The organism is Paraburkholderia sp. FT54 (genome assembly GCF_031585635.1).
Lineage (GTDB): Bacteria > Pseudomonadota > Gammaproteobacteria > Burkholderiales > Burkholderiaceae > Paraburkholderia.
This window is the reverse complement of record NZ_CP134195.1, coordinates 1313269-1367198: the sequence shown is the minus strand read 5'-3', so window position 1 is coordinate 1367198 and position 53930 is coordinate 1313269. Positions and strand designations below refer to the sequence as shown.

Here is a 53930-nt window from a genome sequence, read left to right as displayed (position 1 = left end):
GTCGTAAAGCTTCACGGCGAACTGGCTGGTCGTCATGTTTTCGCGCGCGGCGATTTCGTGCAGCACGTCCCAGAACAGATTTTCCAACCGCACCGTGGTGATCACGCCGTGAATGCGCAACGAGCGCGTGCGCGATTCATACAGGATCGGATCCGCGTTGATGTATATCCCACACATAACGTTTACTCCCGGTTTCGAGGCGCGCGCGCCGTGGCGCTTTTCATGCAGCCACGGCACGCCGGCCGCCGTCGTCAACATACGCCGGCATCCGCCGCTCGACAATCGCATCGAACCCGAACGCCGCTCCTACCCCGTCGGACCGCTTACACCGTGCGTTTATTCATCTGCGCAGCGATGTGATCAGCCTGGCGGATCGCCAGCGTGACGATCGTCAAGGTCGGATTTTCCGCCGCGCCGGTGGTGAACTGACTGCCGTCCGAAATGAACAGGTTCGATACTTCATGCGTCTGGCCGAAGCGGTTGCACACGCCGTCTTCAGCGCGCGCGCTCATGCGGGCAGTGCCGAGATTGTGCGTGGACGGATACGGCGGCACGCGATACACCGTCTTCGCGCCCGCCGCTTCGTACACCGCCGTACCCTGCTTGTATGCGTGTTCGCGCATCGCTTCGTCGTTCGGATGATCGTCGAAATGCACGTTGGCAACCGGCTGGCCGTATTGATCCTTCACGTCCGTATTCAAGGTCACGCGATTGCTCTCGCGCGGCATATCCTCGCCGACGATCCACATGCCCGCCGTGTACGCGTATTGATCCATCGCCTGAGCGAACGTCGGACCCCATGCGCCCGGATCGAGAAAGGCCGCGTAAAACGGCAGGCCGAGCGAAACGGTCTCCATGTGATAGCCGCCCGCGAAGCCGCGTTGCGGCTTGAACGCCGCTTCGTCCTCGATGATCCCGGCCATCGTGGTGCCTTTGAACATATCCACCTTGTCGTTGAACACCGCATACACGGAGCCCGTGGTGTGACGCATGTAGTTGCGGCCCACCTGGCCCGAGCCGTTCGCGAGGCCTTGCGGGAATTTGCTCGAGTGCGAGTTCAACAGAAGCCGCGGCGTCTCGATGGAATTGCCCGCCACCGCGACGATGCGTGCCTTCTGTCGCTGTAATTTGCCGTTGCCGTCGTAGTAGAGCACCTCCTTCGCCTTGCCACGCGCATCGGTTTCGATGCGCACCACGTGAGCCTGCGTGCGCAACTCCATATGGCCGGTCGCTTGAGCGCGCGGCAATTCGGTGTAGAGCGTCGACCACTTCGCGCCCGTGCGACAACCCTGAAAACAGAAGCCGCGCTGGAAGCAATGCGCGCGGTCGTCGCGCACCACGCTATTGATCGCCATGTGGCCGGTATTGCATTCCTTGTAGCCGACTTTCATCGCGCCGGCCGACATCACCTTGAAGTTGTTGTTGCCCGGCAGGCCAGGCAAACCGTTGGTGCGCGTCACGCCCAATTTCTGCGAGGCCCGGTCGTAGTACGGATCGAGTTCTTCACGCGTGAGCGGCCAGTCGAGCAGATTGGCGTCCTTGATATCGCCGTAGGTCGTCTTCGCCTTGAACTCGTATGGCTGGATGCGCAGACTCGCGCCGGCCCAGTGCGTGGTCGTGCCGCCCACCGTCTTGCAGATCCACGCGGGCAGATTCGGAAAGTCCTTGGCGATGCGCCAGGTGCCCGACGTGGTGCGTTTATCGAGCCATGACAGCATCTGGAACGAGCCCCATTCATCGGTCGTGAAATCGGCCTGCGTATGCAGCTTGCCCGCTTCCAGCACGACGACGTTGATGCCCTTCTGCGCCAGTTCATTGGCAAGCGTGCCGCCGCCCGCACCCGAGCCGATGATCACGACGACCTTGTCGTCGTTGTGCGAAAAACGCACCTTGTTGTTGTCCTGATTCATTTTTTCCTCCGCTGTCGACCAGAGTTGGCGCTTCAGCGCTTACTCTGGTGCCATGCAAAGCTGTCGGCAGGAGTTGGCGCATTAGCGCTTACTCCTGCCCCATGCAAAGCCGTCGTCTCGCCTAGCTATCCGTCGGGATCGGGCCGCTGGCGGCAGCCGGCGGATTGGGCAGCCACGAAAGACTGTTGAACCCCTTGGTCAGGTAGCCGCCGTCGCCTTCCGAAGCGCCGTAGCCGAAGTGCGCATACGCCATGGTGTTGGCGTAAAGCGAAACCACCGCGGTGCTGCGTATCGTGTTGAAGAACGGCGTGCCCGCGAGCGCGGCGACGTCTGTCGCCTGATCCGCGGGCGTACGCTTGAGCCAGTCGGAACCCGCTTGCGCGTCGAGTTGTTTGACGCCGTCCGCAAGTTGCTGGCGTACCGCCGGATCGGCTTTCGCTTTCGCGTCGAGGTCCTTGACCACCAGCGCATAGACCGCGTTGTCGAGCGTGGGGTGCGGATAGAGCTGCCGCGTAAAGGCCAGAATCACTTCGCCCTGGTGCGTGTCCAGCCCTTGCAGTTCGAGCGCCCAGGCGCGGCTCGGCGCCAGCGTCGACAGTACAGACGAGAACGCCAGCGTGCCCATCAGCACACCTGTGCCTCTCAATAGCTCGCGCCGCGTGAGCGAAATCCGCAACGCGGCCGCTGCAGCCTTCGCCGCGCGCTGCGCGTCGCCGTCTTCATGGGAGTGTTCATGCGGATGCTCATGCTCATGACGCTGCACATGGCGTGCGTGATCCGACGCGACGATCGGGATGACCGTTGTCTTCATGTCTGTCTCCTTGTGTGGGGGTACTGCAACTACGCGCGGCGGCCGCCTGGATTACTTTTACTATTGATAGTGGCCGTAGCGTTCCAGCACTTCGATCTTGTAACCGTCAGGGTCCTGAATGAAAAAGTAACGCGCCAGCAGCTCGCCGTTGTCGTTGTGAAACTCGCGCAGGTCGTTGGGCGCCATACCGAGATCGAGCAGACGCTGTCGCTCGCTTTTCGCATCGTCGACAACGAACGCGATGTGGCCATAGCCGTCACCGTGCGAATACGGTTCCTCGCGGCCTTTGTTCCAGGTGAGTTCTATTTCGGTGTCGGCTTCCTGGTTGCGCAAATAGGCCAGCGTGAAATCCGGAAAGTCGAGCCGATGCGATACGTCGAAGTTGAAAGCCTTTTGATAGAACTGCAGCGAGCGCGGCAGATCCTGCACGCGAATCATCGTGTGGATGAGTTTGGCCATCGGTGTCCCCTCCTGTTTGAATCCAGTTTAGGAGGCCGCGCACGCGAGTGGTAATGCACGGCTAAATCGCGCCAGGGACTTGCCCTATGTTGCAGGAGCGTCGATTGCCGGGTTTTCGTCGGCGCATCAGCTGCGCAAACAGCAATGGACATGGCATTGCGTCAGGTTGCATTGCAGCACGCGCGACTATTCAGGCGGGCATGCGCCGAATGGCATCAGGCAAAACCCGACGTCGACGGGGGCCGGAAGCCTATGCGGTGAAGCGCATTCGTTTTTACGTCGAGGGCATGCACACGCGTCGCGAGTTTCCATAAGATCCGGTTGTGGACATCTTTTTTGAATGACGGATTATGGAATTCGATACGAAAGTCGCGATCATCGTGCTGGACGATCTCGCCGTGTGGCAAAAACTCAATGTGACCGCATTTCTCGCAACGGGAATCGCGGGCGCGGCACCGGAGGCGATGGGCGAGCCATACGAGGACGCGGCGGGCCGCCGGCACGCGCCGCTGCTCGGCCAGCCGATGATGGTTTATCAAGCGGACAATGCGGGTTTGCTGCGCGCGTTTCGCCAGGGCATCGAACGCGAATTGACGCGCGCCGTGTATGTGCGCGCGATGTTTTCGACCGGCCACGATCAGGCGAACCGCGAGGTATTCCGCGCCGAACCCGCCGATGCGCCCGACCTCGTCGGGCTCGCTGTGCGCGGCCCGAAGAAGGCGGTCGAGAAAGCCGTAAAAGGTCTCGCGCTGCACGCGTGACACGCCGCGCATCTGTCGGGCTCAGAGTTCAGGACTCGGGCCGCGCTCCAGATAGGTCGTCAGCGCGATATAGCTGCGCGTGCCGGTAAATCCTTCGATTGCGTGAATGCGCGCGAGCAGTTGTTCGAGCGACTGCGTGTCGCGCGTGCGGACTTTGAGCAGCATCGCGCTTTCGCCCGTCACCGTGTGAATCTCCTCGACGTCCGCTAGCTCCTGCAGCGCCAGCAATTGCCGCGTCACCGCCCAGCTCGTCGTATCGACATGCACGAACGCGAGCAACGGGCGGTTGAGCCTGGCGGCATCGAGAGCCGCGACAGTGGCCTTGATCACGCCTTCCTTCTTCAATCGCCGGGCGCGCTCGTGGACCGCGGGCGCCGACAGAAACAGCAGCTTGCCGAGTTCCGCGTAAGTGCGCGTGGCGTCTTCGGCGAGCAGCGCGAGCAGCTTGCGGTCGGTGTCGTCGAGCGAGGCCGCGCCCGATTGCGCGCCCGGCGCCCGGAGCGCCTTGCCACTGCGAGTCGAAGGTGGACGTGGGCCCGCGCTCATCGCTGTGGTTCAGGTTTGGCCGCGGGATTGCCCGCGTCTTGTCCCAGGCCCTCGCGCAAGGCCTTGCGGATCACCTTGCCGGTCGCCGTCAACGGCAGGCTGTCGACAAAGCGAATCTCGCGCGGATATTCATGCGCGGCGAGGCGCGTTTTGACGTGCTGCTGGATCTCGCGCACGAGCGCCTCATCGCCGGTAAAGCCTGGGTTCAGCACCACGAACGCCATCACGATCTCCGTGCGCTCGCGATCCGGCGCGCCGATCACGGCCGCCGTCGCAACAGCCGGGTGACGCAGCAATGAATCTTCGATCGAGGCCGGCCCGATCCGGTAGCCGGCGCTCGTGATCACGTCGTCGTCGCGGCCGACGAAACGGATGAAGCCGTCCGCGTCGCGCGTACCGAGGTCGCCTGTCACGAGAAACTTGCCGCGAAATTTTTCGCGCGTGGCCGCCTCGTTGCCCCAGTAGCCCAGGAACATGACCGGGTCGGGCGCGGCCACCGCGATATCGCCGATTGCTCCTTGCGGCAGTTCGTTGCCATCGCTGTCGACGATCGCCACATGGTGCCCCGGCACCGCGCGGCCAATCGCGCCGAAGCACGGGTCGAAGAGCGCCGCGCACGACGACACCACGACGTTGCACTCCGTCTGCCCATAGAACTCGTTGATCGTCACGCCCAGCGCCTTGCGGCCCCAGCCGATCAGTTCCTCGCCGAGCGACTCGCCGCCGCTCGCCACCGAACGCAACGCGAGGCTCCAGCGTTCGGGACGTTCGACGCCGCGCATCATCTTCAGCGCGGTCGGCGGCAAAAACGTGTGCGAGACCGCGTGACGCGCCATCAGATCGAAAGCCGCCTGGCCGTCGAATTTCGCAAAGCGGCGCGCCAACACCGCGACACCGTGATGCCACGACGGCAGCAGCACGTCGAACAGGCCGCCGATCCACGCCCAGTCGGCGGGCGTCCACATCAGCGTGGCGTGCGCGGGAAAGCCCTGTTGCGACATCTCGACGCCCGGCAGATGACCCAGCAACACGCGGTGCCCGTGCAGCGCGCCCTTCGGTTTGCCAGTCGTGCCCGATGTATAGATGATGACCGCGGGATCGTCGGCGCCGGTGTCGGCGGGCGTGAAGCTGGCGGACGCGCCGTTCAGCGCCTGCCAGAATGAACGCACCGGCGCTTGCTGGCCGCCGTTGTCCTGCTCGATATCCACGCTGAAGACACTGCGCAGCGCCGGTAACGACGCGCGGATTTCGTCGACCTTCTGCACGCCGCCGTGATCGGTGATCAACGCCACCGCGCCGCTATCGCCGAGTCGATGTTCGATCGCGTCGACGCCGAAGAGCGCGAAGAGCGGCACGGCCACCATGCCGGCTTTGTACGCAGCAAGATGCGCGATCGCCGTTTCGATGGATTGCGACAGGAAGATGCCGATGCGGTCGCCACGTTGCGCGCCCGCTGCGAGCAGCGCATTGGCGAAGCGATCGGACAGCGCCTTCAACTGGTCGAACGTATAGCGTGTGGCGTTGCCTTCGGGATCTTCGTAGATCAGCGCAAGACGGCCCGAACTGTCGGCCCATTTATCGCATACGTCGACACCGATGTTGTAGCGCGCCGGGATGCGCCAGGCGAAGTTCGCCGCGAGCGATTCGTAGGTCTGGCCGTCGAGGTTCATCGTGTCTGCTCCTGCAAGCCTGTGGGCGGTTGATAGCGAGGGAAGCCGTTATATTCGATCGTACGCTCCGCTTGCGGAAGCGGCCATGAATGGCGCGCGTTCGGCACGCCGCCGTCGACACGGATCACCGTGCCGTTGATGAAGGCCGACGCCTCCGACAACAGAAACACCGCCGCGCTGGCGAGTTCGGATTCGGTGCCGAAGCGCTGCAATGGGACCTTGTGTTTCAGCGTGCGCAGCAGCGCCTGATAGTCTTCGTTGTAGCTGTCCATGCCCGCGGATGCAATCCAGCCGGGCGCGACCGCGTTGACTCTGACACCCGCGTGGCCCCATTCACAGGCCGCCGTTTCCGTGAAGTTCCATACGCCCGCACGCGCCGCGCCCGAGTGACCCATGCCGGGCATGCCGCCCCAGATATCCGCCAGCATGTTCACGATCGCGCCGCCGTGATGCTGCATCCATTGGGTATAGCATTCGCGGGACATCAGAAACGTGCCGTGCAAATTGTTGCGCACGACCGCGTCCCAACCGTTCAAGGAAATCTTTTCGAGCTTTGCGGGAAATTGGCCGCCTGCGCAGTTGAAGAGACCGTCGACGCGGCCCAGCTCTGTGATGATCGAAGCGATCGTTTCGCGGACCTGTTGTTCGTTGCGGATGTCACAGGAATAAATCCTGTGGCCGCAGGTGTGTGGATGATCCTCGGCCAGTTCGGCCTGCACCGCTTTCAGTTTGTCTTCGCTTCGGCCCACCAGCGCCAGGGTCGCCCCCAAGGACGCGAGTTCGTGCGCCGTGCACCGGCCTAACCCGCTACCCGCGCCGGTGACGATAACCACCTTGCCGGCGAAGAGATCTTCGCGAAAAACTGAACGATAGCCGCTTGATGGCGGCGAACTGCTCGACGAAGCTGCGGGCATTCGGCTGTCTCCTTCACGTACTGCGCTCTCGATATTTTTGAGTTTAGCTCAAGTTCCGTCCGCATGCCGGGCGAAACTTCAATTTTATTGCCTTAACCGTGGCCTTGGTATTTCACTAATCTTTGAGCTAGACTCAACTCACGCCAACCACTCACCACTTTATGATATCGATGAACACGCCCTCCGTCTCCCGCCGCGTGCCCGTGCAGGCGCGCTCCGAACAACGACTCAAGGCGATTCTGGAGGCGGCCCGGCTCGTGTTTTCCGAAGTCGGCTATGCATCGGCCACCATGACGGAGATTGCCGGGCGCGTGGGCGTGTCCGAGGCGACGATCTTCACGTACTTCGCCAGCAAGCGCGATCTCTGCGTGCGCGTGCTCGGCAATTGGTACGACGAGATCATCGCCGAGGTTGAAAACGAGTTGCCGCTGATCGTGGGCACGCGCAACAAGTTCGCGTATCTGGTGCGGACGCACCTCTACCGGCTCACCGTCGACGGCACCGGTTTGTGCGCGCTCATTCTTTCCGAGGGGCGCGAGAAGGACGACAAGTTCGGCGATGTGATCGTCGAACTGCAGCGCCGCTATACGGCACCCATGATGAAGGTGCTGGCTGAAGGCGTGGCGAGCGGCGACATTCGCGGCGACATGCCGCTCGGTCTGTTGCGCTCCGCCGTGTATGGACCGATGGAACACGTGCTGTGGGACACGGTGCGCAAACAGAAAGCGGTCGATATCGAAGCGACCGCCGCTTCGCTGAGCGACCTGCTCTGGCAAGCACTCGTGCCGCCCGATGCGCGGCAGGCCGCGTTGCGGCAACTGCGCAGCGATGTCGTCGGGGCGGTGAGGCGGTTCGAGGCGGCGGGTTTGAAGTGAGGAGACGGTGCCGCTCGCGAGACGCTACCGCCGCCCTGAGCTTGTCCCGATCCAGTTCCTTCTCCCACGCCGCAATCACAATCGACGCGACGCCGCGGCCTTACCCTGCTCTCCTGTTCCGTTGCTGGCCCGGCTGGCGCGCGCGCCAGCGCAGCAAAAACCCGACAAGCGCCGCAAACGCGGCGGTCCCCGCATAGCCAGCGAGCCGAATCGCATCTTCACCCGGTAAGCGGGAGACCAACCGAACGACCACGGCGAGTGCCAGCACGGTTAGAAGTCCGATGATCCATTTCATCTCATGTCTCCGCGACCACGGTTGTGAAGTGAAGTGCCGCTGGTTTTGTGTTTCGCCAAGCATACCGCGCACGGCGCAAAACGAACCACCGCACCTTTCGCCGCCTAGAAGAATCTCGAGCAAACTTCTTTGCCGCAGCCGATCATGCAGGCAATCCTCTGCCCGCACCGTGCGCCTGCTGCAAAATGAAATCGATGAATGTCGAAGCCGCGCGCGTGTGATGCCGGTTCGGCATATACAACATGTACATATGCGTGCCGAAAATGCTCAAGCGCCATTCGTCGAGCGCGGTCATCACGTCGCCACGGCGCAGATCGTCCTGCACCAGGTAGTCCGGCACGAGACCCACACCCAGCCCGGCGAGCACCGCCTGCCGCAAAAACAGAAAGTTTTCGGAGATGATGGTCGGCTCCAGCAGCACTTCATGCCGTTCGTCGCGCAGGTAAGCGGCCACGCGTAGTTGCCTTCCGACCACCGCCGCGGTAATCAGCGGCGCGGTGCGCAGGTCGTCGAGTTGCCGCGGCATGCCGTGTCTTTCCGCAAAGTCCGGCGACGCACACGCCACATACCTCACCGGCCCCATGTCGCGTGCGACCAGGTTTTGCGGCGGCTCGGACATCACGCGCACGGCGATATCGACTTCGTCGCGCATCAGGTCTTCGACGCGGTTCTCGAACATCACGTCCAGCACGATGCCCGGATAGAGCCGCTTGAACGCGATCAACCAGTCCGACATGACGAGCTGCCCGTAACCGCTCGGCACACTCAGCCGCACGCGGCCCTGCAGGCTTTGCCCGAGCGTGGTGACGGATTCGCGCGCGGCGAGCAACGCGTTCTGGATCGTGCGGCCGTGTTCGTAGAGCTGCAGGCCGATCTCGGTCGGCTCGACCCGGCGCGTCGTGCGCCTCACCAGTTGCAGCCCGATCGAGCGCTCGAGCTGGTTCAGATGGTAGCTCACGTTCGCGCGGCTCATTTTCAGCCGGCGCGCGGCCTCGCTGAGATTGCCCGCGTCCAGAATGTCCACCAGCAAGGTCAGGGAATTGACGTCCATGGCGGCGCCTTTGTCAAAGATACTTTGACAGTCTGTCAACTGTCCATGTGATTGTCAATAAACCTTGACCGACCCACAATCGCAACATTCGCCAGACCCGGCATGCTCTGCCATGCATCCGATCACAATCAGGAGACGACATGACCCCCCATCCTTCGGCCGACGTTGTGACGCGCGAATTGCGCGGCAAGGTGCTGCTCGTCACCATCGACCACGCGCCGGTGAACGCGCTTTCCGCCGACGTGCGCCGCGGCCTGCTCCAGGCCATCGAAGCCGCGGACGCCGACCAGGCCGTGGAAGCGGTGCTGATCATCGGCGCGGGCCGCAATTTCATCGCCGGCGCGGACATTCGCGAGTTCGGCAAGCCGCCGGTGCCGCCATCGCTACCGGACGTGTGCAACCGCATCGAAGCCTGCGCGAAGCCGGTGGTCGCCGCGATTCACGGCGCGGCGCTCGGCGGCGGTCTGGAAGTGGCGCTCGCGGCGCATTACCGGCTTGCCGTCGACGGCGCGAAGCTCGGCCTGCCTGAAGTGCAACTCGGCCTGTTGCCGGGCGCGGGCGGGACGCAGCGCACGCCGCGTTTGATCGGCGCGCAGGCTGCGCTCGATCTGATCCTGAGCGGCCGCCACGTCGGCGCGAAGGAAGCGCTGGCGCTGGGTCTGATCGATCGGCTCGGCAACAGCGACGACATCCTCGCCGAAGGGCTTGCCTACGTGCACGAGTTGCTGTCCGCGCACGCGCCGGTGCGCCGCACGCGCGACGCCGCGGCGCTCGGCGACCGCGCCGCGAGTCTCGCCGCCGTCGCCACGGCGCGCGCGGAAACCGCGAAGAAATCGCGTGGTCTGTTCTCGCCGCTGAAAATCGTCGACGCCGTCGAGGCCGCCATCGAACAGCCTTTCGACGACGGTCTGCGAGTCGAACGCAAACTGTTCCTCGAATGCATCGACAGCCCGCAGCGCGCCGGCCTGATTCACGCTTTCTTTGCCGAGCGCGAAGTGCTCAAGGCACCCGAAACGCGCGATGCCAAACCGCGCGCGCTGACCACGATCGGCGTGGTGGGCGGCGGCACGATGGGCGCGGGCATCGCCGTCGCGGTGCTCGACGCGGGCTTGCCGGTGACGATGATCGAACGCGACGACGCCTCGCTCGCACGCGGCCGCGCGCACATCGAGAAAGTCTACGACGGCCTGATCGCCAAGGGCCGCATGAGCGCGGAGAAGAAAGCGGCGCTCCTCGCGCGCTGGAGCGGCAGCACCTCGTACGATGCGCTCGCCGACACCGATCTCGTGATCGAAGCCGTATTCGAAGACCTCGCCGTCAAACAGGCCGTGTTCGCCGAACTCGATCGCGTCTGCAAAACGGGCGCCGTGCTCGCGACCAACACGTCGTATCTCGACATCGACGCAATCGCGGCGAGCATTTCGCGCCCCGCCGACGTGATCGGCCTGCACTTCTTCTCGCCCGCCAACATCATGAAGCTGCTGGAAGTGGTGGTGCCGAAACAGGTCAGCGCCGACGTGGTCGCCACCGCGTTCGAGCTCGCGAAAAAGTTGCGCAAGACGCCGGTGCGCGCGGGCGTGTGCGACGGCTTCATCGGCAACCGCGTGCTGGCCGTATATCGCAGCGCCGCCGACGCCATGATGGAAGACGGTGCGTCGCCCTATCAGATCGACGCGGCCGTGCGCGCCTTCGGCTTTCCGATGGGACCGTTCCAGGTGGTGGATCTGGCGGGCGGCGACATCGGCTGGGCGGCACGCAAGCGGCGCGCGCCCACCCGCAATCCGGCCGCACGTTATGTGCAGATCGCCGACCGCCTGTGCGAGCGCGGCTGGTTCGGCCAGAAGACCGGGCACGGCTTTTATCTGTATCCCGAAGGATCGCGCAGCGGCGCGCCCGATCCGGAAGTCGAGGCGATCATCGACGCCGAACGCGCACGCGCCGGCATCACGCCGCGCAGCTTCACCGACGAAGAGATCATGCGCCGCTATATGGCTGCGATGATCAACGAAGGCGCGAACGTCGTGCACGAGCGAATCGCGCTGCGGCCGCTGGACGTCGACGTGACCTTCCTGTACGGCTACGGCTTTCCGCGCTATCGCGGCGGTCCGATGAAGTACGCGGACACGGTCGGCCTGCCGAAGATCCTTGCCGACATCCGCGAATTTGCCAAAGAAGACCCGCTCTTCTGGAAGCCGTCGCCGTTGCTGGTCGAACTGGTGGAACGCGGCGCCGATTTCGCGAGCCTGAACCAGGGCGTCTGAAACGGCGCATCATCATCGACAGGCATCGTGATGGCCGGCCCCACCCTGCGCGCGCCGGCCGCCCAACCCTTTCCGGAACACTCGCCATGGATCTGAACTTCACTCCCGAGGAAGAAGCCTTCCGCACCGACGTGCAGGCCTTTTTGCGCGATAAGCTCCCGCAGCGGCTCGCCGACAAGGTGCACGGCGGCCGCCGTCTCACGCGCGACGACATGGCCGAGTGGCATGCCATTCTCAACGCGCAGGGCTGGCTCGCCAACCACTGGCCGCAAGAGTACGGCGGCCCCGGTTGGAACGCAGTGCAGAAATTCATCTTCGAAAACGAATGCGCGCTGGCCGGCGCGCCGCGCGTGGTGCCGTTCGGCGTCAATATGCTCGGTCCGGTGCTGATCAAATACGGCAGCGAAGCGCAAAAACGCCATTGGCTGCCGCGTATTCTCGACGGCTCCGACTGGTGGTGCCAGGGCTATTCGGAACCGGGCGCCGGCTCCGATCTCGCGTCGGTCAAAACCACCGCGGTGCGCGGCATGGATGCGCAGGGCGAGCATTACATTGTCAACGGCCAGAAGACGTGGACCACGCTCGGCCACTACGCGAACATGATCTTCTGCCTCGTGCGCAGCGCCACCGACGTGCGCAAACAGGAAGGCATCAGCTTCCTGCTGATCGACATGAAGACGCCGGGTGTCGAAGTGCGGCCGATCATCACGCTCGACGGCGAGCACGAAGTCAACGAAGTGTTTTTCACCGACGTACGCGTGCCGGTCGAGAACCTGGTCGGCGAAGAGAACAAGGGCTGGACCTACGCCAAATATCTGCTCACGTACGAGCGCACCAATATCGCGGGCGTCGGCTTCTCGGTGGCCGCGTTCAACCGGCTGCGCAAGATCGCCGCGAAGCAGCGGCGCAACGGCCGGCCGCTCGCGCAAGACCCGGCGTTCGCGGCACGCATGGCGCGTGTCGAAATCGATCTGGAGAACATGAAGACCACCAACCTGCGCGTGATCGCTGCAGTGGCGGGCGGTGGCGTGCCCGGCGCCGAAAGCTCGATGCTGAAGATTCGCGGCACCGAGATCCGTCAGGAAATCTCGTCGCTCACACGCCGTGCGATGGGTCCGTACGCGCAACCGTTCGTCGAAGAAGCCTTGCACGACGGCTACGAAGGCACGCCGGTCGGACCCGACGAAGCCGCGAGTGCCGCTTCGCTCTACTTCAATAATCGCAAGCTGTCGATCTTTGGCGGATCGAATGAAATCCAGAAGAACATCATTTCCAAAATGATTCTGGGACTGTAAGGGGCGCACGTCATGAATTTCCAGCACACCGAAGACCGCCGCATGCTGGCGGACACGCTCAACCGGTTTGTCGTCGAGCAATATGGGTTCACGACGCGCGACAGGATCGCGCAGTCCGCGGAAGGTTTCAGCCGTGATCTGTGGCATCGCTTCGCCGAACTCGGCATTATCGGCGCACTCTTCGATGAGGCGGACGGCGGTTTTGGCGGCGGCGGTTTCGATATCGCCGTGGTGTTCGAGAGCCTCGGCCGCGGTCTCGTGGTCGAACCGTTTCTCGATACGCTGATCGTCGGCCGCGCCGTTGCGCGGAGCGGCAATGCGGCGCAAAAAACCGCGCTCGGCGAATTGATCGACGGCTCGCGGATCGTTGCGCTCGCGCACGGCGAGCCGGACGGCCATTACGAACTGTCCCGCGTGACGACGCGTGCGCAGCGCAGCGGCGATACGTGGCGACTGAACGGCTCGAAAGCCGTGGTTCAGCAAGGCGAGCACGCTTCGCTCTTTCTGGTCTCGGCGCGCACGAGCGGCGACGACGATAGCGAAGCAGGCGTGACGCTCTTTCTCGTGCCGCGCGATGCGGCCGGCGTCAGCGTGCGAGGCTATCCCAGGATCGACGGCGGTCGTGCGGCCGAAGTGACGTTCGACAACGTCACGCTGAACGATGACGCCCTGCTCGGCACAGCGGACGCGGGCTTCGCGACGCTCGAATATGCGATTGGCTGCGGCATACTGGCTCTGTGTTCGGAAGCCGTCGGCGCAATGGATGTCGCCAAGGACTACACGCTCGAGTATCTGCGCACCCGCAAACAGTTCGGCGTGCCAATCGGCAGCTTTCAGGCGTTGCAGCATCGCATGGCTGATTTGCTGCTGGAAATCGAGCAGGCTCGCTCGGCGGTGATCAATGCGGCTGCCGCGCTCGAGGCCGAACGCAAGGTACGGGAGCGCGCAGTGTCGGCGGCCAAGTACAGCATTGGGCGGATCGGCGCGCTAGTCGCGCAGGAGTGCATTCAGTTGCATGGCGGGATCGGCATGACGTGGGAGCTGCCGCTCGCGCACTACGCGAAGCGCCTCGTGATGATCGATCATCAGCTCGGCGACGAGGACCATCATCTCGAACGGTTCGTCGCGCTGGGACGGGAATAGGCGATACGAGGTAAAACCGCACAACAGGCTGTGGTGAGCGATCGTCATCGACGGCTACGCTGCGCGCCCGAAGATACCTTGACATGACTTTCCATGGAAACCACAATGATTTCCGTGGAAGTCAATCGATAGCCGAGGTAGAGGTCGTGCGCAAGCAGAAAACATCGGTGCAATCCTCGCCCGCCCTGGAAATCCATTTGGGTTACTGGCTGAGGCTCGTCTCCAATCATGTCTCAGGCAACTTCGCTCGCGCATTGCAGGAGCGCAGCGTATCGGTAGCCGAATGGGTCGCCCTCAATCAGATCCAGAGGTGGGCGGACATGACGCCGGCGAGACTCGCGGGCGCGATGGGCATGACGCGCGGCGCGATCTCGAAGGTTCTGGACAAGCTGCAAGAGAAGAAATGGATCTCGCGCACGACGAGCGAAGAGGACAATCGTGTGCAGTTCCTTTCACTGACATCGCAAGGAAGACGCGCGCTGCCCGATCTCGCGACAATCGCGGATGAAAACGACGGCCACTTCTTTAGCGTACTGGACGCTGACGAGCAGGCCACGCTTCGAAGCCTGTTGAGCAAGCTTGCGGATGTGCACCAGATCAGCAACGTGGCGGTGGACTGATCGCCGAACACCCACTCGCCCGATCATGCGCAGCAGGCGGTGGAAAAACCGCCAACCCAGTGGCACGGCTGACATTGGGCAGCCCCTTTTGCACCGGGCGCCTCACGCTCAGACCAGCGCGGTGGCGCTCAGGTCGGTGGCCGCTCGATAAAGCGTACTCACTCCGGCGAATCCATCCCCGATTGCAGATAGTTCTGGATTCCGACCTTGTCGATCAACTCCAGATTGGTCTCGAGCCAATCGATATGTTCTTCGGTGTCGTCGAGAATATGGGTCAATATCTCCCGCGAGACGAAGTCGCGAACCGATTCGCAATAGACGATGGCCTCCTTGCAGGTGGACTGCGAGATCTGTTCCAGCTTCAGATCGCACTCCATGATCTCTTTGGTTTCTTCGCCGATCAGCAGCTTGTGGAGGTCTTGCAGATTGGGCAGGCCGTTCAGCATGAAGATGCGCTCGATCAGCAGATCGGCGTGCTTCATCTCGCCAATGGATTCGTCATATTCATGCTTGCCGAGCTTGTCGAGGCCCCAATGCTCGTACATGCGAGCGTGCAGGAAATACTGATTGATCGCGGTCAGTTCGTTCTTCAGTTGCGAGTTCAGGTATTCCAGGACCTTTGGGTCGCCTTGCATATGACCTCCCTGTTTCGTGTGCGAAGACCCCGGTGCCGGCGAAGGATGATTGGTCCGGCAGGTTCTTCGGTGCGTTGCACCAACGCTGAACCGCCCTCACGTCTTACGTTTATTGCCGTTATCCCAGCATAGCGCATCGAACTGGTCAGGCGAAAAATGAGAATCGTTATCAACGAGTTACGGCAGAGGATGCGCCGGCAACGCCGTCCCAACGAAAAGGCGGCATGACACTAGATAGAGTGCTTGGCTCCCCTGGATAACGGGCTAGTATGGTTTGATAAGCGACCTCCGTCACTATGCGGGGGCGCAAGCATGCATTGCGAGTCGCCCGTCGCACAGACCCGGACTGGGATTTCCGCCCGGATGCGCGCTCACAACGCCAATTGAATAAGGTGCGCGCTTACATGAATGCGCCTGCTTCTTCACGCTGTGCAGGAACCTGCTTGCACGCTGCAACGCAAGAGTGATCGCCGTCGACACGCCGCGGAAACTGACTCTCACGTTTCGTGCCGTGGATGAAACCATGCCGGTCTCGCGTGAAGGAGCGAGCGAATGAACGCAGGTCCTAAGACGGCACGAGCGGGCTCCCCAGACACGGTCGTGATTGCTCGCACAAAAGATCTCGAGGACAGCAGCGTCAACGCGGTGAACATCGACGGAATCGATTTGCTCGTTCTCAGGCAGGCCAACGCCATTTCGATTTTTCAGGGCCACTGTCCGCACCAGGGCACTCCCCTCTCCGAGGGCACAGTCAAAGATGGCCTGTTGACATGCAGGGCGCACGGTTGGCAGTTCAATTGTTCGTCAGGCTGCAGTCAAGGACTGAGTCCTTCGAATCTGAAGAGATTCGAAGCCGTCGTCGACGATGGCGAAGTGACAGTGGACCGCAACGAGGTGCGTGCGTGGAATGCACAGCGCTGCGCCGCAGACGGGACCACACTGCCCCGCGCGTCTTCCGTGGGGCCGCTTTCTCAGCTTCCTGGCCCAAAACGTGTTCCGTTTCGAGGCAATACATTGCAGCTCCAGCCTGAGCGGCTGCACCTCGTGCTGGAACAATGGTGCCGGGAGTTCGGCCCCGTGTACACGTTCAGGCTGATCGGCCGTCCTTTCGTTGCGATCGCTGATCCGATTCTCATCACTCAAGTCTTGCGGGATCGACCCGGCGCTTTTCGGCGCTGGAACGCGATCGAAACGGTTGCGCGGGAGTTGGGCATCAATGGCGTGTTTTCCACGGAAGGCGAGACGTGGCGAAGGCAACGACAACTCGTCGTCAAAGCGCTGGATCCCTTGCATCTGCGTGCCTTCTTTCCGTCACTGTGCGAGATGACACGGCGATTGCTGCAACGCTGGGAGAGCGCGGCTCGCGATCAGCGATCCGTCGATATTCAGAAGGACCTGATGCGTTATACGGTGGACGTCACGACGAATCTTGCGTTTGGATATGACATGGACACCATCGAGGGCGAGGTCATCCAGCAACATCTCGAAGTCATACTTCCGACCATCAACCGGCGAATCAATGCACCCATCCCCTATTGGCACGACCTCAAGCTACCCGCCGACAAAGTGCTGGATCGCGCGTTGAGCGCCGTTCAGACGCTAACGAAAGAACTGATTGCCGCCAACCGTGCGCGGCTAGCGCAACGGTCAGAGGCGGACGCGATTCCCGCGAACCTGCTCGAGGCACTCCTCATGGCGCAACAGGAGGGAGAGGCGCCGCTGACAGACGACGAAGTGCTGGCCAACGTGTTCACGATACTGTTGGCCGGACAGGACACGACGGCAAACACCATCGCCTGGGTTGCGCATTTCATGTCCATTCTTCCGGACGTGCAGCGCAAGATGCAGGAGGAAGTCGATGCCGTTATCGGACACGCGACGATGCTCGAAGATTTCGACGTGGCCGACACTCTCCCCTATCTGAACGCGGTAATCAACGAAGCCATGCGGCTCAAATCCGCTACGCCCGTTCTCGCAGTCGAGCCGAATTACGACGTCCATGTCGGCGACATTGCGATCCCGAAGGGGGCGGTGCTGTCGTTATTGACCCGCGAGGCTGGACTGCAGCAAGGAGGCGACTCGGCGGCGGGCGTCTTCGACCCGGACCGCTGGCTCACTGGCGTGAGCGCCGCCAGTCATCATCGAGCGGGTTTCATGCCGTTCGGCTCAGGGCCACGCCTGTGTCCGGGACGCAGCCTCGCCTTGATGGAAGTGAGATCGGCCGTGGCCATGCTGTGCCGCAACTTCGATCTGTTGCGGGTCAAAGACGCGCCCGAGGTAGAAGAAGTGTTCGCGTTTTCGATGATGCCGCAAAACCTGCGCGTCGAACTTCGTCGGCGCGCCTAGTCAATTCATCAGTGCAAGTCGGACCCTTTCCGCGCGCGCCAATCCCTTGAACATATGCAAACGCGAGGACCGGGAACTTCGCCCTTGATGTGACCGAAGCAACGGGGGTTCGAGGCGCGGACGTCAGAGTGTACGTCACCGATACGGCGGCGAGGAGCAAGATCGAGGCACTTCGCACGCTGGGTGCCCAGGTGATCGAAGTCAGCTACGAACGATGGTGGGCAATACTATGCGGTGAAATACCCGCCGGCGAAACCCGTACGTTTCTGCATCCGTGTGCGTGTCGCGACGTGGTCGTCGGGGACGCGACGATCGGACGGGAGATATTGGAAGACCTCCCGGACGTCGAAGTGATACTCGTACCCTTCGGAGGCGGAGGACTGACCATGGGTATTGCGCTGGCATGCGCGTATTGGGACTCGCGCGCGAAGTTGTTTGCGTGCGAGAGCGAGGCGGCGGCTCCTTTCTATTCTTCTCTCGCGGCCGGCGCTATCGTCGAAGTGCCGGTCGACTCGACTCCCATGGTCGCGGGCATTGGTGTCTCGACTGTGCTCGACGCAAATTGGCCGTACCTCAATGCGTTGGTGGACGGCGTCATCGTATCGACGCTCGAGGACACGGCTGAGGCCATCCGGTGTCTGGCGAAAAACAATCACCTGGTTGTCGAGGGCGCGGTCGCGCTTGCCGCAGCCCGCCATCCTTACTTTGCCGGCAAAGGCATTGCCGCTGTACTGACTGGGGGCCGCATCGATTTGCATGTTCTGGCTTCAGTGCTGAATGACGATCGATCGGCGTATCTCATGCCGTCGCGGATTCGCGACTATGAATAGAACATTGGACCGAAGCTGAACGGCGCGCTCACGAAAGCGCGTCGAGTAACGCATACCACGCCACCCCCGCGCTGATATAAAACCGCTGCAACGCATGCAACGGAACCGGCTCGATCGCAGTCGGCGGAAGCGGCAAGTCGCGTGTTGTCCCAGCGATAAGCGCGGCCAGACGCTTTCCTAACGTCGTCGCCATGGCGATGCCGCGTCCGTTGTAGCCGAGCGCGATAGTCATGCCTTCCGCCGGCACATGCACGTGCGGCAAAAAATTTCGCGTAATGGCGATGCGGCCCGCCCATCGGTATTCGTATTCGATGCCCTGCAGCTGTGGAAACACTAACTGCGCGGCGCGCTCGAGATGCGCCCAATCCCCTGCGCCGCGAGGTTCCCGAAATGGCCCACGGCCGCCCATCAGCAGACGTCCCTCCGCGTCCTTGCGAAAGTACAGCAGCAGGCGCCGCGAGTCGGAAGCCACTTCGCCACCGGGCAGAATCGTTGCGCCGACTTCGCTCGGCAGCGGCTTCGTCGCGACAATGAAGCTGTTTGCCGCTATCACCGATTGCGCAAGACGCGGCCAAAGCCCGTCGGTATAGCCGTTGGTGGCGAGCAGCACCTGTTTCGCCTCGATGACCGGACCGCTCGCCGTGCGAATGCGCCACCCGTGCACGCCACGCTCGACACTCGCGGCCCGGGTTCCGCCGTGAATCGAGGCGCCCGCCGCTTGCGCCGCGCGCGCGAGGCCGCGCGCGTAGCTCAACGGTTGCACGCTGCCCGCGCGCCGATCGACCCAGCCGCCGACAAACGCGTCCGTGCCGAGTCGCTGCGATAACTGCGCGTGGTCGAGCAGTTCGACCGGCGCGCCGCGCGATTCCCACTGCCGCGCCCGGGCGTGCAGCGTATCTAGCAATTTTTGCGAATGGGTCGGCTGGATCCAGCCCGCGCGTCTGGCGTCGCAACGTATGCCGTAGCGCGCGACCAGATCGAAGACCGTATCCGCTGCGCCGCCCGCCATTTGCACGAGCGCGTCGCCGTCGCGCGGGCCGTAGCGTCGGATGAGTTCATCGGGATCGTATTTCAGGCCGGGAATGACCTGGCCGCCATTGCGGCCGGACGCTCCCCAACCGGGCTCGTTGGCGTCGATCACGCAGACGCGCACGCCCTGCTCCGCCAGATGCAGCGCTGTCGACAAACCGGTATAGCCGGCGCCGACAATCGCCACGTCAACGGTAATCGAATCGTCGAGCGGCGGCGCCTGAATCGCGGGTTCCGCCGTTGCTGCCCAGAGAGACGGAGGCAGCGGTTTTGCAACTTCAACTTCAACCAGGCTCATGATGGTATTCAGATCCGATGGGCTGCGGCCGGCGCGGGCATCTTGCCGAGAAACTCGCGCGTGCGAGCGTGGCGCGGATGGTCGAACAACTCGGCCGCGCTGCCTTCTTCATGGATCGCGCCGTCGTGAAGAAAACACACACGGTCGGCCACTTCGCGCGCGAACGCCATTTCATGCGTGACGACGATCATCGTCATGCCGTCGTCGGCAAGCTGGCGCATCACGCCGAGCACTTCGCCGACCAATTCCGGATCGAGCGCCGAGGTGGGTTCGTCGAAGAGGATCGCTTTCGGCTCCATGGCCAGGGCGCGCGCAATTGCCACGCGCTGTTGCTGACCACCCGACATTTCCGCGGGATAAGCATTCATCCGATGCGCGAGACCGACCTTGTCGAGCAGATGCCGCGCCCGCTCGCGTGCCCGCGCGCGCACTTCTTTCCTGACGAACACCGGTCCCTCGACCACGTTTTCCAGTGCCGTGCGATGGGGAAACAGATTGAAGCGCTGGAACACCATGCCCACCTGTGCACGCAGTTCGTGGATCTGTTTCGACTTCGCGTCGACCGTGCAACCCTCGACGGTGATCGCGCCCGCATCATGCCGCTCGAGTCCGTTGATGCAGCGCAGAAGCGTGGATTTGCCCGAACCCGACGGGCCGATCAGACACACGACCTGGCCGCGTTCGACATTCAGACTGACGCCCTTCAGCACGTGCTGATCGTGAAAGCGCTTGTGGATCGAGTCGACCTTGATCATCGTTTTCCCTTCAATCCGAGGCGGCGTTCGAGCCGCCGCAACCCATAGACGAGCGGCAGGCTGAGCCCGAGATAAAGCAGCGCGACCAGCGTGAAGACCGTCATGTTCTGAAACGTCGACGATGCAATGAGTTGCCCGGCACGCGTCATTTCCGCGACCGTGATCGTCGAGGCGAGCGACGAATCCTTGAGCATCATCACGAGCGTATTGCCGTACGGCGGCAGAGCAATCCTGAACGCCTGCGGCAACACCACGCGCCGCATGATCATTGCGCCGCGCATGCCGATGGACTGTGCCGCTTCGATCTGCCCGTGATCGATCGCCTGAATGCCCGCGCGGAAATTCTCTGCCTGATACACCGAGTACGCGATGCCGAGCCCGATGAAGCCGGCCTGGAATGCCGACAGCTGCACGCCGAGATCCGGCAGCACGAAGTAGATATAGAAGAGCTGAACGATGATCGGCAGTCCGCGAATCACGTTGATAAACGTGGCGGCCGCGTTCGAAACGATGCGGTTCTCGGACACGCGCATCAGCGCGAGCACCAGACCGAGCACGGTGCTCAGAATGAACGAGCAGAAAGTGATCTCGATCGTGACGACCGCGCCCTTCAGCAGGATCGGCAGGAATTCGACGGCGTTCTGGAAGAACATGGCGGGCGATCCTTATTCTGAAGACGGCGTCACTCCACCTGCCACTTCTTGACGATCTGCGTCAGCGTGCCGTCGGCCTTGATCTTCTTGATGCCGGCATTCAACTGCTCCAGCGTGACCGTGTCGCCCTTGCGCACGACGAAACACAATTGGCCTTTCACCGAAGGTTGATAGCCGCTGACCAGACGCAGTTGCGGATTCGGATTGTGCTGAAGCTGGTACGCAATGATCGGATGGTCGCCGAAACCCGCCTTGATGCGGCCAAGCGCGACGTCCCGCATGATGTCGGCAACGGAGTCATAGGTGCGCACTTCCTTGAAGATGCCCTTCTTGTTCAAGGCGTCGACGAAAGCGGTGCCGACCTGCGCGCCGACGATCTCGCCCTTGAGATCGTCCATTGATGTGTACTGGCCTTTGTCGTCGGCGCGTACGATCAGGCCTTCGCCATACGAATAGACCGTGTCGGAGAAATCGACCACCTGCTCGCGCGCCGGCGTCTTCAGCATGGCTGCCGAAATAATGTCGATCTTTTTGGTGGTCAGCGACGGAATCAGCGACGAGAACGTGGTCTGCTCGATCTTCACATCGAATCCTGCCGCCTTGCCTGTTGCGGTAATTGCATCGACGAGCAGTCCCTGAATCGAATTGCTCTTCACGTCGAGGAAGGTGAACGGCACTCCGGTAGCCGTCGAGCCGACCTCATAGGTAGTCGCGGCCACAGACCAGGCTGGCGCACCGGCGAGCAGCAATCCTGTTGCAAAGACACTGGCGAAGCGTTTGGCGAACTGGAACATGAGTCTCTCCACGGGTAGGCGAGGGCCGATGGGAATATCGGCAACCATCAGTCGGATCATGATATTCGAATCAAAAATATCGATTACCGTAAATTGCGTATCGATATTCGATATGCTAGTCTCGATCTCAGAGCTAAACAATTGGGTAATTCCATGACACGCAAGACGCCCGACGCGCGGCCGGAAGCGCTTCCGGAGCCGGATGAAACGCCGGATGCGCTGTTCAATCAGTCGCTGGAGAAGGGAATCGCGGTGCTGCGCGCATTCAGCGCACAGCGCCGGTCGATGACGTTGCCGGAAGTCGCCGAAGCGACGTCCATCACCAAAAGCTCTGCGCAGCGCATGATCTACACGCTGGAGAAACTCGGCTATGTGAGAAAGCATCCGCGTACGAAGCGGTATCAGTTGGCGCCGCGTGTGATGCAAATCGGTTTCAACTATCTTGCGGCGGACACGCTGATCGATGTCGCCAACCCGTTTCTGTCCGAACTCACCAATGTCACTGGGGAGACGACTAATCTGACTGAGCCGGATGGCGTCGACATGGTCTACGTCGCGCGCTTCGTTTGCATGAAGTTTGTACCGATTCATATGCCCATCGGCAGCCGTATTCCCATGTACTGCACGGCGTCGGGGCGGGCCTATCTCGCGGCGCTGCCGGAAGACGAGTCACGCGCGCTGCTGGTGGCCAGCAACCGCGTGACACACACGCAATACACCGTCACGGATCTCGAGGAGATCGAGACGCGTCTTGCGAATGGACGGCGCAATGGCTATGCGTCCAACCGCGAGGAGTTATTCATCGGCGATATGACGATTGCGGCAGCCGTGCTCGATGGAGAGCGTCGGCCTGTCGGTGCGGTTCACGTCGTCGCGCCCACGAGCCGCTGGACGCTGGCGGAAGCGGAAGCGCGGCTGGCGCCCGCGGTGATCGATTGCGCGCGTGGCATTAGTAGTTCCATCAGGACGCTGGTCTGACTGAGATGCGAGCGCCGTGCGGGAGCGTGGAACCGCGCAAGAGGCTGCTTACCGTCATGTGACGGTTTGCGCCTCGGCGCTCGGAAACAGAAGGTGACGCGAACGCCATCCCTCCTTCGGCCTCGCTCCGGCGCGCGACCTATTCGGGCAATGCTGGCGACGGCTCATGCGAAAACCCGAGGTAGCGACACGTTCGATATCGGCAGGACTAAGCCACTGTGACCAAGAGACTACGATCCGCCAAGCCTAAAAACAAAACGAACGCCGGTTTTTATTATTCAGTGGACTTTCTTTTTGACACACTGTGCGCCCGACGCCGTTTTGATTTCAAAATCATTATGGATTCTTAAGCGCTTTTTTGAGCAGGGTTCACGTCCGGACAACCTGCGGAGAGTCACACCGCCTTTTGCTTCGCATTCGTTCGTGCGCCTCTTCAGCCGTGATCGAAAATAGTGTGCGGGCTTCGGGGAGTGGATAGGCCCAAGGGATTGAAGGGTTATATGGGCTGCCTCGCCGCCGAAGTGCGGTCGCCTTGAGCCCATGTCCTGCGCGCAAAACGCCGACGAATATTTGACCGCACTAACCCGATAGCTACCCGCCGCCGGCGACAGATTGAGCCGCTCGATCCGGTAACCCGACGGTAACCGACGCCAGAAATAGAAAAAGGCCTTACAAGCATTGCTTGTAAGGCCTTGATTTCTTTGGTCGGGGCGAGAGGATTTGAACCTCCGACCACCTGCACCCCATGCGGGGTTTCACTCACACGTGAGCCGCATTATTATGGACGCTCCGGATTTCGTGTCTAATGCCTGCCTAAAAATTGCGCGATTCAAAGACGCTTAGTACGGACTTCATCATTTCAATATTAGACAGAAAAAAACCCATGAACGAACAGGATCAATTACGGGCACTCGTGCGAGAAGCGATGGTTAAATGGCACGCCGATTCGCTCGAAGCGTTTCAAGGTTGGAATCTTGAAACGGTCAGAACACTCGCCATCGTGAACAGCGGCGGACTTGCTGGCGTATCTGCGATTTATGCAAGTGAGAACGCTGCCAAGATCTATCTTGGGAATTACCCGGCGGCCGCGTTCTTCGCAGTCGGCTTGATTTGTGCGTTGCTCAATATGTATGCAAATTCGCGCGGCCACATTTCTGACCGCTCGGAGATCGCCGACAGAATAAAAAAATTGGACACGGGAGAGTTAGACGCCAAACAGGCACTGGATCCGCTAAAAAGCGGTCGGCCAGGATTTTTGATAGCTGAGTTCGGCGGCTGGAGCGCATTCATAATGTTTTGCGCCGGCGGCTGGCCGTTTGTGCATCCAGCGTTAGCAAAAATACTCTGAGTTCTCGCCTAGCCGAGCAGCGATCCCTGAGATTTGTCGTCAAGCTTCGAGACTGCGGTCTTTGGCGGCTTAGGCGCAGCAGTCGCCGCCATCTGATCAGCAGGAAATAGGTTCAGGAATGAGCGAGCCTCGTCGGTGCTGCGCGCACCGAGCCAGTCGTCGTATTCTTCCGGGCGCAGGATCACGACTGAGCGCTTCTCGTCGCCCGGCCGGTGAAACCGCTTCATGAGCGGATGCTCGTTGGCGTTCACGGTGAGCATAGTGAACGAGAGCGAAACGCCGTCCGGATCCTCCCATGCGCGCCAGAGCCCCGCGATCGCGAACGGCCGGCCGCCCTCCACTCCTATGCTCCAGCGCACCGGCTTTCCCGTCTCGTAGTTCGGCTCGTAGAACGAGATGCACGGGATCAGGCACAGCTGCAGCTTCTTCCAGGCGGCGCTGTAGCTGCGCTTCTCTCCCACCGACTCGGCGCGCGCATTCATCGTGTCGAATACCTTCACGCCCGGCGGGATGCGCTTGCGCGGAACCATCGCGAAGGTGGCCGGATCCGTGCTGCGTGCAGCACCGCTCATTCGCAGGATCGGCGCGACGTAATCCTTGTACGTCTCTCGCGGATATTCGAACTGTGGGACCGGAAACTCGGTGAACGCTTCGAACAAGTCGAGCTGGGCCGGTTCGTAGTTTGTGCACATGGCGGCCTCCTTAGAGCGGTTCCACAATAGTGCCAGATGCAGATAGCAAAGTCCTGGCTATACTGTATATCCATACAGTATCTACATGCCACCATGCGTCACCGACCGCCGCTTACCGCCGCCGAACTGGCCGAGATTTATGACCGTGAGCCCACCCCTACCGTGCTTCGCTTGCTGCAGGAGATTCATCGTCTGCGATCAACGATTCTGCGCGCAGACCAGATCCGCAGGATGATTGGCAAGCAAGGCAGTGCCTACGTGGCTGGGAGCGTGTGGGAGTGTTTCGAGCGGGAGTTAGACGCGGAGCCGTGCCTGACAGATCCACCGACGCCGCGGCAGGAGGAACTCACGTCCAAGATGATGCGGCGGCTAGACGAGTGGCGAAAAAATGGCCGCAGAAGGGATTGATTAATGTACGTCATGAAGGAATTGGAGGGGTAGCGCCCGGCTTTGCTGTAAACTGCGCGCAAATTTCTGTTGAACACTTATGAAAACAATAATTATTCGCGCAGTTCTCCTCGCATCCGTCGTCGGTTTGAGCGCCTGCGGCGTCGGCTATCGCAACGGAAAGCAATGCGAGGCGAGAATGCTAGAAACATACCCGACGCAAGAGCCTGCCATCACGGTGAAGCGCACGGCGGTTAGTCACAATGGAATCCGAGTTGTCGTCGAGGCGACCTATGAGGTGGAACTGAAGGCCAAACCTAAGACACTGCTCACGACCAAGACCTATTCGGAATCGGCAGCGGTCGAATGTGTCTTTGATAACGAAACCATGACCGGTTTCAAGTGGGTGTCCCCCAAAAAGATGGAGGCCAAAGCGGATACCACGGCAGCAGAAACTCGGGGCGACTGATGCGGGGGCTCGGCGTGCGGTGAAAAAGGCCGGAGGCGAGATGGATTGATGTGCGCCAATGGGCGCCGACCAGCACGAAGATAGCCAGCGCCGCATAGGTCAGGCCGGCGCCGCGCCATTCCAATGCGATCCGCCACCACCGATCCGCACGCCGACCCACATCAGCCACCGGCGCCATGCAGGCACACCGGTGATAGCCGATGCCTCGCGCAGCACTGCGTCGGCAACGTTGCGCGGTACAGGGTGCGTGGAGTACAGAAAGTCGTGAACCACGCTCGCCTCGTTCGACGTGCCGCCGGCCAGCAGGTAGGCGATCGGCACGCGCGGCACTGACGCAAGGTCGGTGATGAAGCCGGTCGACACCGTGAAGGTCATGCCGGCGACGTCGGATTGATAGACGAGCGGTGCGATCAACCGCCAGTGCCCGTCATCCTTTCCGGTCGCATTCTCCATCTGCAATTCGGTTAGGAATGCGCTCACGATCCGATCGCTCCACTTGCCGGGTCAGGAACAACGATCGCCGGCGCGGCCACATCGTCCGCGAGCGCAGTCGTCACCGCGAGCTGCGCGGCGGTCAATGCGATCTCGGCAGCATCCTTGGCTTTCTGATCCCAGCTCGACGCGTCGATCACCTTGACGAGCGCAGGCACGCCGTCATTGACGAGCGCGCTGATGTTGGTCGTCGAGATCGTCGTGACAGCTGTGTCAGATCCCGCGTTCGCCACCTTCGTGCATGCTGCGCCGACCTTGTCCGACGCGGTAACCAGGTAGCCTTGCGCATCGGCCGAAAGCTGCGACTTCATCGCCGACATCGACGCGAGGAAAGGAACGCTGACAGTGCAGACCTTCTGCGCCTTCACCTGCAGGGTTGCGACGAGTTGGGCCGGAGTCTGGGTTGCGGCGCCCGGCGCAGCACACCCAGCAAAAGCGATGGACAGGACAAGACCTGCCGCAAGCAGCATGAGCTTCTTCATGGAATTTCCTTCGGAGTTGTGCCGCGGGCGCGGCGAGATGGTTACTGCGCGGGTGCGGTGGCTTGCTTGGCGGCGATGCGCGCGGCGACGTAGTTGATCGCAGCGTGCGCGCCGGCGGCCAGCACGCCAGCGACGAGCGACGAAACGCTCGCCGGCACCGGCACATGAAGCGCCAGACCGAGCGCCCACTCAACTGCGGGCATGAGGGTGGCGGTCGAGATTGCGACGCCGCCGGTGACGACTGCTGAGTTTTGTGTCATGGATGCTCCTATGCTGCGTGGTGGATGACTTCGACGGCCGAGAACTGGTAGCCCTCCTTGCCGTACTTCTGCGCAATCCAGATCGGGAAGGGAAGCGCATGCATGCCTTCGTCTTTTCCAATGTGATGCGCCTTGCAAAGCAACATGCCGTTGACCGTCATGTCGTCGACGAACTGGGTCCAATCGGTGAAGTTGTCCCAGTCGAATGCCTTGATCGCTTCACCCCATACGCCGGCCTGCGCATCGAACTTGAAGCGGTCCCAATCGATCATCTCGGCGAACGAGCGCTCGATCGGGTGGTGATGCGCCTCGAGCGGATGGCCGCTCTCCTCTGCCGTCGCGTTGCAGATGAAGCAGCGGCCACCGGCGCGCGAGATCAGCGCCTTGCGCGTGCGTTCGAACAGCGCCGTCGTCTTGCGCGGCTCATGGCCTGGGATGTTGACGTCGACGGTCAACGTCTCTTTCTCTTCGTGGATCTGGGTAACGTCAGTCATGTGATAGGCGTAAAAAAACAGCCCGCAGGCTGTATTAGATAAATATTCGTGAGACGAATAAACGTCAGATATTCGTGTGGCAGCTAAATGATGCCGAGCGCTTTCTTTGCAGTCCCGTACAGCGCCAGCCGTTCGGAATAGCCGTTCGGGGTTGCTTTCGACGTGGCGCTGCCGAGGTTCACCGCGCGCGACACGCCAAGGAAGTCACCAGTATCGGCGAGCGCGCAGAGCTTTCGATTGAACCAGTACCAAGCCGCAGACATTGCGGCGTTAGTCGGCTGCTCAAGCAGCTCAGGGTGATTGAGTAGATCGAGGTCAAGACCGAGGGCCGCAAGCGTGTAATTGCGCCGGCCGGTGATTTGGATCAGGCCGCGGCCGCAGAATCGCAGACCATCGCCGGGCTGCGTGTTGCCCAGTTCGCTCGCCTTCTTCGACGGCGGCTCGTATGCCGTCTGCGCAAGCGTCGGCCCCCAGATCTCTTTCGTGAAGACCAGCCGCGCCGACTCGACGCCGACAGTCGCGAGGAAGGCGGCAACGCTCAACGGCGTGGCGATTCCATACTTGTCGCACGCGGCCTGAAGCGGCTGCACCCACTGCGATGCGCGCATGACGGTCGATCCGCACCCCGCGGCAACGATGGGAGCAGTGAGGTTCATAGAGCCGCCATCAGGAATTTGAAGCAGTCAGCGAGCCAACCGGGGAACCGATGGAACTGCGTGTAGAACCAGAGTCCGTAGAGCCCCAACACGGGCAAGACAATGGGAATGAACACCTGTTTCTGAAAGAACCGCCAAGCAGCCGCCAAGCGACACATGAACCGCGCGCCCGCGGCAACGTCGCTCAGAATGCTGCGAATAAGCGCTGTGTCCTCTGCGACCTGATTGGCTGTCGTCGCGACATTGCGCGTCACTGCAGTGTTCTCGGCGATCGCTGCATCGTGAACAACCAGGTATTCAACGACGTGAGCTCGAAACTCATCGTCCGGCAGGCTGAGCATGTCTTTGGCTTCCATGGATCCCCGGAAATAAAAAAAGCCGCTCCCAGGCGGCTGTTTATCGAACGTTGTTTTGCTACTTGACGACTAGCCCTGTTAGGGCTATCGTCGTATCTATAGGGAAACGCATTCGCGAGTCCCGCTTATCCCGAAAGGACGATCATGAAGCTCACATTTCGCGCGCGACACGTGCCCAGCTATGCCCATTCATTACAAACATCCTCCCGCCAAAGACCTTGCCGACCTGAAGGCGGGTCTCGGTCTCACGGGCAAGCAAATGGCGGATCTGTGTTGGCTTGCGGGCGACCAGCACTGGCGCAAGTACACCAACCCGCGCGATCCGCGGCCGATGAGCGCGCAGATGCTATTCACTATGATGGCGCAGCTCGAATTGGACGAAGCAACCCTCGAGCGCATCTTCGAAAGGATGCGCCAGGTCGGGGCCGAGTTCAGCCCGGCTCCGGATGGAGGGCCGCAGCCGTAGCTATGTCGCTTGGCTGTTGCGCTGCGGCCGCGCGCGAATATCACTGGGTCAGAGCCGATCTGCTAATGCCGAAATATCGGGTTTGATCGGCGAATCGAGCGTGACGTAGAGTGCGATAGAATCTCGCCCTGTTGCCTTGACAAGAACCAGATCCGCTAGCCCATTACGATGACGACACAAAATAGCCACATAACATCTCTAGATGGGCTGAGGACGCTAGCCGTGGCTTGCGTGATGATCACGCACTACGCGCCTGGCGATTCCATCCTTCGCAAGTTGGGCATTGACTGGGCAGTGATAGGCGTCCACATCTTCTTCGTGCTGAGCGGCTTTCTAATTACAAAGTTGCTGTCGGAGAAATATTTTGCGACCGACAGATTCATGGCGGGTTTTGCTGCGTTCCTCGTCGCCCGGACGGTCCGCATCATCCCGCTAGCTTTTTTTGCGCTCGCCGTGGTAGCTTTGTTGTCGACTGAGCCCTTGCCCAAAGGCTTCTTCGAGTACAACCTGACCTTTACGTCCAACATCTACACTGCAAGGACAGGCGAGTGGTTTCCGGACGTAGGCCACTACTGGTCTCTTGCAGTGGAGATGCAGTTCTATCTGATCTTCCCGTTTTTCGTCTGGGCGTTCCGTCGACGACTTCTGCCGGCACTCATCATCGCTACTGCGGCGCTCTACCTGTTACAGGAAGTGGTCGCAAGGTATTCCGGATTTGCCAATCCGGGATTCCTGCTGACGGGGCGCGCGGATGCCTTCCTGCTTGGCGGCATTCTCTTCTGCATGACGAAGAGGCCTGATTTTGCGTTTTTCGCAAAAATGGCGCTCGCTTTTGGCTGCACCGTCTATGTTGGACAGTCCTTCGGAAGGGAATTCCTCCAGACGTCCGCATTTATCTCGCAGATGCCTATTGCCAATTTGCTATTTGCAGGACTGGTTGGCGTTGCCATGCTAAACGGATCAGTGGTCGACCGGGTATTCTCGAACCATATTTTGGTCCATTTCGGCAAGGTGAGCTACGGGATATATATCTGGCACCCGATCATGTGGCTTGTCTATCCGTTCCTGAACAATGCCACACACGGGGCAATTTCCCGGCACGTATCGCTAATTCTGCTGCTAGTCCTGCTCACGATCGGCTTCGCCGAAGCGAGCTGGCACCTATTTGAAAAGCAGCTGAACACCATCGGGCATCGCTGGTCGTCGAAGATCCTTAAAGGCAGTCATGTAGCCAAGAACGACGCCAGCGATTTCCCCACACAGCCAGCGGCCTAGTGAACGCGTCGCGCGCGTATAAACCCGCTACACGTCAATGTGCTCGTTGTGAAGGCAGCCTGTCCGATGAGATAGGCTGTCGAAGACGATGAAACGTTGAGTCGCACAGTAGGCGATGGTATCTGTGTGCTACCGGAGCCAGCCGAAATAGATCCAAGTATTGCAGTCTCGGATCCGAACGACCCCAGCGTCGCGGACGTCGTGTTGATCGAAACGTACTGGGCCGTAATAACTGTCGACGCGGCCGGCACAAACGCAACTACCCCCGATACATCCCATTCGCCAGCAGATAGAGCGACGCTCGCACAATTCGCTGGCGTCACATTTGTGAGCGACACATTCGAAAGATTTGTCGGCGATGGATACTCGCCGATACTGCCAGCCGCCGCTGAGCTTCCATTCGTCACGCCATTGATGGTCGGCGTATTGATGGTCGGCGAGTTGTTGAAGACTGCCGATCCGCTGCCAGTCTCATCTGACAGAACGCCCGCCAACTGTGCACTGGTCGTTGTGGCGAACTGCGAGAGGCTACCGCTCGTCGACGCAGCGCCACTTACGTCTGCTACCCCAAGCGTGATCGCACCCGTGCGACCCGACACCGAATTGACGATAGCAGCCCATGCAGGTGCGCTCGATGAGCCCGACGAGACAAGGGCTTGACCTGCCGCTGACCCGGTCGGATTGAGCAGTTGCACCGGCACATAGGTGGTTGCATTTGCACCAAACGACAGCAACGCAGCAAAAATAAACAGTACCTTTTTCATCTATGTCCTTTACAGAATTGCTACCCAAGAGCCCGAGCGCTTCTGATAAATCGTCGCCCCTGATCCGCCGTCGCCCCTTAAATAGATGTCGCCATTGGCGCCAGTGCTCGACGCCGGTGCGCCATTACCCGCCCACATCCCGCACACGGCCTGAGCCGAGTTGGGGGCCTGCGCTGGATACAGTCCGTATAGCGGCTGCACACCCTTGTTCGAATTCAGATATAGAGCGTTCTGACTGTTGACACGGAAGATATGCGATCCGCTCGCGTTGTTCGTGTCAAAAACCAGATTCGACCCAAGGAAGGAAGGTGCACGGATTTCGCCTATCGTCAGTGACGGGTCGCTTGGATTCTCGATGAAGTTTTGAGACGTTTGGCTGTTATCGTCAACGTAGGCTGGGGCGATCCACGTCCTTATGCTGTTGCTACGCATGCCGGTCGCCATAACGATCGCATATGGCGCAGCAGCAGCGACCGCATCCCAATCCCAGGCGTCGAGTTCAAATCTGTTTAGTTGTCCACAGAGCGTGAAAGCGGCGTACGTCGTCGAAGGCCAAGGTTGAGCAGTCGCCTTGATATGATTCCCGTCGATGTTGTAGCCATTAGGGGTCGCTGAATTCATGTTGACAGGTAGCACCGTCTCATCACACATAATGTCGAATTCGCACGACGTGATGAACTTGGAACCGTCCGTCGATGATTGCGTCAGATAAAGCCCTGTATTGAAACCCCAGATCTTTGCCCTGCCCCGCACGCCCATAATCCGCGCGTTGCCCACCCCATCGGCATGCACGTTGATGGCAGTGCCAGTGCCGAGGCCGATAGCGCCGTAGAGACGGATCCTGTCGAATCCGGTTTTCGTCGAAATCTGGAATGGCGTCGACGTTGCGTAGTCGTCGCCACTGATTTCGATAGCGGAACCGACGAAACCTCTGGCACTGCAGTCAATCGTCCCACCCTCAAGCCATCCGCCTGCATGAATTCGGATAACGGTCGTGCTCGTGGACTTGGCGACGATCGTTGCGCCAGAACTCAAATGCAGGGTAACGCCTGCGGGAATGCTCAGCTGCGAGACGAGATAGTTACCATCTGGCAGCATCACGGTGCCCACGCCGGACGACAACGCAGCATTGATGGCCGCAGTATCGTCATTCAGCAGATTCCCAAGCGCGCCATACGTCGGGTCTTTCGGGTTTGCGACGCCCACAATACGGTTGCGCAAAGCGGTGTTGCCTGCAACTGAACTGTCAACGACGCTCGCTGCGGCGGGCGTTCCGATCGGGATCGGGAAAGAGCCCTTTACGGTCACAACCTGCGTTCCCGGTGGAATCGTCGGGTTAAAGCCGAGCGTTTTTCCAGAGAGAGTGCAATCGATCTGTGGAACGCCGTCGCAATACACATCGACGTTATTGGTTGATCCATAAGTGCCGGCGAGAGTGAGCGACTGCGTCGTACCGGGCGTAAAGTTCACGCCGGCCGTGAAGGTCTCCACGGAGCGATTCACCGTCAGCGCTGACCGCAGTTGGGCAACTGTGCCCTTTACTGTTGCGCCAGACTGCGACATGAATACATAGTCTCCGTCCGAAAATCCGGTCGCGAGCGGGAACCCCGTGAGTCGAATGCCAACCCCTGTAGTCATATCTTGGTCTCATAAAACAAAAAAGCCGCACAATGCGGCCGATTCTCTGTGTTGGCTTATGCGATCACTTACCGATCGCGCGCCAACTGAACGGAACGGTCTGATTGAACGTTACTGAGCTCAACGTGTCACCGTTGGCAGTGAAACCGGTGGTCGTCGGCGCCCCAGTCGTTCCCCACGACGGCTGCGCTCCAGATACAGAATTCGCGCCGCGCTGTGGATTTCCAGTCACAGTGAAGCAGGCATTCGGAAACGGGATCGGGAAGGTGATTGCGACATTCGATGTGCTTGCTCCCGATGCCGGTAGCGTTCCGGTTCCCCACTGCTCGATAGAGCCGTCGGGCAACTTGCGCCAGCCGTTCGCGCCGAGACTGCTTGTTACGCTGCCACCGATCAAAGTATTGATTGCGGCAAGAATCTGATTGTTTGTGCCCTTCGTCGGAGTCAGGCCCGCCGCGGCGACGACGTTCAGAAGTTCCACCATCACCGAGTTGAACCAGTCCGCGTCCAGAACTGTTGCAGGAGTGCCGGTTGCGGGGTTGCCGCCCGTGAAATAGCCAGGCGTCGCGGCGGGGTTCGGTGTCGGGAGGCTCGGTGCGACTCCGCTTGAATCGATCTGATACATGGGTTTCCAGCTCCAACGCTAGGTAATGATCGGCATCCCGGTACCCATCAATACAGGGTGACCGAAGTCGTCGACGACCGTGTTATCGAAAATTTCAGCTGCGTACTGGAAGAGCACGACGGTGTGCGCTGGCTTGAGCGCATTAATCTCGCACTCCAGTACTTCATTGCCCCAACTCGCTAGCGCGTCGCCCGCCACCGCGAGACTCGACTGAGCGTATGAGACCGTGTTAAGAGGCGCCTCGATAGCCCAAGCCGATGCCCACGCCACCTGATTGCAGGCATCACCACATCGAGAAACATTCGCGCGTGCTGGCCGAAAGTTCTGGACCGTGATGTCGTAGCCGAGATTGGCTGCGATCTGCGTGAAATATGGAGCGGACTGGCTGCCGGTATTCGTCAGACGCGCGACCACCTGCGCGCGGCGAACCTGCACGGTCGGCGCTGCCCCCGCGCAGGGATCGGGTAGACCGAGCGTTGCTTCCCACTCAGGTAGAAGTTCGTTGGTCGTTGCGGGGAAGGCATCAACAAGCAGGTAGTTCGCTCGCGCGGTCCCCCGCGCATACACCTTAGTGATGCCTGCAACGACCTGCGTCTGCACCGCGTCCTGATCGCGCGGCCATACCAGACCGCGTGGCATCAGCGCCTGAAACGCGTTCAGATAATCGCTCGATGTGAGGTTTGGAGCTGCCATCAATCACCTCACAAGAACGCCACCGATCCGAGAACCGGGAGCGCACCGACCGCGCTCGCGATGTTCCCGGACGGTGACGTGATCACGAAGCCCGCCGTTCCGGAGACTGCAGCGATGGCGGACTCGATGTCTGAAATATTGACGATGCCGCCTGGTGCACCATTCGACTGGAGCACCCCTGCGATAGCAGTCGTTACCGCGCTCTTCGTTGTACTGCTCCACGACCCAGTTCCCGAGATCGTGAAGTTCACAGTATTGGGCGTCGGAGCGCATACATACACTAGCGCCGTGACTGGCTGCAATGCATAGATATAGTTCACGACGGCGAGTTGATCTCCCGTCGCAGCCGCGTCACGAGCCTCTGATGCGGCGACACCGTTCGTGCCTTGCGGGAATCCGTTGTGCGACGCCTCGGCATCGTCCAGCATCACATAGACGACGACCGTGCCGGCCCCGAAACCATTCGGATTCACCCACGCGCGCGTCACGCCGGCGACCTGCAGCGCCCATGTCACATAGTCCGACTGCGCCCCGCCCTGCGGGGGCGTCTGGAACGCGTTCATCACGCGCCCGCTGAAGTCGTCTTGCGTCTCGACGTCGGCACCCCCCGTGAATGCAGCGACGGCCGTGCCGCCGGATTGAATGCCGGTGACCGAAGTGCCAAGCGTCAGCACAGTCCCTGCGTCGCAATTCCCCGCCGATCCGGGCGTGACGGCTGTCACGGCGACCGTGACCGATGATCCCGATACGGTCGCATCCGCGTTCGTCGTGTATTGAACGCCATCGCCGCGAACAACCGTCGTTCCTGCGTCGATCGTCCCCGCGGTGGCCGGGAAAGTGACGCTACCGGTCGCAGGCATCGCCTCCTTCAGATACACGTTCTTCAAAGCGCCCCAGCCGGCGAGATATTCATCGGTTGCCGTCCACGGCACTGCTTGCTGCGAGATCCAATCGATATAGCCATAGTGCAGATGTGCGAGGCCGGCCTGCACCCGGCCAGTGACCCGGAGATTCGCGAAGCGCAATAGCGGATCGGTGCCCGGTACGCTCGACGCGATGTCGGACGAAACCTGCGTCTGCAAATCCGTCAGCGTTGGTCTGGAGAAAGGCATTAGTTAGTCCCTTGCCATGCCCATGAATAGGCGGTTGCCTTCGTCGAGCCGTCCTGTTGATACGCGACAACCTGCGCGCCAAGCATGCTGGTTCTCGTCCATTCGACATACACGTCGAACTTCGCGACCACGCCGTCGTCGATCAGCCACTGCAGCGCTTCGACGATATAGTCATACGCGCGCTGTAGCGTTTCCTGCGTCTGCTTCTCTCGCGCGAGAAGCCACAGCCGGGATCCAATCGGAACGTCTGCTCCCGCATCTGCCCACCAGCCGCGAGGATCGTTGGTCCCATCCGGAATCGTGTCGCTCGGTTCGGCTGCACGATCGGTGAAAAGGCTGATCAGAATCGCCGTTTCCAGGTCGTTTCCGGTCTCGAGCAGCGCGCCCGTCACCTGCCAATCGCCGCGGTTGTTCAGGGGGTCCCAAACTGTCGTTGTATCGGTCATTCCGCCTGGCTCGGTGGGTTGGTCGTTGTACCCGGCCCACCAAGTTGAACATTCGGCACCTGGTGGTTGTGGCCGTTGTAGATCGTGCGCATCTCCGCCATCGTGTGCGGGTTCGTCGCCGCGTTGTCGATGATGTCCCCCGACACCTTCAGCAGCGGCGTATTCATCACGACGCCCGTCGAGGCGTTGATGGTGACCGTCGTCGCATCGTTGACCGTCACGGCCTGGCCTTTCGCCTCGACGACGATTCCGCCGCTCGCCGTCAAGTAGACGTACTTGCCGTCCTGGCTGTAGAGCATCGTCTCGCCGGATGCGAGGTTCTTCGGTCGCGATGGCTGGTGCACGGTGCCCAGAATGACGCCGTTCGAGCGATCTCCGCCGAGAAACACGACGAAAGCATCCGAGCCGACCGGCGGATTCGACGTCAGTCCGAACTCGACCGGACGCGGTGTGTTGTCAGCCGTCTCAAGCGCGTTCAGCTTCACCTGCACGCGCTGGAAGCCGCCAGCGTCGTTCACCGTCGTCACCAGCGCGCGGGCGAGCGAAAGCAGAACGCGCCGCGCGGTGCGCTCAAGAATTCCGTGTTGATCGCTCATTGCTGCGGTACTGTTCCGATGACGTCTGCGTATTGCGGCTGGATGAGGACCGGTTGCGGCGTGAATGCTTCGGGAGCCATCAGCGTCAATTCCGCATGCGTGCCCTCGAGTCCGAGGTGATACGTCACTTCAGCAATCAGATACCGCATCGGCACGGTGCCGCCCTGATCTCCGGATACCTTCAGCGACGGAATCAATACGTCGATGAGCTTGTTCGGCTCCCACAGATTCCCGTCGATGTCTCGCCAGTTGTCGACCGTCACGTGCACGACCTCGGACCGCCCACGGCGCCGGGCCACTTCCCACAGCGAGCGCTGCTTGCCAACATCCCATCCGAGCTGACCGGCCTCGGCGATGATGATGCGACGACGATGCCGCGTGACGTTCGGATCGGTCGCCGTGAACACAGGCGCATTGACGGCGTTCAGATCCTGCAGGTTGTTCGTGCCGATCATGACGGCCATGATCTCGGAATAGCGCTGATCCATCGATCGCTCGACGGCCGCGCTTTCCGTGTTGATGCCTTCCTGAATGCCGCTCGACATCGGAACCGTACCCGCGCGCGTCAGACGCAGCGATCCGTCGCGGTCCTCGTAGACGAGCAGCGCGCTGAAGCGCGCCGACCGCTCGACGATCTCGTAAGCCGTCTCGCCGAGCATGATGTTCTGCTGCGGGATGATCGGTAGACCCGTCACATCGCAATTGACAGTGATGTTGTACGGAACGGCCAGCTTCGTCGCGATGTCGGCCGCCGTGCAATTGCTGATTTGACCGTTTGGCCACTGCGCCGCGCAGTCGAGCAGATCCTGACACTTGCCGCGCCCCGTCACGCGGATCTCGTGCATGTTTGCGTTGATGCTGGGCACAACACGATCGACGTAGCCGGTCACGACCGGATCCAGACCGATCGTAAGGATGCATTCGTCTCCCGGCTGCACCACGACATCGTTCGCCTGCCCGGGGAACAGCTCGGTCATTCCGATCTCGAAATCGCTCGGAAATCGTTCAATCCCCCGGGTACAGCGCAGGCTCGTCCATCCCGACAGCATGAAATCGCCGATCGAGAGCAGGATTCCGTCGTCAACCATCGTTTAGCTTGAGAGGGCGTTGAACTGCGTTGGGAGAAAAGCCGGATGCACAGGATCAACCTGCGCAACCAGTTCGTCCGATCGTGTCGAATCTCGATACATCCGGTTCGCGAGCGTCAACGCGGGCAACGTCGCGCCGAAGGTGAACGTCGCGGTCGCAGCCAGCCCCGAGCCGCGCGCGTCCAGATCCGCGACGACCGATTGCCGCAGTGCGCGGAGCGACATATAAACGTCGTCCTCGCCCTGATCTGCCGCAATCTGGATTTCGTTGTCGATCAGCGCGGCGACGCTGTCGCGCATCGACGAGGCGTCATCAGCCGACGAAGGCTGATAAGTCGACGACGATATTGCGATCTGCGCCACCGTCGCACGGCGAAACAGGTCCGCGCATGCGCTCTGCATGGTTTGCTGAGCTACGGCGATTTGCGATGAACCTACGACTGGCGTCGGGCTGAACTGAATCAGGCTCGACAGCAACCGGATTGCGTCAGCAGGCGAAGACGCCGACGCAGCAAGTGCCGTGACAACTCCCTGCGCCGCGCTCGCGAAGGTCGTCGGATCGCTGCCGACGTTCGCCGCCGCTGTCGTAAGAGCGGCACCCGCCGTCGCCACCGCTGCCCGGCTGGAAGTATCGGCAGCGATCAGACTTGCAGCCGTTGCCGTCGACGCGACCTTCTGGTTCGAGCCGGCATACCCGGTGTTGCCGCCGCCGAACAAGCGGCCGAAATTGCCCGCCAGCGTCGACAGCGAATTCCAGAATCGCTTGACGTCGTGCACGAGCGTATTGACGGCCTGATACCAGCCGACCACCGTCGATACGGCCGCCTTGATCACCGCCGCGCCCTTGGCGATCGCTGATGCGATGTTCGATATGAAACTGAGTAGCGACGATGAATTGACTCCGGCCGCCGCGCTCGATACGGCGCTGCTGGTTTGCTGCTGCGCCTTCGGGTAAAGGCGATCACCGCCTTGCACAAATACAAGACGGACTTCAACGACGCGGCCGCGATCCCACGACGATCCGAACTCCGCGGAGATGCAGTTCGACCTGAGTGTGCCCCACGTTGGATGGATCAGTGTGCCGAGGCCAGGAGCCTTCGTGCTGCCGTTCATTCCACCGCGGATAACGTTCAGAAGCTTCAACTTCTGATCCGCGACCGATCCTCCGCCATACACAAGGCTGTTTTCGACAAGAAACCCGCTAATTCGGATAACGGTGCTTTGCAGGCCCAGATCCTCGACCCACGGCTTCGTCTCCTTGTTCGGATACTCATGCACGACCGAGCGACGCCCGGCAGTGACCGATTCCGACAGCACCGCGAATGGCACACCGTTATAGCTCGCCGGGCGTAACCGGCTCCAATACCCGCTGCCACCATTGAACAGGTTCGCGAGCGATTGCGCTGCCGACGCCACTCCGCCAATGCTGCCGACAGCGTTGCCTACTGAGGCTGCGATGCTCATACAGAGGGACCTGTAACGTTGGATGTTCCGACGCGCGCTGTCGCGTTCGGGTTGCCGCGCACGGTCGCGCTGGCTTTCGTGCCGGCGGGCGCGTTATGCAAATGCACATCGACATGAAGCTTCTGATCGATCGCCGCCGCCATTTGCCCGCGCGAGTATTCTTCGCGAGGATCTGCTGGCCGCTCGTACAGGCGCGACACGATACCGCCCGCATCTTGCGCTGATGCGGCAGCGCTGAGCGCCTGACCTGCCTTCTGCTCCTTGCCGTGGCGCAATTCGTAATCCGCGAACTGCAATTGCTGGTCAAGCGTCGACTGTTGGATGTCAATTCCGAACCGCTTCTTGAACTCCGCTTGCCGGTCCTCGTGCCACTGCCCAATGCCGTAGGCATGCCCGTTGTCGCCAACCGCTTTCGGATTGAACAGGCTTTCCTTCCAGAAGTTCGCCGCCAGCCCGGAGGCCTGCTCTTGGGTCCAGCCCATCTGCTGAAGGCGGTCGACAACTCCGGCTGTCTGAGCGTCATTTGCGGCGCCAGCGCGGCGTCGGTCGCCGATGGGGTCACCCGGCCATTGCTGGCCCGGCTGCGCCTGATGCGACTTCACGTAGTCGTCTTCGCCGGTGTTCAGGTCCTTCGAATGGAGCAGCGCGAGAATGGCCGCCATGATTGGGCCGCCGGCGAGTCGTGCAAGCGCGGTCGCAGCGGCCGGCACCGTAACTGCGGTCAGCATTGCGAGATTCGAGATGAGACTGAGGACGCTGGCAATCGGGCCCGCAAACGAAATCGCGGCAATCGCGATAGCAATCCCCTTCACGCCTCCGATCGAATCAACGAAATTGCCGATCTGGCTCGTCGTCTTGTCCCAGTCAACATGATCGACCCACTTCGCGAACTTCTCGACATACTCGGAAACCTTCGAGGCAACGACGTCACCGTATTTGTCGACGAGACGCCCGACGACGTCGAGCACGCGCTCGACGGCGGGCGCAAGCGCATCGCCGAACGAGTACTTCAGCCGCGTGGCCGACGCCTCGAGCTTCAGCATGTTCTCGTTGAACTGCTGCCCACGCGCGAGTTGCTTGTCATCGAAGACGAGGCCCATCGACCGCGCACGGTTGACGAATTCGTCGATGCCTTTCTCGCCCTTCTGCAATAGCGGCAGCAGCGACTCGACACCGAACGCACCAGCGATAAGCCCTTGCGCCTGCACATTGCCCTTCTGGGCGACGATAGCATTCGCGACTTCCTTCAGTGCGCGCGTCGCGTCGACAGCGCCATCCTTCGTCCGATGGAGCGTGATGCCGAACTTCTGCATCATGACGAGCGCATCCTGATTGCGCCCGTAGGTCGCATCCTCGAGCGTGCGCCCGAGCGACTTTAGACTGCCCGTCATGTCGTCAGCTGACAGACCGGCCAGCTTCGCTGCACCACGGTACGCCTGCAGATCCTGTGTCGAAACACCGAGCACGCCCGACGTGCGTTGCACCTCGGCGCCAAGCTTGCCCCATTCATTGGCGAGCAGCGCAATGCCGGCAATCGAGCCGAGCCCCGCGATCGTCGTCAGCGGCGTGATGACCGACGCGACTTGCCGTGCGGCGTCTGCCGCAGCCGTGCCGACAGACTTCATCGACTTGGCGACGCGATCGAGGCCTGCTTCCTTGCTGAAGCTCGAAAATGACGCCTTCAGATCCGAAGCGGGCTTCGTGATGCTCGCGAGCGACGCCTTGATCTTCTGGACCGAGGCTGTCGCCTTATCGACCGCAGTGATCGTTACAACGAACGGCGTGCTTGCTGCCATCACGACTCCATTTGCTTTTTGATCCGCTCAGCCTGCTTCAGCCACCAGGCAAGCCGCGAGAGAGGCAGCGTCCACGCCTCATCCGGTCCCCAGCGAAAGAAGTAGGTGACCTCGGCGACTACACTTCCGCAGCCGTCGGGCCATCGTCGGTAAAACCCCCGAGATACTCATTCGCCTCCGTAAAGTCACGTTGGCAGAGCTTCTCGACAGCCGACTTCGGCACGCCCGAGATGAGGTGGATCAGCATGATGCCGATGCCGATGTTCGACGAGGCGGACATCGCCTTGTCGAGCTCACCAGCTGTCGGCTCGCGCAGATTCAGCGAGTCATATACGACTTCGGTTTCGCCCGAGCCGAGCTTGACCGGCTTGCGGAGCTTGATGGTTTTTTCTTCGGGTTGGCTCATGACTTAGCTCGTCGTCTCCGTGACTGCCGGACCTTCCCATTTCACTTCGACCGTTGCATCGGTCGACTTCACGGTCTGGTCTTCGACGGTCCACATGTTGCGGCCGATGATCGTCTTGCCGTTCGCGAGCTGCGCGACGACAGTCGAGTTGTCCATTGCATTCAGATCGGCGACCGTCAGGCCACCGGTATCGCGCAGCGTGCCCGAGATCGAGCCGACGCGCTTCTTCTCGCTGAAGCCGTGAACGTCGTCCATGCCGACCAGCGATTCGCGCGTCACTGTCGACGGGTTATATTCGAAGTCGCCGACCAGAAGGTAGTTCTGCCCGTCCACCGTGAGAGTCGCGGTACCGGCCAGGCGGTTAGGGTTTGCCATCGTGGGCTCTCCAGAAATGCGAAAGCCGCCCGAAGGCGGCTCTCAGTGGTGCGGCTGTGACTTAGCTCAGGCGGAACTGCGCCAGCAGCGCGAAGATGCGCAGCTGGTCGATCAGCGTACCGGGCCAGAGAACGTCGATACGGTTCGGATTGCTGGCGTTCTGTTGAACGATCAAGGCCTGCGCAAAGGCGGCGCTGTTCTGCACATAGCCGTTGAACTCCTGCTCCTGAAACTTCGCGATGATGTCAGCCTTGATGATGCTCGGCGTCACGATGTTCGAACCCGGAGCGAAGCGCGTACCGTCGGCCGCCAGCTTCACGCGCGCATATTTCGTCGTCACCATCGACGCATAGTCGCGCAGCAGGAATGCGAGCGTGAACAGCGTCTCAACTTCCAGATACGAGTTGTCCGGCTGGCCGAAGCTATTCGTCTGGTACGTCGTGATCAGGTTTTCGATTGCCACCGTGCCGTCCTGCGCAACGGTGAACGTCGAAATGCCGTCGTACAGCAACGTATTGCGCTGCGACAGGTTGAAGCGCGACTGCAGCGGCGGCGCCAGCACGCCCTGAATGACGACCGTTTGCAACGGCGTCGCCGGATCCGCACGCAGCGAGACTGCCGCGGCACCGGCCAGGCCTGCCGCCCACTGCCAGTTCGGCGTCGGCGAATCGTTGAAACCCATGATGGTTTCGTGCTGGTTGTTCCGCGTGAGCCCGAGCGTTGTCTGGCTCGCGAACGTACCGCGGTTCGCACTGAACACGTGGCCGTAGACTTGTTGCTGCCAACTCCAACGACCCGTCGTGTCGTTGAGGAAGGCCTTCAGAGCATCCAGCGACGTCGTGTCGGTGTACGGGCACACGATGAAGTCAAACGGCATGTCAAGCAGGTTGCCGAGCGCGGTCGTCAGCGTCGGATTCGTCGCGCCGCTCGCCATCGCTGTGATGGTGTACGTCAGGCCGGTCGGAGTGAATTCGCCGCCTGCGGTGCCCTGATAGTTGAACCGGATGTCGATGTCGTTCCCGGCGAGGCCCTTGTTATCCGCCGTGAGCGTCACCGTACTCGTCGCAGCCGTAGCCGTTACCGGCATAGCCGCAATCAGGTTGATCGCTGCTGCCACAGCAGTCGCGATCTGTGCGGTTGTCATGGCCGGCGTTACTGGCACAGTGACCAGTTGGCCGGCGATATACAGTGAAATCGTGCCGTTGGCCGTCGGCGCAGCCGTGAACGCGATCGAGCCGGTTGCAGCCACCGCACCGGCCGCATCGGAAAGCGGCAAATACCAAACTTCGCCGAACGTGTCGTTCGCTTTGTATGCGGCCGTCATCAGTGCGAGCATCGAACTTGCGCCGCCCTGCACCGCCGCGTCGCTCGCGCCCGACGAGATAACCGGGATGTTCGGCGTCGCGGTACCGGATGCGGTGATCTGTCCGATGATCAGCGCGCGCTGGTTGGCCTGCGCCGTGTTTGCATGCGAGCTATCGAGTTCCGCATAGAAGAGCGGCACCCGGATGTTCTGCGGAATCTGCTTGAACGGAATGGTCATTGCTTCTTGCTCCCAGCGGCGTTGGCCTGCGCTTCACGCGCGGCGTCGTCAGTGCCGCCCAGCACGACATCCTTGTCGTTGAGGCAGCGAGTCCAGAAAATGTCGCCGTCTGGCACGTCGATGCCTTCGGCCGGAAGCAATTGCTTCGTCACCGGGTCCCGTACAGACAGGCCCGGTGCAGGTTTGACGCGCATGAGGCGCTCCTATTGGGGAAATACGATGTCGAAGCCGGCTTGGGTCGTGCCGGGCGGCTCCGTGACCGCGAGCGCGACTTCGCTCAGTGGCGTGATCGGGATCGGGAAGAAATCCTCCGGACCCTGGTAGAACTTCACTTCGATCTGCATCAGCAGTTCTGCCATCGGCATGTCTCCCTCGGAATTCGTCGAGAGATCCGACTCCACCGAGGTGAACTGCTCGATACGTTGACCGCCGCACGGATCTGCCCAGATCGCCGGGTTGTTGATCAGCGCGGACTCAATCTGTGCCTTCAGGCGCTCGGCCTCGAGCAATGCCGCAGCCGACCCCGCGTCGCCGACGAGCGCCGGTGACTTCGTGCGCGCGATGATTTCAAGCGTCGCGTAGACGTTGAATTCAGGAACATTCGGACCGAGCGATTCCTTTCGCTCCCGCCGCGCATGGACCAGAATCAGCGGATACGAATCCGGGGCCGTGGGCCAGTCGAACGGCGAATACACCGCTGTGCCCGCGTCCGTCGCGCCGGTGAGCGCATCCACGAACAGCGCGCGAAGCTCTGCTGACGTTGTCATGTGGAGATGGTCCGTGTAAGGAGAAGGCGCGCGGCGCCGCGCGAGTCGGGCCGCACCTGCTTCACGAGGTAGTTGGCCGCGGGACGCCGGCCGCTCCGACCTGCCGGAATGAACAGTCGGTCGTTCTGAACGGGGTCAGCGGGAAACTGCGAAAGTTGAACTCCAACGCACGCACTGACCTCGGTCGCCCCCATCGTGGCGTCCTCGAACATCACTTCCTTGAGGTACGCATCGTCGAAGACGACGGTGATCGAGAACGACCCGCCGGCGAACGGCATGAACGTCGCTGGTTCAGCGAACACACCGTGCAGCGGCCCGATGACGACGCTGTCCCAGTCGATCGACATTACGACTCCGAGCGACCGCTCAGCAGAACTTCCGGACGGGTGCAGATGTGAAGCGGGTAGCTCGACACTTCCATCTTCCACCACTCGTTGCGGTCACGATCCATGATCGGCACCACATACACCGGTTTGCCCGGCGTGTTGACCCACTGGAACGACTCGCCCGGGGCGAGCGCGCGGCGGAAGATGCCAGGTGCTCCGACCGGGAAGAACTTGACCTTGTCGTCCGGGATCTTGATGGTCGCGTTGTCGTCCGAACCGCGATAGTTCAGCCAACGGATGCCGCCGAACTCGAACGCAGTGAACGCGCCACCCGAATTGCCGCCACGGATTTCCGTCGCGTCGCTCCAGTTCACGAACGTGCGGATCACGTCCGGATGGTTGACGAACTGGTCGTAGAAGGCATCGCCGCACAGCGCGAAGACCTTCGTCGACGGCGTGAAGGAGCCCTGCGCTTTACGCGCCATCGTGCGGGTGATCTGGTTGCAGATCGGACGCAGCGTATTTGCCGTGCCAGCGGCCAGGTTGAAGCCGGTTTCCTGCGGCTGCGTGATGCCGAATTCCTGGAACCAGTTGTACTTCACCGTGCCGTCGAAGTCGGTGAAAAGGCCCTGCACCGCGGCGAGACGCTGGAATTCCCAGGTGTACTCGATGTTCTTGAGCAAACCGGTCGGGCCGGCGAGACGACGCGCGACTTCGTCCTGCACCTGCATCAGCTCGGACTCGGTACCGAACGCGCGGATGTTCTGCAGTTCGTTCGCGTAGATCGTGTCGGAGTGACGCAAACGAGGCACGTCGAAGTAGCGCGCTTGGCGCTTTTCGGTCGTACGCTGCGTGCCCGCTTCGCCGCGCTCGCTCAGCGGAACCACGATCAGTTGACCTTGGCGCTGTTCGACCACCAGAGCCGTCGTGCGAATCGGGTCGTCGTCGAAGATGTTCAGTTCGCCGAGCGTCTGCGGCTCGTACGGGTACTTGTCGACTGCCGCGGTCAACGTGACAGTCGAGAACGGGTCCTGGTTGAAAATGTCAAGCGATGCCATGTGAACGGCTCCTTCAGAAATGACGAAGCCGCCCGGAGGCGGCCTTGAATTTAGTGGGTGGAGGGATTAGCGCGGGATGATTCCGGCTGCGGTGAGCAGTACGAGTGCCGCCGCTTGCGAAGCGGCATTCATCGACGCGTCCCACACCAGTTCGGACTTGTTCACTTCGCACGAGCGCGTGACCATCGCGCCAAATACGTCGTTCAGCGAGGCGTCCGACAGGCCGAAGCAGATGCCGGCGGCATTCTGTGAACCGTCGACCGCCGTCGCGGTGCACGGCACCCACTTGCCTGCGCCTGCGGCCACGGTGACCGTGAAGCTGTCACCCGGCACGAACGCAGTGCCGCCGGCGGTGATCGTGAAGTTCAGCCCGCCAGCCGAGAACGCGACGCCGGTCGTTCCGTGGCCGATCTCCTGACCGTTCGGCGCCGACACGATGAAGTGCGTCGCGTCGTCGAACTCGACGGCGTACACACCAACAGTCGGCGCGTAGCCGTTGGTCGTGACTGCGCTGGACGCGCCATTGCCGGTGTTCGTCCCTCCGGCCACAGCGGCCGCCGCCGGCTTGCCCACTACGGCCGTGGTCGTGATCGCGAACGTGTCGCCGGCGACGAATGCCGTACCGCCGGCCGTGATCGTGAAGCCGATCCCGAGCGCCGAGAATGCGACGCCGGTCGAACCCGTTGCGGTCGCACCGCTCGGCGCCGTGACCGTGAACGCGGTGGCGCCCGTGAACAGCACCGAGTACACGCCGATCTGGGTCGGAACAGCGACGGGCGTGATCGCACCGAACGTACCGTTACCGGTGTTCGAGCCGAGCGCCGCGGCCACGGCAGTCGCTGCGGTCGTTTGCTGACCCATCACGGTGCCCGGAAAGACCTTGGCGCCGCCCGAGATGAGGACGCGATCGATATGGCGCTGGCCACGCGGCTGCGAGACCAGGAAGCCACCGGGGTGCCACTGCTCAAAAAGCGGCGCGCGAGAAACGTATGTCATGATCAGAATTCCTTGGAGGGGTGGACGGGATTAACCGCGCTTGCCGGAGATCTTCGAGAAGGCTCGATCCCAGCTCGCACCAGCGGCGGCTGCCGGGTTGCGATGCATCTCGCCACCAGCCCCGAGGTTCGGATTGCGTGCCTGACGACCTTGGCCGGGCGTCGATGCGGCCGGAGTGCTCGAAAGCACTGCGATCGCTTCCTTGCGGCCCATGCGGGTGTTGAACGCGAGGTTCGCGGCGAGCACGACGTTGCGGCCGGCTGCCTTGTGGCCCATGATCGCGGCGCAGCGTGCCTGTTCGCGACGGCGTGCACGAGCGACTGCGCTCTTGCCGCGCATCTCTTCGTCCTCGTCGTCGCCGTCTTCCTCGGCCTTTTCCTTGCCGTCGTCGTCTTCGTCATCCTCGGCATAGTCCTTGGACTCGTCGCCGTCCTCGGCCTTCTTCGCCTTCTTGCCCGACTTCTGGCCGTCGTCTTCAGCGCCGTCGTCTTCGTCGTCCTCAGCGGCCTTGGCCTTCTTCGACTTCTTCGCATCGCCGTCGTCGCGATCGCGACCGTTGTTTTCTTCCTCATCGTCGCTATCGCCTTCGGCGCGCGCGTCCTTTTTCTCTTCATCGTCTTCCGCCTTCGAAGCACGGGACGACAGGCCGGCGAGATGGGCGAACGACAGCCCGCGCGCCGCAAGGGAACGAATGCTCATGAATACCTCTAGGGGTTTGGGAAATGTCAGCCCAGCTCAGCGAGCAGGGATTCGAATGCTTCGTCCGGCGCCATCACAGCGTCTGCGAAGCCGATCTCGACGCCGGCGGCGCCAAGAAAGGTGGTTGCCTGCGTCTTTCGAACGATGTCAGCAGACAGATTTCGGTTACGCGCGACGGTGTCCACGAAAAGTTCGCCCATCTCGTCGACGTCGTCCTGGAATCGCTTCAAGGCCTCCTTCGACAGTGGATTGAACTGATTGCCGTCGGCCTTCCGATCGCCGTACTTGATGATAGTCACAGCCATGCCGGCCTTGTCGATCGCCTTGCTCTGGTCGATGTGCATACAGATCACTCCGACCGACCCTGTACCGCCGGTCCGTGGGACGGTGATCTGTTCGCATGCACTGGCCAGGGCGTAAGCGGCGCTGTACGCGCACTCGCTGAGGATGGCAAGCGTTGGCTTAACACTTCGCGAGTTGTAGATCAGGTCGGCGAGGTCGAAGCAGCCTGCCACTTCCCCGCCCGGCGAATCAATGGAAAGCGCGATCGCCCGCACTTTCTTATCGTTCAGCGCTGCGAGGAAGTTATGCCGAATTGCGTTATAGCCGAGCATCCCCGAGTACGGTCTAAGATTGCTGCTCTTCTGAACCAGCGTACCCGACACGTCGATGATCGCGACGCCCTGGCTCAAGTCGTACGGTGTTTCTTCGTATGCTTCCGATGGTCCGTCGTCCCACTCGTCGTAAGCCATCGGCTTGACGATGACAGGATCACCTCCGGTGAACGAAACATCGCCGATGCCAAATCGGCTCGCAAGCGCCTTTGCGATCACCTGCCCTTTGGACGGATGGATTGCCAGCGGCACGTCGAAGATCCGCGCGGCAGCGAATGGATAGTTTTTCATTGTGGCTGTGGCTCGTCGTCTGGCTTAGAGGCTTCGTCGGCGCCGTCGCCGAACCATTTCGGTGCCGGCAAACCAGCATCCCGGAACATCTTCACTTCGATGGCGCGCTGCTGGATCACTTCCTCGTAATCCAATCCTTGTTCGGCGCACTCGCGTTTAAGCGTCGATAGGCCACCGTCCAACCCCAAAATAGCGCCCTGCTTTTCCTTCACCGGGTCAACCCAGCCGCGTGCCACGCCGAGCCAGTCGCACCGCGAATAGGCCGTGGCGGCTTCGACAAACTCAGGGATAAGGCCAGAAGTTGGGAGCACATCATCAAGGTCTCCGCGCTCCATCGCCTCCTGCAGCCACGATGAATAGAGCGGCGTGGCCGTGCCGGTCTTGAACTCTGCGCTCCGGCGCGACAGCGTCTTCCAACTCTCCAGGAGCGCCGCGCGTGCGCTCGAATAGTTGGTCTTGCTCCAGTCCTGGGTGATCTGCTCAGCAGATACGCCCATCGCCGCCGCAATCGAACGGAGCATTTCGTGCGCGAAGTCTTCGAACCCGACATGCGGATGGGCAGCGTTGACCTGTTTGATCTCTTCGCCGGGCGCGAGCGTCGGCACGCGCACGCCGCTGAGCATCGCCGGACGCTCCTTGGACCAATCTGCACGGAGATCCTGGTAGAAGCCCAACTCTTCGCCGTCGCTGTCCATTGCCGCCTCGACCATCTTCGGGTCGTACGGGCTGGTGACGTAAGTACCAAAGATTGTTGCCACCGTCGCGGCCTGCAACTCGACACCGTAATAACGCGCGAGCATTTTCGCGTGCGCAAGCACGGGGGTGAATACACCTATGCCGCGGTTCTGTCCGGCGCGATCGCGCTCGAAGTCGTGAATGACTCGACGCCACCCGTCCTCGTCTTCGCGCTCGACACGCTCCCACTCCATCGACTCGACGGCGTTGTACCAGTCGTTCTGATGTGCCTTTCGGATGTGGTAAGCGACCGGAACGCCGTAGTCGTCGATCTCGACTCCGCCGCGCAGATACTTCGTGTCGACCATCTGATACGGATTCGACAGGCGGTCAGGATCTACAAGCAGAAACGCAGTGGCGAACTGTGCGGCCCCGCGGCCGATCCGCTCCGGCATCCAATGCGCAACGAACAGATCCTCGCCGTCGATCAACTTGTGGCGCAGCGCAAGCCGCAATTGCTGCGACATCGTGAGCTGCCGCGTGACATCGTTGTAGCGGCCAAGGTCTTCGGAGTAGCCGCGCCACAATGCCTCGACCGCCTTGCGGAATTCATCTGCCCACGTCGGATCAAATTTCTCGTTGAAGCGGCGCAGGTACTGCCAGTCCGGATTTGCCGACAGGCGCATGTGCGCGCCGACGGTGTTATCCAGAATGCGAGTGATGCCGCCGCTCGCCCATCCGTCGTTGCGTGCGAGGTCGCGCGAACGCGAAACCATGCGGTCGCGCGCGAAGTTGATTTCCGAATCCGGCGAACGGATCCACGGAAACCACTCACCCATTTCCTTTGTTTGGACGCTCGCGGCCTCATACGGAAAGAGGCTCGAATACGGCGGCTGGGTAATCCCCGGACCGCCCCATCCAGAATCCGCGCGCGCACGACCGCCGGCCGGCAGATCCCCGAAGGGCTTGCCGGAAGAATCGACGAGAAGTGACATTTAGAAAAGAACCCTTCGTGCACGGGGATAGTGGGAGATCAGGTTTAATGCCTTCTGCAACATCAGGATGCTTCGATAAATCTGCGTCATGTCGGGCGCTTTGTACGTCACCGACTTCGTGCCGTCCCCCTGGTTGTAGGTGGCCGTCACGATCTTCGCGCCTGCCTGCAGGTCGAAATAGGCCGCCTGAAGCGCGGCCAATCTCGCCTGCATGTCGGCGGTGCTCATTCCATCTGTGATAGCCATCGCTTTCCTATGCCAGGCGGTTCGTCAGTCGTTTCTTTCCGGGCTTTACGTCCACCGAAGGCATCGCGGCGACAACCGGCTCAGCTTCAGCGTTCGCCGGCGGCGCCCATGTCTGCGCCTGAGCGTCGAACTCGAGCGGCACCGCAACCAGATCCGCGCGCCGGTTCAACTTCAACCCGAGGTGCGTCAAACCGCACAGCGCGCCGTATGCGTATACGCGGCAATCGAGCGCTTCATTGGCACGGCCGGACGGCAGTTCCCAGATACGGAACTTCTGCCCATTCGTCACCTTCACGACCGATCGCTCTGACGTGAGCTGCTCGAAGTAACCGATGTCCCGGTCGTTCGGGAAATGCATATAGCCCGGGCCCGGTTCCTCGAGGTGCAAGCGGTTACGGATGGTGTCCTTCGCCGCATTCACGCCGAGAATCACCGGTCGGAACGAAGCCTTTGTCTTGCGGGTCGGCTTCTTCACCGGCCACACAGGATTACGCTTGCCGCTCACCGCGGACTCGCCCTTGATCGCCCAGATCTTTCGACCGAGGCGAGCTTTCGAGAAGTCGTAGACCTTCTGCGTGTGGTGGCCGCCGGAGTCGATACAAACCGCCATCGCCTCGAAAGGCCGGCCATCTGCTCGATGCCAGATTCGGTTGAGCAGTGCGTCGAGGCGATCCCACGGATCGGGCGTCTCCATGTCGCCTTCGATCACCTCGTAGGCGATCGACCAGCTTTCCTCGTTGCGCCCCCAGCCCACCACCTCGACTTCGAAGCGGTAATCCTGTGTGTCGACGCCGATGGTGATCACCGCAACGCCGTCCGGCACCACGGCCGCCCAGCGCTCGCCGCGCGCGACCAGCGCCTCGAGGCGCAGCGCCTTACCGGAGTTCGGCCGGTATGGCAGACCCATTTGGGTATTCCACCAGGTCTGCTTCTTGTCTTCGTCGCCCTCCGCCGCCAGCCATTTTGCGGCGATGTCGGAAGGCTTATCCTTCTGCCATGGGCTGAAAAGCTTGCTGGCCTGGAAACCGGCATGCTCGTTATCGACGCGCCACTCGCCGCAGTCGGGACATTTCGCGCGATATACCGCGTAGCGGTCGCTCGCCCACCAGTCCCACACCGCTGACAACGCGGCATCGGTCGACGACTCGCGGCCATCCTCCGGGCCGCGCCACGCCTTCTCATACGCGTCGAGCGGTACGTGCCGTGACCCGCAGCATTCAAACGCGCGCGTCTGGTGCCAGCGAACAGTCTTCAGCGCGCGAAGGCGATCGCCTTCTGACCAGATCTCGCCGCACGACTCGCACGCAATGCGTGCGGTCTTCGGGAAGTGTTCGAGCACGGTCCCATTCTCGTCGCGGCGCTTTTCCCAATCGACGTGTTTGAAGAAGTCGGGGAACATGCGGTGCCCGCAGTGGGGGCACGCGACAGACGCACGGCGCTGATCCGAATCCTTATAGCTGGCCTCGATACGACTCTCGTCCTCGACAGTCGGCGAGCAGGCGCGCACCGACAACCAGTTGACGCCAAACGTCGCGGTCCGCTCTTCGGCCAGCGCGATCGGCTCGCCTTCGCGCGTCACCGGGTACTTGTCCACCTCGTCGGCGAGGATGACGCGCACCGGGCGCCGGGCAAGGTTGTCTGGGCTGCCGGCGCCAGCAAGCGCAAGGAAGCCGCCGGGAAACGCCTTGAACAGCAGCGTCTCGTCGGCGTTACGTGTCTTGCTCGTACCCACCAAGTCGCGCAGCACCGGTGTCACCCGTATCATCGGGCTAATGCGCTCCTTGCTGAACTGCTCAGCTGCAGCCTCTTTCGGCTGCAGCAGCAGAATCGGGCAAGGATCAAGATGGGCGAAGTAGCCGAAGACGTTCTCCAGCAACGCCGTCTTCAGCAACTGCGTGCTCACCATCGTGGTTAGCACGTGGACGCCTGGCTCAGTCACGGCCATCATCGGCCCGCGCGCCACCTCAACGGTCGCAGTCGACCAGTTACCCGAAGTGCTGCCGGCCTCTTTGGCCAGCTTACGAAACTTGTCTGCCCACTCCGGAACGCTGATGCGCGGAGGCGGCGTCCATGCACGTCGTACAGCGGCACGCAACCAATCAGCCTTCTCGCTCTGAGAAATTGGCCTCTGGTTCGCCGAGCTGGGCGATTTGGTTATGGACATGCGCAGTAAGGGCCTCAGTTACCCGATCGGCCTCGAGGCCGAGCTCGGCAGCCAGGATCGGTCCCACCCTGGTAGGCCAGTTCAGCCATGCGTCGCGCTGCGCCCGATGCTCCTCAAATAGGATTGCGCTCGCCGTGTCCAACGCGACCAGCGATCCAGATTTCTGTTCGTATTCAAGCTGCCGCAGCAACGCGAGGTAGTTCTCTTTGTTCTGCAACGCGGTTGCGTAGTCGACCATCGCGACCGCGCCCGAGTCGAGCAACCGACCTGCCGCATCAGCGAGAGAACCGTCGCCATCGGCATCGATCGCCGGAGCGGTTCGCACTTTCTGCGAACTGCGAACCGGGTGCGAACTGTTCGCACTAGGGTTCGCACCCTTCGCATTGCCCTCGCGCCACGCTGTTCCGACGAGTGCTGGGTCGATCGACTTATCATCGAAAGCCTTGAGCCTGTTGAGTTTCAGCGCTTTCCGGACAAGCGTGTCTGACACGCCTTCAAGGCGCGCGAACTCACGAATTGATACGCCCTTCGGCATGGGTGCGAACACCTTTGAGAATTCATAGCTGGGCGGTTTTCGCGAGTCTTCGCTCCCGCCCTACACGAACCCTCCAGGAGGGACCCGTAAGGTTTTCGAATGGTTACCAGCACCAGAAATGTGCATGAGCGCGGCCTCGCGACCATCAGCGCTTCGCCGCGATGAACGCCAGCTCGTGCTTCAGGATTTGCGGAAACTTCTGCCTGATCTTCGTCATCAGCGCCTTCTCGACCGCGTCGTTCGCGAGCGATTGCGGGATGGATGGACCAAACAACTCTTTGATCGGCAACCCTGAACGGATCGTCTTGCCGTTGCGCTTCACCTTCTTGTGCTGCTTGCCGGTTCGCTCGAACACACCCCGGTGACCGTTCGGCATCGTCGCAATGAACGCGTGCCGCAACACAGTGCGGCCCGCTTTCACTTGCACGCTCACGCCGTTCTTGCCTTGGCGCGCGCCATAGTTGATCAGCGCCACCGGGCGGCCGGTCGACTTCAACACAACGACCAACCGGCCTTGAGCCGCCTTGGTGATGGAAAATGAATTCTTGATGGCGCTCGACTTGATGTTGTAGCCGGCGCCGCGGACCTCTTGCGCGGCTGCAGTGCGAGCCTGCATCGCCGTTTTGTTGAGCGCGCGGACCACCGCTTTCTGCTGCTCGCCGACATAGCGAGAGAGGCTTGCCGTGATGCCTTTCACATCGGCACGCACGTCGAGCTTCAGCATTTCATGCCCTCGGTTTAATCCATGCTGCCGGCAGCGAACTTTCGTCGCGCGGCGCGGCGTAAAACGGAACATCGCGCATCATGCGAGACGGCGCGCCAGGTGGAAACGCCGTAAGCGACACGAGAGCTACAGCGCCTTCGGGCAGGAGCGCTTCGTCAGTTGTCGCATCGGTGATGATGGCCGCCACCTTGCGTGTGCCGTTCTGCCAGATCGACGAACGCACAAGCGCGGTCTCGCCGATCAACGCATCGGCGTCGGTCTTTCTGGGTGGACGTGCCATTCATGCACCGGAAATAAAAAAGCCCGCGCGAAGCGGGTGAATCCAACGACTCTCATCGATGGAGGAGACTCTGTACTGGCGATGCTCACTGCGAGTAGAACCAGCCCTCGCCACGGACATGCATCAAACCGCGTTCGCTGACCCATTGCCGCGCGTCGCTGTACGAGATAGCGTACTGCGGCACATCGACGAGATCGCCATCCACAACGCGTCGGTCAATCGGCGGATCATTCACGCGGACCGTTTGCAGCAGCGCGCCATGACACTCGCGATCCAGAACGACGCGACCATCGTCTCGATGCGACAGAAAATATGTCGTCATGGAATCAGTGGCGAATGCCGAAAGCCGCCTGCGCCGCTTCTGCAGGCGTCAGGCCGGAAATGTAGTAGCCGTAGAGCATTTCGTGCTGGCCGGCCGTCGGGCGCCAAGGCGGAACTATCAGGCCGGCGACAACAGCTTCATCAACTGCGGTGCGCGTCCATTCGAATACCATCGCCTGCTCGGCTTCGCTCATGTCTTCCATGTCGATCTCCGAGCAGAAATGAAAAAACCCGCCGTCTTTCGACTAGCGGGTTTTGCGGGCGCATCTTTCCGGGGATTAATGTAACCGCGTTTTTTCCAAAATGCAACTACCCCAGAAAACTTTTTTCGACCTACGTTATCTTGACGATTGTCAGCGAACCGGCGAAAAACAAACCCAGAGACAT

63 protein-coding genes and 1 pseudogene (2 of these 64 only partly in view) are annotated in these 53930 nt (G+C 61.3%); 14 read left to right on the top strand and 50 right to left on the bottom strand.

Going from position 1 to position 53930, the window contains the following annotated elements:
* The 4 genes from RI103_RS06530 to RI103_RS06515 form a co-directional block, all read right to left on the bottom strand.
* On the bottom strand, positions 1–177 hold the 5' portion of the coding sequence (locus RI103_RS06530; protein ID WP_310814560.1) for a ribbon-helix-helix domain-containing protein. The gene continues 174 nt to the left of window position 1, outside the view; only the first 177 of its 351 coding nucleotides appear in the window; the start codon lies at positions 175–177; its stop codon lies off the left edge, out of view.
* Positions 178–323: 146 nt separating this feature from the next.
* On the bottom strand, positions 324–1910 hold the full coding sequence (locus RI103_RS06525; RefSeq protein ID WP_310814559.1) for a GMC family oxidoreductase: 1587 nt from the start codon (positions 1908–1910) through the stop codon (positions 324–326).
* A 121-nt stretch (positions 1911–2031) separates the two neighbouring features.
* Positions 2032–2721, bottom strand: a complete 690-nt coding sequence (locus RI103_RS06520) for a tat (twin-arginine translocation) pathway signal sequence (RefSeq protein ID WP_310814558.1) — start codon at positions 2719–2721, stop codon at positions 2032–2034.
* Between the two features lie 60 nt (positions 2722–2781).
* Positions 2782–3180 carry a VOC family protein gene (locus tag RI103_RS06515; RefSeq protein ID WP_310814557.1) on the bottom strand — a complete coding sequence of 133 codons (399 nt, stop codon included), beginning with the start codon at positions 3178–3180 and terminating at the stop codon, positions 2782–2784.
* A 350-nt stretch (positions 3181–3530) separates the two neighbouring features.
* Here RI103_RS06515 and RI103_RS06510 point away from each other — a divergent pair, with 350 nt between their 5' ends.
* Entirely contained in the window at positions 3531–3941 is a 411-nt protein-coding gene (locus RI103_RS06510; protein WP_310814556.1) for a DUF2000 domain-containing protein, read from the top strand.
* Positions 3942–3962: 21 nt separating this feature from the next.
* On the opposite strand, the gene RI103_RS06505 is transcribed toward RI103_RS06510, so the two are convergent.
* From RI103_RS06505 to RI103_RS06495, 3 genes are read right to left on the bottom strand one after another with little or no spacing between them, the layout of a single operon-like run.
* On the bottom strand, positions 3963–4487 hold the full coding sequence (locus RI103_RS06505; RefSeq protein ID WP_310814555.1) for an Lrp/AsnC family transcriptional regulator: 525 nt from the start codon (positions 4485–4487) through the stop codon (positions 3963–3965).
* Positions 4484–6157: an acyl-CoA synthetase gene (locus RI103_RS06500; RefSeq protein ID WP_310814554.1), complete on the bottom strand. Its 1674-nt coding sequence runs from the start codon at positions 6155–6157 to the stop codon at positions 4484–4486. Before RI103_RS06500 ends, RI103_RS06505 begins: the two co-directional genes overlap by 4 nt.
* A complete protein-coding gene (locus RI103_RS06495; RefSeq protein ID WP_310814552.1) occupies positions 6154–7071 on the bottom strand; it encodes an SDR family oxidoreductase in 918 nt (305 codons plus the stop codon). The genes RI103_RS06500 and RI103_RS06495 overlap by 4 nt, the downstream gene beginning before the upstream one ends.
* Positions 7072–7241: 170 nt before the next feature.
* Here RI103_RS06495 and RI103_RS06490 point away from each other — a divergent pair, with 170 nt between their 5' ends.
* The gene (locus RI103_RS06490) at positions 7242–7946 is read left to right on the top strand and encodes a TetR/AcrR family transcriptional regulator (RefSeq protein ID WP_310814551.1); all 705 of its coding nucleotides are present in this window, start codon (positions 7242–7244) and stop codon (positions 7944–7946) included.
* Between the two features lie 100 nt (positions 7947–8046).
* On the opposite strand, the gene RI103_RS06485 is transcribed toward RI103_RS06490, so the two are convergent.
* Positions 8047–8241: a hypothetical protein gene (locus RI103_RS06485; RefSeq protein ID WP_310814550.1), complete on the bottom strand. Its 195-nt coding sequence runs from the start codon at positions 8239–8241 to the stop codon at positions 8047–8049.
* 142 nt (positions 8242–8383) lie between these two features.
* Positions 8384–9292, bottom strand: a complete 909-nt coding sequence (locus RI103_RS06480) for a LysR family transcriptional regulator (RefSeq protein WP_310814549.1) — start codon at positions 9290–9292, stop codon at positions 8384–8386.
* 140 nt (positions 9293–9432) lie between these two features.
* Here RI103_RS06480 and RI103_RS06475 point away from each other — a divergent pair, with 140 nt between their 5' ends.
* The 4 genes from RI103_RS06475 to RI103_RS06460 all read left to right on the top strand — a co-directional run bounded on the left by RI103_RS06475 (position 9433) and on the right by RI103_RS06460 (position 14611).
* Positions 9433–11553 (top strand): 3-hydroxyacyl-CoA dehydrogenase NAD-binding domain-containing protein, encoded by a 2121-nt coding sequence (locus RI103_RS06475; RefSeq protein WP_310814548.1) that lies wholly within the window; start codon positions 9433–9435, stop codon positions 11551–11553.
* Positions 11554–11639: 86 nt separating this feature from the next.
* Complete coding sequence (locus RI103_RS06470; RefSeq protein WP_310814547.1) at positions 11640–12848, top strand: acyl-CoA dehydrogenase family protein; 1209 nt, start codon at positions 11640–11642, stop codon at positions 12846–12848.
* A gap of 12 nt (positions 12849–12860) precedes the next feature.
* The gene (locus RI103_RS06465) at positions 12861–13991 is read left to right on the top strand and encodes an acyl-CoA dehydrogenase (RefSeq protein WP_310814545.1); all 1131 of its coding nucleotides are present in this window, start codon (positions 12861–12863) and stop codon (positions 13989–13991) included.
* A gap of 146 nt (positions 13992–14137) precedes the next feature.
* Positions 14138–14611 carry a MarR family transcriptional regulator gene (locus RI103_RS06460; RefSeq protein ID WP_310814544.1) on the top strand — a complete coding sequence of 158 codons (474 nt, stop codon included), beginning with the start codon at positions 14138–14140 and terminating at the stop codon, positions 14609–14611.
* A gap of 158 nt (positions 14612–14769) precedes the next feature.
* Here the strand turns inward: RI103_RS06460 and bfr are convergent, their stop codons facing one another.
* Positions 14770–15246: a bacterioferritin gene (gene bfr, locus RI103_RS06455; RefSeq protein WP_310814543.1), complete on the bottom strand. Its 477-nt coding sequence runs from the start codon at positions 15244–15246 to the stop codon at positions 14770–14772.
* A 552-nt stretch (positions 15247–15798) separates the two neighbouring features.
* Between bfr and RI103_RS06450 the strand changes: the two are divergent.
* The 3 genes and pseudogenes from RI103_RS06450 to RI103_RS06440 form a co-directional block, all read left to right on the top strand.
* Positions 15799–16035: pseudogene (locus RI103_RS06450) on the top strand (Rieske (2Fe-2S) protein); the annotation flags it as partial.
* Between the two features lie 225 nt (positions 16036–16260).
* On the top strand, positions 16261–17592 hold the full coding sequence (locus RI103_RS06445) for a cytochrome P450 (RefSeq protein ID WP_310815185.1): 1332 nt from the start codon (positions 16261–16263) through the stop codon (positions 17590–17592).
* 89 nt (positions 17593–17681) lie between these two features.
* Entirely contained in the window at positions 17682–18422 is a 741-nt protein-coding gene (locus tag RI103_RS06440; protein ID WP_310814542.1) for a pyridoxal-phosphate dependent enzyme, read from the top strand.
* 28 nt (positions 18423–18450) lie between these two features.
* Here the strand turns inward: RI103_RS06440 and RI103_RS06435 are convergent, their stop codons facing one another.
* Genes RI103_RS06435 through RI103_RS06420 form a run of 4 tightly spaced genes read right to left on the bottom strand, consistent with a single transcriptional unit; the run spans position 18451 to position 21951 of the window.
* Entirely contained in the window at positions 18451–19749 is a 1299-nt protein-coding gene (locus RI103_RS06435; RefSeq protein ID WP_310814541.1) for an FAD-binding oxidoreductase, read from the bottom strand.
* Positions 19750–19757: 8 nt separating this feature from the next.
* A complete protein-coding gene (locus RI103_RS06430) occupies positions 19758–20504 on the bottom strand; it encodes an amino acid ABC transporter ATP-binding protein (RefSeq protein ID WP_310814540.1) in 747 nt (248 codons plus the stop codon).
* The gene (locus tag RI103_RS06425; protein ID WP_310814539.1) at positions 20501–21157 is read right to left on the bottom strand and encodes an amino acid ABC transporter permease; all 657 of its coding nucleotides are present in this window, start codon (positions 21155–21157) and stop codon (positions 20501–20503) included. Before RI103_RS06425 ends, RI103_RS06430 begins: the two co-directional genes overlap by 4 nt.
* 29 nt (positions 21158–21186) lie before the next feature.
* Positions 21187–21951 (bottom strand): ABC transporter substrate-binding protein, encoded by a 765-nt coding sequence (locus tag RI103_RS06420; RefSeq protein WP_310814538.1) that lies wholly within the window; start codon positions 21949–21951, stop codon positions 21187–21189.
* A 153-nt stretch (positions 21952–22104) separates the two neighbouring features.
* Between RI103_RS06420 and RI103_RS06415 the strand changes: the two genes are divergently transcribed.
* Positions 22105–22929, top strand: a complete 825-nt coding sequence (locus RI103_RS06415; protein WP_310814537.1) for an IclR family transcriptional regulator — start codon at positions 22105–22107, stop codon at positions 22927–22929.
* Positions 22930–23812: 883 nt separating this feature from the next.
* Positions 23813–24277 (top strand): hypothetical protein, encoded by a 465-nt coding sequence (locus RI103_RS06410; RefSeq protein WP_310814536.1) that lies wholly within the window; start codon positions 23813–23815, stop codon positions 24275–24277.
* Positions 24278–24285: 8 nt separating this feature from the next.
* On the opposite strand, the gene RI103_RS06405 is transcribed toward RI103_RS06410, so the two are convergent.
* The gene (locus RI103_RS06405) at positions 24286–24936 is read right to left on the bottom strand and encodes an SOS response-associated peptidase family protein (RefSeq protein ID WP_310814535.1); all 651 of its coding nucleotides are present in this window, start codon (positions 24934–24936) and stop codon (positions 24286–24288) included.
* 520 nt (positions 24937–25456) lie between these two features.
* Between RI103_RS06405 and RI103_RS06400 the strand changes: the two genes are divergently transcribed.
* A complete protein-coding gene (locus tag RI103_RS06400; RefSeq protein ID WP_310814534.1) occupies positions 25457–25825 on the top strand; it encodes a hypothetical protein in 369 nt (122 codons plus the stop codon).
* A 99-nt stretch (positions 25826–25924) separates the two neighbouring features.
* Here the strand turns inward: RI103_RS06400 and RI103_RS06395 are convergent, their stop codons facing one another.
* From RI103_RS06395 to RI103_RS06370, 6 genes are all read right to left on the bottom strand, one after another.
* Complete coding sequence (locus tag RI103_RS06395) at positions 25925–26305, bottom strand: DUF1353 domain-containing protein (protein WP_310814533.1); 381 nt, start codon at positions 26303–26305, stop codon at positions 25925–25927.
* Positions 26302–26799: a hypothetical protein gene (locus RI103_RS06390; RefSeq protein ID WP_310814531.1), complete on the bottom strand. Its 498-nt coding sequence runs from the start codon at positions 26797–26799 to the stop codon at positions 26302–26304. Before RI103_RS06390 ends, RI103_RS06395 begins: the two co-directional genes overlap by 4 nt.
* A gap of 41 nt (positions 26800–26840) precedes the next feature.
* Positions 26841–27059: a hypothetical protein gene (locus RI103_RS06385; RefSeq protein WP_310814530.1), complete on the bottom strand. Its 219-nt coding sequence runs from the start codon at positions 27057–27059 to the stop codon at positions 26841–26843.
* Between the two features lie 8 nt (positions 27060–27067).
* Entirely contained in the window at positions 27068–27553 is a 486-nt protein-coding gene (locus tag RI103_RS06380) for a hypothetical protein (protein WP_310814529.1), read from the bottom strand.
* An 83-nt stretch (positions 27554–27636) separates the two neighbouring features.
* On the bottom strand, positions 27637–28095 hold the full coding sequence (locus RI103_RS06375; RefSeq protein ID WP_310814528.1) for a glycoside hydrolase family 19 protein: 459 nt from the start codon (positions 28093–28095) through the stop codon (positions 27637–27639).
* A 110-nt stretch (positions 28096–28205) separates the two neighbouring features.
* A complete protein-coding gene (locus RI103_RS06370; RefSeq protein ID WP_310814526.1) occupies positions 28206–28565 on the bottom strand; it encodes a hypothetical protein in 360 nt (119 codons plus the stop codon).
* A gap of 181 nt (positions 28566–28746) precedes the next feature.
* On the opposite strand from RI103_RS06370, the gene RI103_RS06365 reads away from it, so the two are divergent.
* On the top strand, positions 28747–29031 hold the full coding sequence (locus RI103_RS06365; RefSeq protein WP_310814525.1) for an XRE family transcriptional regulator: 285 nt from the start codon (positions 28747–28749) through the stop codon (positions 29029–29031).
* 234 nt (positions 29032–29265) lie between these two features.
* Positions 29266–30306 carry an acyltransferase gene (locus RI103_RS06360; RefSeq protein WP_310814524.1) on the top strand — a complete coding sequence of 347 codons (1041 nt, stop codon included), beginning with the start codon at positions 29266–29268 and terminating at the stop codon, positions 30304–30306.
* Here the strand turns inward: RI103_RS06360 and RI103_RS06355 are convergent.
* The 29 genes from RI103_RS06355 to RI103_RS06215 form a co-directional block, all read right to left on the bottom strand.
* Positions 30303–31070: a hypothetical protein gene (locus RI103_RS06355; RefSeq protein WP_310814523.1), complete on the bottom strand. Its 768-nt coding sequence runs from the start codon at positions 31068–31070 to the stop codon at positions 30303–30305. The two genes, RI103_RS06360 and RI103_RS06355, sit on opposite strands and share 4 nt — an antisense overlap.
* 9 nt (positions 31071–31079) lie before the next feature.
* The gene (locus RI103_RS06350) at positions 31080–32633 is read right to left on the bottom strand and encodes a hypothetical protein (RefSeq protein ID WP_310814522.1); all 1554 of its coding nucleotides are present in this window, start codon (positions 32631–32633) and stop codon (positions 31080–31082) included.
* 139 nt (positions 32634–32772) lie between these two features.
* Entirely contained in the window at positions 32773–33333 is a 561-nt protein-coding gene (locus tag RI103_RS06345; RefSeq protein ID WP_310814521.1) for a gp53-like domain-containing protein, read from the bottom strand.
* Positions 33334–33351: 18 nt separating this feature from the next.
* Complete coding sequence (locus RI103_RS06340; RefSeq protein ID WP_310814520.1) at positions 33352–34026, bottom strand: putative phage tail protein; 675 nt, start codon at positions 34024–34026, stop codon at positions 33352–33354.
* Between the two features lie 8 nt (positions 34027–34034).
* Positions 34035–35138, bottom strand: a complete 1104-nt coding sequence (locus tag RI103_RS06335; protein ID WP_310814519.1) for a baseplate J/gp47 family protein — start codon at positions 35136–35138, stop codon at positions 34035–34037.
* Entirely contained in the window at positions 35138–35584 is a 447-nt protein-coding gene (locus tag RI103_RS06330) for a phage GP46 family protein (RefSeq protein ID WP_310814518.1), read from the bottom strand. The genes RI103_RS06335 and RI103_RS06330 overlap by 1 nt, the downstream gene beginning before the upstream one ends.
* Positions 35581–36180: a phage baseplate assembly protein V gene (locus RI103_RS06325; RefSeq protein ID WP_310814517.1), complete on the bottom strand. Its 600-nt coding sequence runs from the start codon at positions 36178–36180 to the stop codon at positions 35581–35583. The genes RI103_RS06330 and RI103_RS06325 overlap by 4 nt, the downstream gene beginning before the upstream one ends.
* Positions 36177–37268, bottom strand: coding sequence for a phage baseplate assembly protein (locus tag RI103_RS06320; RefSeq protein WP_310814516.1), 1092 nt, complete (start codon positions 37266–37268; stop codon positions 36177–36179). The genes RI103_RS06325 and RI103_RS06320 overlap by 4 nt, the downstream gene beginning before the upstream one ends.
* A gap of 3 nt (positions 37269–37271) precedes the next feature.
* Positions 37272–38732 (bottom strand): DNA circularization N-terminal domain-containing protein, encoded by a 1461-nt coding sequence (locus RI103_RS06315; protein WP_310814515.1) that lies wholly within the window; start codon positions 38730–38732, stop codon positions 37272–37274.
* Positions 38729–40528, bottom strand: a complete 1800-nt coding sequence (locus tag RI103_RS06310) for a phage tail tape measure protein (protein ID WP_310814514.1) — start codon at positions 40526–40528, stop codon at positions 38729–38731. The genes RI103_RS06315 and RI103_RS06310 overlap by 4 nt, the downstream gene beginning before the upstream one ends.
* 118 nt (positions 40529–40646) lie before the next feature.
* On the bottom strand, positions 40647–40934 hold the full coding sequence (locus RI103_RS06305) for a phage tail assembly protein (protein ID WP_310814513.1): 288 nt from the start codon (positions 40932–40934) through the stop codon (positions 40647–40649).
* A 3-nt stretch (positions 40935–40937) separates the two neighbouring features.
* A complete protein-coding gene (locus tag RI103_RS06300; RefSeq protein WP_310814512.1) occupies positions 40938–41309 on the bottom strand; it encodes a phage tail tube protein in 372 nt (123 codons plus the stop codon).
* A 61-nt stretch (positions 41310–41370) separates the two neighbouring features.
* On the bottom strand, positions 41371–42852 hold the full coding sequence (locus RI103_RS06295; protein ID WP_310814511.1) for a phage tail sheath subtilisin-like domain-containing protein: 1482 nt from the start codon (positions 42850–42852) through the stop codon (positions 41371–41373).
* Complete coding sequence (locus RI103_RS06290) at positions 42849–43046, bottom strand: DUF2635 domain-containing protein (RefSeq protein ID WP_310814509.1); 198 nt, start codon at positions 43044–43046, stop codon at positions 42849–42851. Before RI103_RS06290 ends, RI103_RS06295 begins: the two co-directional genes overlap by 4 nt.
* 9 nt (positions 43047–43055) lie before the next feature.
* A complete protein-coding gene (locus RI103_RS06285) occupies positions 43056–43619 on the bottom strand; it encodes an ABC transporter permease (protein ID WP_310814508.1) in 564 nt (187 codons plus the stop codon).
* The gene (locus tag RI103_RS06280) at positions 43616–43966 is read right to left on the bottom strand and encodes a hypothetical protein (RefSeq protein ID WP_310814507.1); all 351 of its coding nucleotides are present in this window, start codon (positions 43964–43966) and stop codon (positions 43616–43618) included. The genes RI103_RS06285 and RI103_RS06280 overlap by 4 nt, the downstream gene beginning before the upstream one ends.
* A complete protein-coding gene (locus tag RI103_RS06275) occupies positions 43966–45003 on the bottom strand; it encodes a major capsid protein (protein ID WP_310814506.1) in 1038 nt (345 codons plus the stop codon). The genes RI103_RS06280 and RI103_RS06275 overlap by 1 nt, the downstream gene beginning before the upstream one ends.
* Before the next feature lie 66 nt (positions 45004–45069).
* Entirely contained in the window at positions 45070–45999 is a 930-nt protein-coding gene (locus tag RI103_RS06270; RefSeq protein WP_310814505.1) for a head decoration protein, read from the bottom strand.
* A 30-nt stretch (positions 46000–46029) separates the two neighbouring features.
* The gene (locus RI103_RS06265; protein WP_310814504.1) at positions 46030–46698 is read right to left on the bottom strand and encodes a hypothetical protein; all 669 of its coding nucleotides are present in this window, start codon (positions 46696–46698) and stop codon (positions 46030–46032) included.
* A gap of 26 nt (positions 46699–46724) precedes the next feature.
* On the bottom strand, positions 46725–47603 hold the full coding sequence (locus RI103_RS06260) for a S49 family peptidase (RefSeq protein WP_310814503.1): 879 nt from the start codon (positions 47601–47603) through the stop codon (positions 46725–46727).
* Complete coding sequence (locus RI103_RS06255) at positions 47600–49273, bottom strand: phage portal protein (protein ID WP_310814502.1); 1674 nt, start codon at positions 49271–49273, stop codon at positions 47600–47602. The genes RI103_RS06260 and RI103_RS06255 overlap by 4 nt, the downstream gene beginning before the upstream one ends.
* Positions 49274–49519: a gpW family head-tail joining protein gene (gpW, locus tag RI103_RS06250; RefSeq protein ID WP_310814501.1), complete on the bottom strand. Its 246-nt coding sequence runs from the start codon at positions 49517–49519 to the stop codon at positions 49274–49276.
* 7 nt (positions 49520–49526) lie between these two features.
* The gene (locus RI103_RS06245) at positions 49527–51464 is read right to left on the bottom strand and encodes a terminase gpA endonuclease subunit (RefSeq protein ID WP_310815184.1); all 1938 of its coding nucleotides are present in this window, start codon (positions 51462–51464) and stop codon (positions 49527–49529) included.
* Positions 51465–51618: 154 nt separating this feature from the next.
* Positions 51619–52218: a hypothetical protein gene (locus tag RI103_RS06240; protein WP_310814500.1), complete on the bottom strand. Its 600-nt coding sequence runs from the start codon at positions 52216–52218 to the stop codon at positions 51619–51621.
* A gap of 145 nt (positions 52219–52363) precedes the next feature.
* Positions 52364–52942, bottom strand: coding sequence for a phage tail protein (locus tag RI103_RS06235; protein WP_310814499.1), 579 nt, complete (start codon positions 52940–52942; stop codon positions 52364–52366).
* 1 nt (position 52943) lies between these two features.
* Positions 52944–53222 carry a hypothetical protein gene (locus RI103_RS06230; protein WP_310814498.1) on the bottom strand — a complete coding sequence of 93 codons (279 nt, stop codon included), beginning with the start codon at positions 53220–53222 and terminating at the stop codon, positions 52944–52946.
* Positions 53223–53307: 85 nt separating this feature from the next.
* A complete protein-coding gene (locus tag RI103_RS06225) occupies positions 53308–53544 on the bottom strand; it encodes a hypothetical protein (RefSeq protein ID WP_310814497.1) in 237 nt (78 codons plus the stop codon).
* A 4-nt stretch (positions 53545–53548) separates the two neighbouring features.
* Complete coding sequence (locus tag RI103_RS06220) at positions 53549–53746, bottom strand: hypothetical protein (RefSeq protein ID WP_310814496.1); 198 nt, start codon at positions 53744–53746, stop codon at positions 53549–53551.
* A gap of 130 nt (positions 53747–53876) precedes the next feature.
* A protein-coding gene (locus RI103_RS06215) for a hypothetical protein (RefSeq protein ID WP_310814495.1) crosses the window boundary here: on the bottom strand, positions 53877–53930 show its final stretch. It continues 444 nt past the right edge of the window; the window shows 54 of its 498 coding nt (coding positions 445–498); the start codon falls outside the window, past its right edge; its stop codon occupies positions 53877–53879.

Excerpts from the sequence above, each read along its gene's own strand:
- RI103_RS06500 (WP_310814554.1), bottom strand. The coding sequence starts at position 6,157 with ATGAACCTCGACGGCCAGACCTACGAATCGCTCGCGGCGAACTTCGCC.
- RI103_RS06485 (WP_310814550.1), bottom strand. The coding sequence starts at position 8,241 with ATGAAATGGATCATCGGACTTCTAACCGTGCTGGCACTCGCCGTGGTC.
- RI103_RS06290 (WP_310814509.1), bottom strand. The coding sequence starts at position 43,046 with ATGCGCGTCAAACCTGCACCGGGCCTGTCTGTACGGGACCCGGTGACG.
- RI103_RS06365 (WP_310814525.1), top strand. The coding sequence starts at position 28,747 with ATGCCCATTCATTACAAACATCCTCCCGCCAAAGACCTTGCCGACCTG.
- RI103_RS06335 (WP_310814519.1), bottom strand. The coding sequence starts at position 35,138 with ATGCCTTTCTCCAGACCAACGCTGACGGATTTGCAGACGCAGGTTTCG.
- RI103_RS06315 (WP_310814515.1), bottom strand. The coding sequence starts at position 38,732 with ATGAGCATCGCAGCCTCAGTAGGCAACGCTGTCGGCAGCATTGGCGGA.
- RI103_RS06360 (WP_310814524.1), top strand. The coding sequence starts at position 29,266 with ATGATCACGCACTACGCGCCTGGCGATTCCATCCTTCGCAAGTTGGGC.
- RI103_RS06480 (WP_310814549.1), bottom strand. The coding sequence starts at position 9,292 with ATGGACGTCAATTCCCTGACCTTGCTGGTGGACATTCTGGACGCGGGC.
- RI103_RS06285 (WP_310814508.1), bottom strand. The coding sequence starts at position 43,619 with ATGACAACGTCAGCAGAGCTTCGCGCGCTGTTCGTGGATGCGCTCACC.
- RI103_RS06390 (WP_310814531.1), bottom strand. The coding sequence starts at position 26,799 with ATGAAGAAGCTCATGCTGCTTGCGGCAGGTCTTGTCCTGTCCATCGCT.
- RI103_RS06270 (WP_310814505.1), bottom strand. The coding sequence starts at position 45,999 with ATGACATACGTTTCTCGCGCGCCGCTTTTTGAGCAGTGGCACCCCGGT.
- RI103_RS06255 (WP_310814502.1), bottom strand. The coding sequence starts at position 49,273 with ATGTCACTTCTCGTCGATTCTTCCGGCAAGCCCTTCGGGGATCTGCCG.
- bfr (WP_310814543.1), bottom strand. The coding sequence starts at position 15,246 with ATGCAAGGCGACCCAAAGGTCCTGGAATACCTGAACTCGCAACTGAAG.
- RI103_RS06430 (WP_310814540.1), bottom strand. The coding sequence starts at position 20,504 with ATGATCAAGGTCGACTCGATCCACAAGCGCTTTCACGATCAGCACGTG.
- RI103_RS06370 (WP_310814526.1), bottom strand. The coding sequence starts at position 28,565 with ATGGAAGCCAAAGACATGCTCAGCCTGCCGGACGATGAGTTTCGAGCT.
- RI103_RS06350 (WP_310814522.1), bottom strand. The coding sequence starts at position 32,633 with ATGTCGCAGTCTGGCGCAACAGTAAAGGGCACAGTTGCCCAACTGCGG.
- RI103_RS06475 (WP_310814548.1), top strand. The coding sequence starts at position 9,433 with ATGACCCCCCATCCTTCGGCCGACGTTGTGACGCGCGAATTGCGCGGC.
- RI103_RS06325 (WP_310814517.1), bottom strand. The coding sequence starts at position 36,180 with ATGAGCGATCAACACGGAATTCTTGAGCGCACCGCGCGGCGCGTTCTG.
- gpW (WP_310814501.1), bottom strand. The coding sequence starts at position 49,519 with ATGGCTATCACAGATGGAATGAGCACCGCCGACATGCAGGCGAGATTG.
- RI103_RS06470 (WP_310814547.1), top strand. The coding sequence starts at position 11,640 with ATGGATCTGAACTTCACTCCCGAGGAAGAAGCCTTCCGCACCGACGTG.
- RI103_RS06275 (WP_310814506.1), bottom strand. The coding sequence starts at position 45,003 with ATGGCATCGCTTGACATTTTCAACCAGGACCCGTTCTCGACTGTCACG.
- RI103_RS06495 (WP_310814552.1), bottom strand. The coding sequence starts at position 7,071 with ATGCCCGCAGCTTCGTCGAGCAGTTCGCCGCCATCAAGCGGCTATCGT.
- RI103_RS06300 (WP_310814512.1), bottom strand. The coding sequence starts at position 41,309 with ATGGCAAACCCTAACCGCCTGGCCGGTACCGCGACTCTCACGGTGGAC.
- RI103_RS06355 (WP_310814523.1), bottom strand. The coding sequence starts at position 31,070 with ATGAAAAAGGTACTGTTTATTTTTGCTGCGTTGCTGTCGTTTGGTGCA.
- RI103_RS06240 (WP_310814500.1), bottom strand. The coding sequence starts at position 52,218 with ATGCCGAAGGGCGTATCAATTCGTGAGTTCGCGCGCCTTGAAGGCGTG.
- RI103_RS06515 (WP_310814557.1), bottom strand. The coding sequence starts at position 3,180 with ATGGCCAAACTCATCCACACGATGATTCGCGTGCAGGATCTGCCGCGC.
- RI103_RS06465 (WP_310814545.1), top strand. The coding sequence starts at position 12,861 with ATGAATTTCCAGCACACCGAAGACCGCCGCATGCTGGCGGACACGCTC.
- RI103_RS06425 (WP_310814539.1), bottom strand. The coding sequence starts at position 21,157 with ATGTTCTTCCAGAACGCCGTCGAATTCCTGCCGATCCTGCTGAAGGGC.
- RI103_RS06505 (WP_310814555.1), bottom strand. The coding sequence starts at position 4,487 with ATGAGCGCGGGCCCACGTCCACCTTCGACTCGCAGTGGCAAGGCGCTC.
- RI103_RS06520 (WP_310814558.1), bottom strand. The coding sequence starts at position 2,721 with ATGAAGACAACGGTCATCCCGATCGTCGCGTCGGATCACGCACGCCAT.
- RI103_RS06310 (WP_310814514.1), bottom strand. The coding sequence starts at position 40,528 with ATGGCAGCAAGCACGCCGTTCGTTGTAACGATCACTGCGGTCGATAAG.
- RI103_RS06380 (WP_310814529.1), bottom strand. The coding sequence starts at position 27,553 with ATGACTGACGTTACCCAGATCCACGAAGAGAAAGAGACGTTGACCGTC.
- RI103_RS06435 (WP_310814541.1), bottom strand. The coding sequence starts at position 19,749 with ATGAGCCTGGTTGAAGTTGAAGTTGCAAAACCGCTGCCTCCGTCTCTC.
- RI103_RS06295 (WP_310814511.1), bottom strand. The coding sequence starts at position 42,852 with ATGACCATTCCGTTCAAGCAGATTCCGCAGAACATCCGGGTGCCGCTC.
- RI103_RS06525 (WP_310814559.1), bottom strand. The coding sequence starts at position 1,910 with ATGAATCAGGACAACAACAAGGTGCGTTTTTCGCACAACGACGACAAG.
- RI103_RS06385 (WP_310814530.1), bottom strand. The coding sequence starts at position 27,059 with ATGACACAAAACTCAGCAGTCGTCACCGGCGGCGTCGCAATCTCGACC.
- RI103_RS06230 (WP_310814498.1), bottom strand. The coding sequence starts at position 53,222 with ATGGCACGTCCACCCAGAAAGACCGACGCCGATGCGTTGATCGGCGAG.
- RI103_RS06225 (WP_310814497.1), bottom strand. The coding sequence starts at position 53,544 with ATGACGACATATTTTCTGTCGCATCGAGACGATGGTCGCGTCGTTCTG.
- RI103_RS06510 (WP_310814556.1), top strand. The coding sequence starts at position 3,531 with ATGGAATTCGATACGAAAGTCGCGATCATCGTGCTGGACGATCTCGCC.
- RI103_RS06340 (WP_310814520.1), bottom strand. The coding sequence starts at position 34,026 with ATGGCAGCTCCAAACCTCACATCGAGCGATTATCTGAACGCGTTTCAG.
- RI103_RS06260 (WP_310814503.1), bottom strand. The coding sequence starts at position 47,603 with ATGAAAAACTATCCATTCGCTGCCGCGCGGATCTTCGACGTGCCGCTG.
- RI103_RS06245 (WP_310815184.1), bottom strand. The coding sequence starts at position 51,464 with ATGGCCGTGACTGAGCCAGGCGTCCACGTGCTAACCACGATGGTGAGC.
- RI103_RS06220 (WP_310814496.1), bottom strand. The coding sequence starts at position 53,746 with ATGGAAGACATGAGCGAAGCCGAGCAGGCGATGGTATTCGAATGGACG.
- RI103_RS06305 (WP_310814513.1), bottom strand. The coding sequence starts at position 40,934 with ATGAGCCAACCCGAAGAAAAAACCATCAAGCTCCGCAAGCCGGTCAAG.
- RI103_RS06410 (WP_310814536.1), top strand. The coding sequence starts at position 23,813 with ATGAACGAACAGGATCAATTACGGGCACTCGTGCGAGAAGCGATGGTT.
- RI103_RS06320 (WP_310814516.1), bottom strand. The coding sequence starts at position 37,268 with ATGGTTGACGACGGAATCCTGCTCTCGATCGGCGATTTCATGCTGTCG.
- RI103_RS06420 (WP_310814538.1), bottom strand. The coding sequence starts at position 21,951 with ATGTTCCAGTTCGCCAAACGCTTCGCCAGTGTCTTTGCAACAGGATTG.
- RI103_RS06280 (WP_310814507.1), bottom strand. The coding sequence starts at position 43,966 with ATGTCGATCGACTGGGACAGCGTCGTCATCGGGCCGCTGCACGGTGTG.
- RI103_RS06415 (WP_310814537.1), top strand. The coding sequence starts at position 22,105 with ATGACACGCAAGACGCCCGACGCGCGGCCGGAAGCGCTTCCGGAGCCG.
- RI103_RS06400 (WP_310814534.1), top strand. The coding sequence starts at position 25,457 with ATGAAAACAATAATTATTCGCGCAGTTCTCCTCGCATCCGTCGTCGGT.
- RI103_RS06265 (WP_310814504.1), bottom strand. The coding sequence starts at position 46,698 with ATGAGCATTCGTTCCCTTGCGGCGCGCGGGCTGTCGTTCGCCCATCTC.
- RI103_RS06330 (WP_310814518.1), bottom strand. The coding sequence starts at position 35,584 with ATGACCGATACAACGACAGTTTGGGACCCCCTGAACAACCGCGGCGAT.
- RI103_RS06235 (WP_310814499.1), bottom strand. The coding sequence starts at position 52,942 with ATGCTGAAGCTCGACGTGCGTGCCGATGTGAAAGGCATCACGGCAAGC.
- RI103_RS06345 (WP_310814521.1), bottom strand. The coding sequence starts at position 33,333 with ATGTATCAGATCGATTCAAGCGGAGTCGCACCGAGCCTCCCGACACCG.
- RI103_RS06490 (WP_310814551.1), top strand. The coding sequence starts at position 7,242 with ATGAACACGCCCTCCGTCTCCCGCCGCGTGCCCGTGCAGGCGCGCTCC.